This window comes from Paracoccus zhouxuedongae, from assembly GCF_041927815.1.
Lineage (GTDB): Bacteria > Pseudomonadota > Alphaproteobacteria > Rhodobacterales > Rhodobacteraceae > Paracoccus.
Genome location: NZ_JBHFHM010000015.1, coordinates 1 through 47156, shown reverse-complemented (window position 1 = coordinate 47156; position 47156 = coordinate 1). Strand labels below are relative to the sequence as shown.

The 47156-nt window shown below is 66.0% G+C and carries 45 protein-coding genes and 1 tRNA gene; 13 read left to right on the top strand and 33 right to left on the bottom strand.

The features are described from left to right. Nucleotides 1-108 precede the first annotated feature (108 nt). From ACEYYA_RS13990 to ACEYYA_RS13965, 6 genes are read left to right on the top strand one after another with little or no spacing between them, the layout of a single operon-like run. Nucleotides 109-2409, top strand: coding sequence for a glycosyltransferase family 2 protein (locus ACEYYA_RS13990; RefSeq protein WP_374801534.1), 2301 nt, complete (start codon nt 109-111; stop codon nt 2407-2409). Continuing rightward, nucleotides 2406-3836, top strand: coding sequence for a hypothetical protein (locus ACEYYA_RS13985; protein ID WP_374801533.1), 1431 nt, complete (start codon nt 2406-2408; stop codon nt 3834-3836). Before ACEYYA_RS13990 ends, ACEYYA_RS13985 begins: the two co-directional genes overlap by 4 nt. Further along, nucleotides 3833-4999, top strand: coding sequence for a nucleotide sugar dehydrogenase (locus ACEYYA_RS13980; protein WP_374801532.1), 1167 nt, complete (start codon nt 3833-3835; stop codon nt 4997-4999). The genes ACEYYA_RS13985 and ACEYYA_RS13980 overlap by 4 nt, the downstream gene beginning before the upstream one ends. 2 nt (nt 5000-5001) lie before the next feature. After that, nucleotides 5002-6411 (top strand): glycosyltransferase family 25 protein, encoded by a 1410-nt coding sequence (locus ACEYYA_RS13975; RefSeq protein WP_374801531.1) that lies wholly within the window; start codon nt 5002-5004, stop codon nt 6409-6411. A 22-nt stretch (nt 6412-6433) separates the two neighbouring features. Further along, nucleotides 6434-7441 carry an NAD-dependent epimerase/dehydratase family protein gene (locus tag ACEYYA_RS13970; RefSeq protein WP_374801530.1) on the top strand — a complete coding sequence of 336 codons (1008 nt, stop codon included), beginning with the start codon at nt 6434-6436 and terminating at the stop codon, nt 7439-7441. Then, nucleotides 7438-8481 carry a glycosyltransferase family 2 protein gene (locus ACEYYA_RS13965; RefSeq protein WP_374801529.1) on the top strand — a complete coding sequence of 348 codons (1044 nt, stop codon included), beginning with the start codon at nt 7438-7440 and terminating at the stop codon, nt 8479-8481. The genes ACEYYA_RS13970 and ACEYYA_RS13965 overlap by 4 nt, the downstream gene beginning before the upstream one ends. A gap of 4 nt (nt 8482-8485) precedes the next feature. Here the strand turns inward: ACEYYA_RS13965 and ACEYYA_RS13960 are convergent, their stop codons facing one another. Then, nucleotides 8486-9445, bottom strand: coding sequence for a magnesium transporter CorA family protein (locus ACEYYA_RS13960; RefSeq protein WP_374801528.1), 960 nt, complete (start codon nt 9443-9445; stop codon nt 8486-8488). A 152-nt stretch (nt 9446-9597) separates the two neighbouring features. Here ACEYYA_RS13960 and ACEYYA_RS13955 point away from each other — a divergent pair, with 152 nt between their 5' ends. After that, nucleotides 9598-9942 carry an ArsR/SmtB family transcription factor gene (locus ACEYYA_RS13955; protein WP_374801527.1) on the top strand — a complete coding sequence of 115 codons (345 nt, stop codon included), beginning with the start codon at nt 9598-9600 and terminating at the stop codon, nt 9940-9942. 36 nt (nt 9943-9978) lie between these two features. On the opposite strand, the gene ACEYYA_RS13950 is transcribed toward ACEYYA_RS13955, so the two are convergent. From ACEYYA_RS13950 to ACEYYA_RS13900, 11 genes are all read right to left on the bottom strand, one after another. Beyond that, on the bottom strand, nt 9979-10770 hold the full coding sequence (locus tag ACEYYA_RS13950; RefSeq protein ID WP_374801526.1) for an amino acid ABC transporter ATP-binding protein: 792 nt from the start codon (nt 10768-10770) through the stop codon (nt 9979-9981). Between the two features lie 10 nt (nt 10771-10780). Continuing rightward, nucleotides 10781-12235, bottom strand: a complete 1455-nt coding sequence (locus ACEYYA_RS13945) for an amino acid ABC transporter permease (RefSeq protein WP_374801525.1) — start codon at nt 12233-12235, stop codon at nt 10781-10783. A gap of 2 nt (nt 12236-12237) precedes the next feature. Continuing rightward, entirely contained in the window at nt 12238-13503 is a 1266-nt protein-coding gene (locus ACEYYA_RS13940; protein ID WP_374801524.1) for an amino acid ABC transporter permease, read from the bottom strand. Nucleotides 13504-13631: 128 nt separating this feature from the next. Continuing rightward, nucleotides 13632-14648 carry an amino acid ABC transporter substrate-binding protein gene (locus ACEYYA_RS13935; RefSeq protein WP_374801523.1) on the bottom strand — a complete coding sequence of 339 codons (1017 nt, stop codon included), beginning with the start codon at nt 14646-14648 and terminating at the stop codon, nt 13632-13634. A 120-nt stretch (nt 14649-14768) separates the two neighbouring features. Next, on the bottom strand, nt 14769-15497 hold the full coding sequence (locus tag ACEYYA_RS13930) for an ATP12 family chaperone protein (RefSeq protein ID WP_374801522.1): 729 nt from the start codon (nt 15495-15497) through the stop codon (nt 14769-14771). Beyond that, nucleotides 15494-16150 carry an HAD-IA family hydrolase gene (locus ACEYYA_RS13925; protein ID WP_374801521.1) on the bottom strand — a complete coding sequence of 219 codons (657 nt, stop codon included), beginning with the start codon at nt 16148-16150 and terminating at the stop codon, nt 15494-15496. Before ACEYYA_RS13925 ends, ACEYYA_RS13930 begins: the two co-directional genes overlap by 4 nt. Next, nucleotides 16150-17172, bottom strand: coding sequence for an RluA family pseudouridine synthase (locus ACEYYA_RS13920; protein ID WP_374801520.1), 1023 nt, complete (start codon nt 17170-17172; stop codon nt 16150-16152). The genes ACEYYA_RS13925 and ACEYYA_RS13920 overlap by 1 nt, the downstream gene beginning before the upstream one ends. Next, a complete protein-coding gene (gene crcB, locus ACEYYA_RS13915; protein WP_374801535.1) occupies nt 17169-17540 on the bottom strand; it encodes a fluoride efflux transporter CrcB in 372 nt (123 codons plus the stop codon). Before crcB ends, ACEYYA_RS13920 begins: the two co-directional genes overlap by 4 nt. Nucleotides 17541-17571: 31 nt before the next feature. After that, entirely contained in the window at nt 17572-18891 is a 1320-nt protein-coding gene (locus tag ACEYYA_RS13910; protein ID WP_374801519.1) for a replication-associated recombination protein A, read from the bottom strand. Nucleotides 18892-18980: 89 nt separating this feature from the next. Beyond that, a complete protein-coding gene (locus ACEYYA_RS13905) occupies nt 18981-19571 on the bottom strand; it encodes an acyl-homoserine-lactone synthase (protein ID WP_374801518.1) in 591 nt (196 codons plus the stop codon). 52 nt (nt 19572-19623) lie between these two features. Then, the gene (locus tag ACEYYA_RS13900) at nt 19624-20235 is read right to left on the bottom strand and encodes an autoinducer binding domain-containing protein (RefSeq protein WP_374801517.1); all 612 of its coding nucleotides are present in this window, start codon (nt 20233-20235) and stop codon (nt 19624-19626) included. Between the two features lie 129 nt (nt 20236-20364). Between ACEYYA_RS13900 and ACEYYA_RS13895 the strand changes: the two genes are divergently transcribed. Beyond that, nucleotides 20365-20568 (top strand): hypothetical protein, encoded by a 204-nt coding sequence (locus ACEYYA_RS13895; protein ID WP_374801516.1) that lies wholly within the window; start codon nt 20365-20367, stop codon nt 20566-20568. A gap of 505 nt (nt 20569-21073) precedes the next feature. On the opposite strand, the gene rplQ is transcribed toward ACEYYA_RS13895, so the two are convergent. The 8 genes from rplQ to ACEYYA_RS13855 all read right to left on the bottom strand — a co-directional run bounded on the left by rplQ (nt 21074) and on the right by ACEYYA_RS13855 (nt 26908). Then, nucleotides 21074-21502, bottom strand: coding sequence for a 50S ribosomal protein L17 (rplQ, locus tag ACEYYA_RS13890; RefSeq protein ID WP_374801515.1), 429 nt, complete (start codon nt 21500-21502; stop codon nt 21074-21076). A 155-nt stretch (nt 21503-21657) separates the two neighbouring features. Further along, a complete protein-coding gene (locus ACEYYA_RS13885) occupies nt 21658-22674 on the bottom strand; it encodes a DNA-directed RNA polymerase subunit alpha (protein WP_374801514.1) in 1017 nt (338 codons plus the stop codon). Between the two features lie 111 nt (nt 22675-22785). Next, nucleotides 22786-23175, bottom strand: a complete 390-nt coding sequence (rpsK, locus tag ACEYYA_RS13880; protein WP_374801513.1) for a 30S ribosomal protein S11 — start codon at nt 23173-23175, stop codon at nt 22786-22788. Nucleotides 23176-23187: 12 nt separating this feature from the next. Beyond that, a complete protein-coding gene (gene rpsM, locus ACEYYA_RS13875; RefSeq protein WP_374801512.1) occupies nt 23188-23556 on the bottom strand; it encodes a 30S ribosomal protein S13 in 369 nt (122 codons plus the stop codon). A gap of 212 nt (nt 23557-23768) precedes the next feature. After that, nucleotides 23769-24422 carry an adenylate kinase gene (locus ACEYYA_RS13870; protein WP_374801511.1) on the bottom strand — a complete coding sequence of 218 codons (654 nt, stop codon included), beginning with the start codon at nt 24420-24422 and terminating at the stop codon, nt 23769-23771. Between the two features lie 25 nt (nt 24423-24447). Next, a complete protein-coding gene (secY, locus tag ACEYYA_RS13865) occupies nt 24448-25818 on the bottom strand; it encodes a preprotein translocase subunit SecY (RefSeq protein WP_374801510.1) in 1371 nt (456 codons plus the stop codon). A 122-nt stretch (nt 25819-25940) separates the two neighbouring features. Further along, nucleotides 25941-26423: a 50S ribosomal protein L15 gene (rplO, locus tag ACEYYA_RS13860; RefSeq protein ID WP_374801509.1), complete on the bottom strand. Its 483-nt coding sequence runs from the start codon at nt 26421-26423 to the stop codon at nt 25941-25943. 128 nt (nt 26424-26551) lie between these two features. Further along, the gene (locus tag ACEYYA_RS13855; RefSeq protein ID WP_374801508.1) at nt 26552-26908 is read right to left on the bottom strand and encodes an MliC family protein; all 357 of its coding nucleotides are present in this window, start codon (nt 26906-26908) and stop codon (nt 26552-26554) included. 193 nt (nt 26909-27101) lie between these two features. On the opposite strand from ACEYYA_RS13855, the gene topA reads away from it, so the two are divergent. Next, nucleotides 27102-29714, top strand: a complete 2613-nt coding sequence (gene topA, locus ACEYYA_RS13850) for a type I DNA topoisomerase (protein ID WP_374801507.1) — start codon at nt 27102-27104, stop codon at nt 29712-29714. Here the strand turns inward: topA and ACEYYA_RS13845 are convergent. Then, nucleotides 29711-31030, bottom strand: a complete 1320-nt coding sequence (locus ACEYYA_RS13845; RefSeq protein ID WP_374801506.1) for an amidase — start codon at nt 31028-31030, stop codon at nt 29711-29713. The two genes, topA and ACEYYA_RS13845, sit on opposite strands and share 4 nt — an antisense overlap. Nucleotides 31031-31118: 88 nt before the next feature. Here ACEYYA_RS13845 and ACEYYA_RS13840 point away from each other — a divergent pair, with 88 nt between their 5' ends. Continuing rightward, nucleotides 31119-32363 (top strand): UbiH/UbiF/VisC/COQ6 family ubiquinone biosynthesis hydroxylase, encoded by a 1245-nt coding sequence (locus ACEYYA_RS13840; RefSeq protein ID WP_374801505.1) that lies wholly within the window; start codon nt 31119-31121, stop codon nt 32361-32363. Here ACEYYA_RS13840 and ACEYYA_RS13835 read toward each other — a convergent pair. From ACEYYA_RS13835 to lysM, 5 genes are all read right to left on the bottom strand, one after another. Beyond that, nucleotides 32360-32560 carry a YgaP family membrane protein gene (locus ACEYYA_RS13835; RefSeq protein ID WP_374801504.1) on the bottom strand — a complete coding sequence of 67 codons (201 nt, stop codon included), beginning with the start codon at nt 32558-32560 and terminating at the stop codon, nt 32360-32362. The genes ACEYYA_RS13840 and ACEYYA_RS13835 overlap by 4 nt on opposite strands. A 50-nt stretch (nt 32561-32610) precedes the next feature. Continuing rightward, entirely contained in the window at nt 32611-33378 is a 768-nt protein-coding gene (locus ACEYYA_RS13830; protein WP_374801503.1) for a bestrophin-like domain, read from the bottom strand. A 9-nt stretch (nt 33379-33387) separates the two neighbouring features. Then, nucleotides 33388-33888 carry an alkylphosphonate utilization protein gene (locus tag ACEYYA_RS13825; RefSeq protein WP_374801502.1) on the bottom strand — a complete coding sequence of 167 codons (501 nt, stop codon included), beginning with the start codon at nt 33886-33888 and terminating at the stop codon, nt 33388-33390. 51 nt (nt 33889-33939) lie between these two features. After that, complete coding sequence (locus tag ACEYYA_RS13820) at nt 33940-35826, bottom strand: acyl-CoA synthetase (RefSeq protein ID WP_374801501.1); 1887 nt, start codon at nt 35824-35826, stop codon at nt 33940-33942. Nucleotides 35827-35969: 143 nt separating this feature from the next. Next, nucleotides 35970-36518, bottom strand: coding sequence for a peptidoglycan-binding protein LysM (gene lysM, locus ACEYYA_RS13815; protein WP_374801500.1), 549 nt, complete (start codon nt 36516-36518; stop codon nt 35970-35972). Between the two features lie 192 nt (nt 36519-36710). On the opposite strand from lysM, the gene ACEYYA_RS13810 reads away from it, so the two are divergent. Next, on the top strand, nt 36711-37256 hold the full coding sequence (locus ACEYYA_RS13810; protein ID WP_374801499.1) for a CAP domain-containing protein: 546 nt from the start codon (nt 36711-36713) through the stop codon (nt 37254-37256). Between the two features lie 108 nt (nt 37257-37364). Here the strand turns inward: ACEYYA_RS13810 and ACEYYA_RS13805 are convergent, their stop codons facing one another. The 7 genes from ACEYYA_RS13805 to ACEYYA_RS13775 form a co-directional block, all read right to left on the bottom strand. Beyond that, the gene (locus ACEYYA_RS13805) at nt 37365-39164 is read right to left on the bottom strand and encodes an ABC transporter transmembrane domain-containing protein (protein WP_374801498.1); all 1800 of its coding nucleotides are present in this window, start codon (nt 39162-39164) and stop codon (nt 37365-37367) included. Nucleotides 39165-39218: 54 nt separating this feature from the next. Then, nucleotides 39219-39303, bottom strand: a tRNA-Leu gene (locus ACEYYA_RS13800). 150 nt (nt 39304-39453) lie between these two features. Beyond that, complete coding sequence (gene phnX / locus ACEYYA_RS13795; RefSeq protein ID WP_374801497.1) at nt 39454-40263, bottom strand: phosphonoacetaldehyde hydrolase; 810 nt, start codon at nt 40261-40263, stop codon at nt 39454-39456. Continuing rightward, the gene (locus ACEYYA_RS13790; RefSeq protein ID WP_374801496.1) at nt 40260-41402 is read right to left on the bottom strand and encodes a TIGR03364 family FAD-dependent oxidoreductase; all 1143 of its coding nucleotides are present in this window, start codon (nt 41400-41402) and stop codon (nt 40260-40262) included. The genes phnX and ACEYYA_RS13790 overlap by 4 nt, the downstream gene beginning before the upstream one ends. Next, entirely contained in the window at nt 41399-43420 is a 2022-nt protein-coding gene (locus tag ACEYYA_RS13785; protein ID WP_374801495.1) for a putative 2-aminoethylphosphonate ABC transporter permease subunit, read from the bottom strand. Before ACEYYA_RS13785 ends, ACEYYA_RS13790 begins: the two co-directional genes overlap by 4 nt. Next, nucleotides 43413-44588: a putative 2-aminoethylphosphonate ABC transporter ATP-binding protein gene (locus ACEYYA_RS13780; protein ID WP_374801494.1), complete on the bottom strand. Its 1176-nt coding sequence runs from the start codon at nt 44586-44588 to the stop codon at nt 43413-43415. Before ACEYYA_RS13780 ends, ACEYYA_RS13785 begins: the two co-directional genes overlap by 8 nt. Beyond that, nucleotides 44585-45604 carry a putative 2-aminoethylphosphonate ABC transporter substrate-binding protein gene (locus tag ACEYYA_RS13775; protein ID WP_374801493.1) on the bottom strand — a complete coding sequence of 340 codons (1020 nt, stop codon included), beginning with the start codon at nt 45602-45604 and terminating at the stop codon, nt 44585-44587. The genes ACEYYA_RS13780 and ACEYYA_RS13775 overlap by 4 nt, the downstream gene beginning before the upstream one ends. 347 nt (nt 45605-45951) lie before the next feature. Here ACEYYA_RS13775 and ACEYYA_RS13770 point away from each other — a divergent pair, with 347 nt between their 5' ends. Next, complete coding sequence (locus ACEYYA_RS13770) at nt 45952-46377, top strand: hypothetical protein (protein ID WP_374801492.1); 426 nt, start codon at nt 45952-45954, stop codon at nt 46375-46377. Nucleotides 46378-46401: 24 nt separating this feature from the next. After that, nucleotides 46402-46941: a hypothetical protein gene (locus ACEYYA_RS13765; protein ID WP_374801491.1), complete on the top strand. Its 540-nt coding sequence runs from the start codon at nt 46402-46404 to the stop codon at nt 46939-46941. Nucleotides 46942-47156 lie beyond the last annotated feature (215 nt).

Sequence of the window (47156 nt, the reverse complement as noted above, 5' to 3'; positions counted from 1 at the left end):
AGGTTGCTCATGATCCAGTCTCCTTGCGGAGCGTGAATCAGGCCGCATCCAAAAGATCAATGGGTCCTGACCCTAGGACCAAGGCGACAAGGCGAGGACAAGAAGCCCGTGACCGACCCCCTGCCCCTTTTGCGCCGGACTCTGCGCACCATTGACCTGGCCCGGCACTGCCCCGGCGCGGGGTTGGCGGGGCATGTGATGGATGTGCTGCCGATTGGCGCCGGGCTGGCGCGGATTTACCTGAACCCCGGCTTTGCGGCGGAGGCCATGCCCGCCGCCGGCGCCGGCGATGTGGTCGCCGCGCGCATGATTGCCGGATCGCCCGCCATCGACCTGCGCATCGCGCCGGGCGCGGATCACGTCACCCTGCCCGGCTGTGATGCGCCGCTGCCCATCACCGCGGGTGAAGGCGCGCTGTTTGCCGGGCGCAACGTGTTGATCGGGCATTGCAATGACGAACCGCCCGCTGTGATCCGCGATTGGCTGCTGTGGCACCGCGATCACCACCGGGCCGAGGGCGCGGTCATCATCGACCGCTCGCCCCCCGGTGGCACCGATGCCCTGACCGCGGCGCTTGCGCCCCTGTGGTCGCAGGCCATCGCAGATGATCCCTCGGTCGCCGATATGCGGGTGGTGCTGGTCGATTGCGACCTGCCCCTGGGCCTGCCCGGCCACGGACCCGAGGCGCATCCGATCTATGCCCCCGACGCGCCCGGCAAGGACCGCATGACTGCGCCCGACCCGCAGCCCTGGCGCGCGCGGCTGGCCTATCCCTTGCTGTTCGACCTGATCCGCCATCGCTGGCTGGCCCAGGCCCGCGCCGTCGCAAATCTGGAACTGTTCGACCTGATCCCCGAACCCGCCGACGGCTTTTCGATCTTCGACCGCGCGCATGAGGTGCCGGGCGGCGTCGTGCCCTTGCTGGGCGAACGCGCCTACCCTTGGGGCCTGCGCAAGGGCGCCGATGCCGGTTTCGGTGATCACATCTGCCACCGCTTTGACGGTCGCCCGCATGACTGGCGCTGGTGTGCCGCCCCCGACCGCCTGCCCGAGGGAACGTTCTGGGTGATGCAGCGCATCCTGGGCAGCCGCCCGGTGGTCGCGCCCGAACCGTTCTGGCGCTTCATGGCGATCCGGCATGGCGATGGCGGCAAGGTCAGCCAGATCGTGCCCAAGACCAGCCTGGTGGAATCCCCCGACCTGCTGGCCATCGCCGATGCCTTTGGCGCGCGCCCGCTGCGCCAGCCCGCAGGCGCGCAAGCCGCGCCTGCCCCCGCCCCCGCGCCGCGGGGCAATCGCGTCTGCATCGTCACCACGATGAAGAACGAAGGCCCCTTCATCCTGGAATGGATCGCCTATCACCGCGCCATCGGCGTGCAGGACTTCCTGATCTATACCAACGATTGCACGGACGGCACCGACAGCTTTCTGCAACTGCTGGCCGACAAGGGCATCTGCACCTGGCGCGACAATCCCTATCGTGACAGCGGCATGAAGCCCCAGCACGCCGCCCTGGACGCCGCCAATGACGAGGCCATCGTCAAGGCCGCCGACTGGCTGATCTGCATGGATGTCGATGAATATATCGCCATCCATACCGGCGACGGCACGCTGGCGGCGCTGTTTGATGCGGTGCCTGCGGCCAACATGATCTCGCTGACCTGGCGGCTGTTTGGCAACAACGACATCGACGCATTCACCGATGGTCTGATCACCCAGGACTTCACCCGCTGCGCGCGCGAGTTCGCCAACAAGCCGCATCAGGCCTGGGGCTTCAAGACGCTCTATCGCAACATCGGGCTGTTTCGGAAAATGGGGGTGCATCGGCCCAAGGGACTGCTGCCGTCCTCGGTCGGGCGGATCAACTGGGTCAACGGATCGGGCAAGGCGATGCCGGAAAAGGAATGGCGCACTGCCTGGCGGTCGCATTCGGGAACCTATGGTTATGATCTTGTCTCGCTGAACCATTATGCCGTGCGGTCGACGGAAAGTTTCCTGGTCAAGCGCGACCGGGGCCGGGTGAACCATGTCGAACGCGATCAGGGCATGGCCTATTGGTTCCGCATGAATCACAACGTGGTTCAGGATGCGCGCCTGCACCGGATGCGCCCCGCCATCGAGGCCGAGATGGCGCGGCTGATGGCCGATCCCGACATTGCCGCCGCCCATCACGGCTGCGTGGCCGCCCATGCCGCCAAGATCGCCGAGCTGAAGCAGCAGCCGAAATACGAAGAGTTCCATCAAGAGCTGAACAGCGACCGGATGCGCAAGCTGGCGCGACTGCACGGGCATTTCGGGTCGGGCGTCTATCTGGCCGGACCCGAGGTGATCCCCGATGAGGTGCTGGCCCATGACCCCGAGGACGAGTTCTTCTTTACCGTCGATCATGTCGGGGAGACGCAGCATTGACCGGCCCTGAACGCCCCGACGTCGCCCGCTGGCTGGATGCTGTGGCCGCCCCCGTGACCCGGCTGGGGCTGTGGGGAGCGGGCGATCTGGCCCGCGATCTGGCGCGGGCCGCGCATCGGCGCTGGGGCTGCCGCGTCGATCTGATCGCGCTTGGCCCGGATGCCGCGCCCAGCGATGCCGCCGCCCGCGCCGCCGCCGATGACCGCGCCGCGCTGATCGCCGCCGGCCTGAACGAAGACCAGATCCGCATCGCCCCGCGTCTGGTCGATCTGCGCCCGATGGAGGCCGTGCTGGCCCCCGATGCGGCGCGCGCGGGCGATCCGCGCGTGCTCTTGCGCGCCCTGATCCGGCGCGGGTTGACCGACCGGGGCATCGTGCTGGCCGATCTGCCGCGCGGCGGAGGGATGCTGCCCTGGCTGGCGCAGTTCGGGCAGGCGCGCGCCCATGACGTGCAGGACGGCCCCGGCGGAGCGCGGGTGCTGCTGCGCTTCAACCTGGTGCCGCAGACGCCGGTCGACCGGCTGCGCCAAAGCTGGCGGCAGGGCACCAACAGCCTGACCGGCCCCGACGGTTTCGTGACCGAGGGCGATTGCGGCCATGCCATGCTGCACCGCCCCGGCAACCGCGACACGCTGATCGTCAGCTTCGACAATCTGGATTTCGTGGCCCAGGATCATTCCGAGGCAAAGCCCTGGGGCTATGATTTCGTCACCCGCAACGGCTGGTCGCTGCTGGCCACGATGGCGCCGGGCTGGACGTGGTTCCGGTCGGATTTCGTCAGCCAGTCCTTTGACCGGCTGCGGGATGAGGGGTTCTTTCGGCAATTCGACCGCGTGGTGTTTTACGGCGTGTCGATGGGCGGCTATGGCGCGGCGGCGTTTTCGGCAGCCTGCCCCGGCGCGGATGTGGTGGTGATGAACCCCCAATCCACGCTGGACCGCCGCCTAGTGCCGTTTGAGCGTCGCTATCGCCGCGCCTGGCATCTGGATTTCAGCGGCCCCTATGGCGATGCCGCGCAAGCCAGTGCGACCGCGCGCCGCGTCACGCTGATCCACGACCCGCATGAGCCGCTGGACCGCGCCCATGCCGCCCGCTTCACCGCGCCGAATGTGCAGCATCTGCACGCGCCTTGGCTGGGGCATCGCATGGCCTCGGCAATGGCGGGGATGGGGGTTCTGTCGCAGGTGGTGCGCAGCGCCATTGCCGGGGATATGGATCAGCCGCAGCTCAGCCGGATCCTGCGCGCCCGCCACGCGCTGCCGCGCTTTCAACTTGAACTGATGGACAAGGCCGAGGCCCGCCACCGCCCCGACCTGGCCGCCCGCATCGCCCGCTACGCGCTTGCCCAGGGCGGCGGCGCGCCGTTCCGCAGCCGCCTGGCCCGGTTGGGCGCCCAACCGGCAGCCGAAAAGGACCAAAGCCAATGAAGATTGCCGTTGCCGGTCTGGGCTATGTCGGCCTGTCGAATGCCTGCCTTCTGGCGCAGAACCACAGCGTTGTCGCGCTGGACATCAGCGCCGACCGCGTGGCGATGATCGGGCGCCGCGAAAGCCCGATCGAGGATGCCGAGATCAACGAGTTTCTGGCCAATCGCGATCTGGACCTGCGCGCCACGCTGGACCCGGCCGATGCCTTTGTCGGTGCCGATCTGGTGATCGTGGCCACCCCCACAAATTACGACCCGCGCAGCAATCGGTTCGATACCTCCAGCGTCGAAACCGTGCTGGCGCAGGTGCGCGATCTGGCACCGGGCGCGCTCGCGGTCGTGAAATCCACCGTGCCGGTCGGCTTTGTCACCCGCATCCGTGCCGAACTGATGTGGGACAATGTGATCTTCAGCCCCGAGTTCCTGCGCGAAGGCCGCGCGCTGTGGGACAACCTGCACCCCTCGCGCATCGTGGTGGGGGAAAAGTCCGACCGGGCGCGGGCCTTTGCCGATCTGATGGTGGAAGGCGCCATCCGCAAGGACATGCCGGTTCTGTTCTGCGGCCCGGTCGAGGCCGAGGCGATCAAGCTGTTTTCCAACACCTATCTGGCGCTGCGCGTGGCCTATTTCAACGAGTTGGACAGCTATGCCATCGCCCACGGCCTGAACCCGCGCGAGATTGTCGATGGCGTCTGCCTGGACCCGCGCATCGGCGATCACTACAACAACCCCAGCTTTGGTTACGGCGGCTATTGCCTGCCCAAGGACACCAAGCAGTTGCTGGCCAATTACGATCAGGTGCCGCAGAACCTGATCTCGGCCATCGTGGAATCGAACCGCACCCGCAAGGATTTCCTCAGCGATCAGATCGTGGCCCGCAATCCGCGCGTGGTCGGCGTCTACCGGCTGGTGATGAAGGCCGGGTCCGACAATTTCCGCGACAGCTCGATCCAGGGGATCATGAAGCGGATCAAGGCCAAGGGGATCGAGGTGATCGTCTATGAACCGGTGCTGAAGGACGATCTGTTCTTCAACAGTCGCGTGATCCGCGATCTGGACGCCTTCAAGGCCGAGGCCGACCTGATCCTGGCCAACCGCCAGACCGCCGATCTGGCCGATGTCGCGGCCAAGGTTTACACACGTGATTTGTTTGGGGTGGATTGATGATGACAGGTGCCGCGCGCGATAACGACCAGCAGGCGGAGGACGGCTGCACCAATGACGAGGTCGAGGCCGAGGAGAGCGCAATCGTGCGCGGCCAGCGCATCATCCCGCTTCGGGCCTTGCAGCGCGCCATGCCCTATTCGCGCAACGCGCGGCGGCGCGGCAGCCAGTTGTTGCCTGTGCTGCGGCGGCAATTGCTGAAAGACCCCATCGACACGATCGACGAGGTCGAGTTTCGCGTGGCGCGCTGCATCGCCATTCAGGCCGGCACCACCGACGTGCCGCGCACGATGAAGGTGGCCAACGCCCTGTCGGCCCGGTTCGGAAAGGAGATGGTGCAGGGGCCGCTGGCGCAGGCTCTGGTCCATCTGCGCGATGTGGACAAGGCCCGGCAACTTGCGATCCGCAACGCCAGTGCAGACTCCGATTCAGTTGAAGGCGAAGAGCATCTGGCGCGGCTGGCGATGCTGGACGGCGACCCCGCCGCCGGACTGCTGGGCTATCGCCACACGCTTAAGGCCGCCTGCTCGGCGGGCGACACGCGGGTGGTGCGCCGCTGCATCGACATCTTGATCGAAGGGGGGGAGTTCGACTGGCTGCGCCAGCACGCCCCCGCCGATCTGCTGGCCCAATCGCGGCTGGCGCAGTCCGAGGCCCTGGCCGCGCCCGATGGCACACTACCGATCCTTTGCCTGAACCTTGACAAGGATGCCAACCGCTATGAAACGACCGCCGCCATGCTGGGCGGTGGCGGCACGCTGGATCGGGTGCCCGGCGTGCTCGGCTCGCTGCTGCCCGTCTCGCAGCGCCGCCGCCTGCTGGGCGATGCAGAGGTCGTCATGAGCGCGGCCGAGATCGGTTGCGCCCTGAGCCATGTTGCAGCCTGGGAACGGGTCGCCGCCCGCGCCGATGACGATTACGCCGTGGTGGTCGAGGATGACGCGCGCTTCATCTATGGTCCCGGTCGCGGCACGGTCGAACTGCTGGCGGCGGCCCGCGCCGCGCAGGCCGATCTGGTGTTCGTCAACTGGCGCGCCTGCCTGGCCGCGATCCGCCAGCAGCCGCTGGCCGCGGGCGCGCCGCCCGCGTTGTTCCCGGTCGACGGCGCCTTCGCCCCCGAGACCATGATGACCAACCCCGGCTGGGGTGGCGACGGCTATCTGATCAGCGGGCGCGGCGCGCGGGCCCTTGTCGAGGCCTGGCGTGAGACCGGCCTTCTGGGCGCCCTCGATTGGCAGATGTGCCTGATGTGTCTGGCCCGCCTGCCCGAGGCCATGCGCATCAGCCACACCGCCATGGTCTTCGACGCCCTGACCCGGCGCGGCACCTGGCCGGTCTTGCCGGGCTTCACCACCAATCTGCCGATCATCCACACCCGCGATTTCGGCTTCAGCGCGATCAACGCTGGCTGACCAAGGCACAAGGAAAGACGCCATGACCCGACCCATCCTTGTCACCGGAAGCGCCGGTTTCATCGGCTTTCACCTGTGCCGCCTGCTGCTGGCCCAAGGCCACCGCGTCATCGGCATCGACAGCCATAACGATTACTACGACCCCGCGCTGAAAGCCGCGCGTGAGGCGCTGTTGACGGCGGATGGCAACTTCACCGCGATCCATGGCCAGGTCGAGGAACCCGGCCTTTTGATGGATCTGTTTGCGCGCGAACGCCCGCGCGCCGTGGTGCATCTGGCCGCGCAGGCCGGGGTGCGCTATTCGATCGACAACCCACGCGCCTATGTGCAGGCCAACCTTCTGGGCACGTTCGAGCTGCTGGAGGCCGCGCGCGCCCATCAGCCGGACCACCTGCTGATCGCCTCGACCAGCTCGGTCTATGGTGCCAACACCGACATGCCCTATCGGGAGATCGACAAGGTCGACACGCAGATGTCGTTCTATGCCGCGACCAAGAAATCGAATGAGGCGATGGCGCATTCCTATGCGCATCTTTTCGGCATCCCCACCACCATGTTCCGGTTCTTCACCGTCTACGGCCCCTGGGGGCGGCCCGACATGGCGCCCTATCTGTTCACCAGCGCGATCTTTGAGGGGCGGCCGATCAAGGTCTTCAACCACGGCGACATGAAGCGCGACTTCACCTATGTCGAGGATCTGGTGCAGGGGATCGGGCTGCTGATCGGCGCGGTGCCGGTGGTGGGCCAGCCGGTCGCGGGCGACAGCCTGTCGCCGGTCGCGCCGTTCCGGGTGGTCAATATCGGCAACGGCCAGTCGGTGCAGTTGCTGGATTTCATCGCCGCGCTCGAGGCTGCGGCAGGCCGCCCGGCGATCCGCGAGATGCTGCCGATCCAGCCCGGCGACGTGCCGGCCACCTGGGCCGACAACAGCCTGCTGCGGGCGCTGACGGGATACCGGCCGCAGACCTCGGTCAGCGACGGCGCGCGGGCCTTTGTCGAATGGTATCGCAGCTATTACAACGTCGCATGACCCGCGTCCTGTCGATCACCTCGATCCGCAATGAAGGCCCGTTCCTGCTGGAATGGCTGGCCTGGATGCGGATGATCGGGGTGAGCGATTTCGCCATCGCCAGCAACGACTGCCAGGACGGCAGCGATGCGATGCTGGCGGCGCTGGACGCGGCGGGGGTGGTGCATCACCTGCCCCACGAACCCACGCCCGGCAAGTCGATCCAGTGGCAAGCGCTGCAACTGGGCTGGCGGCATCCGGCGCGAAAGGCGGCCGACTGGGTGATGATCTCGGATGTGGATGAGTTTCCGGTGATCCATGCCGGGGCGGGGCATCTGGCCGACCTGTTCGCCGCGATCCCCGACGGCACCGAAGCCGTCGCGATGCCGTGGCGGCTGTTTGGCCATGATGGCCGCCTGACCTTCGAGGACAGCCCCGTCACCGCGCAATTCCTGCGCTCGGCCCCGCCCGATGTGCAACATCCGATCGCCGCGACGTTTTTCAAATCGCTGTTCCGCCCCGCTGCGGTTGCGCGGTTTGGGGTGCATCGCCCGCGCCAGCATCCCGACCGTCCGGCCCCTCTGTGGGTCGATGGCAGCGGCCGGCCCCTGCCCCCGCATATCGCGGGCGACGGCGGGCGGATGTCGCTGCTGGGCACCGGCCCGGCGCGCGATCTGGTCGAGATGCACCATTATTCCACCCGCTCGGCCGAGGCGTTCCTGGTCAAGGCCGCGCGTGGCCTGCCCAATCGCCGCCACAAGGCGGTCGATCTGCACTATTGGATCGAACGCAATTTCAACAGTGTCGAGAACACCGCCGCCCTGCGCCATCAGGACACCCTGGCCCAGGGGATCGCCGCGCTGAAGGCGCTGCCGGGCGTGGCCGATCTGCACGACCGCGCCGTCGCCTGGCACCGCGACCAGATCGCGCAGGCGCTGCGCAGCCCTGACAGCTATCGGCTCTTTGGCGCTTTGTGCCACGCGGCGGGCTCTGCCGTGCTGCCGCCCGCGATGGAACGCCGGCTGCTGATCCTGTTCGGTCAGCTTGACCGCGACGAATGACCCGTCACAGCCACTTCTTCCACTTCAGGAACAGCCAGGTCAGCACCGCCGAAGCCAGCATCGCCCCCAGCGAGGCCGGATAGCCCCAGCTTTCGTGCAGTTCCGGCATGACATCAAAGTTCATCCCGTAGATCGAGGCGATCAGCGTCGGCGGCAGGAACAGCGCCGCGACCACCGACAGGATCCGCACCGTCGCGTTCTGGCGAAGGTTGATCATGCCCATCGTCGCATCGACGACAAGCCCGACACGGGCCGACAGGAAATCGGCGTGAACCTCAAGCGATTGCAGGTCGCGGCTGTGCATCTTGATGGCCTGACGCAGCACATCGGCCTCGGGGCGGTGATCGACATTGGCGCCATAGAACGACAGCGCGCGCGACAGCGACAGGATCGCCAGCCGCACGCGGCTGTTCAGTTCCGATTGCTGCCCGACCAGCCGCAACGCTTGTTGCAGGGTCTGGTCGTTTTCCTTGGAATCGTCGTCGAACACCCGCCGCGCGGTCTGGTCGATGACGCGGCCCGCCCCCTCCAGAAGATCGGCCAGACGCGAGATGATTTCCTCGATCAGGCCCAGAAACAGCCGGTCTCGACTGCCCGAACCGGTGGTCGAGCCTTCGCTGCGGTCGGGGAAGGTGTCGAAGGGGCGCGGCGCGTGGTGGCGCACGGTCACCAGCCGTCCAGGCGCAAGGATGAACGTCACCGGCCCCGAAACTGACACCCCGTCCGGCGTCTGCCCCGGCAGCACCACGGTCAGCACATCGCTGTCTTCCTCGTGGTAAAGCCGGTTGGAAATCTCGATTTCTTCCATGTCCTCAAGGCTGGGGACGTTCACGCCAAGCGCCGCCACCGCCGCGATCTGGACGGGCATCGGGCGGTAAAGGTCGATCCAGATTGCCTGCGACAGATCGGCATCGGGCGGGATCGGCATCAGGCCGCGGGGTGCGGGACGATAGGCGCGCAGCATGGGAAACCTTCGGCGGTGACGGCTTGCCGCAAGGAAGCCTGATCGGCGTGCAGGTGCAACCCCGTTCTGCGCCCCTGCACGCGCTTGATGCGCGGCGGGCCACATATTAGGTTCCAACGATATATCCGCCCGATCACCAAAAGGATCGCCCGATGTCCGCCCAGACCCTGCCGCCCACCCCGCATTGCGCCAGCATTCCCGCCGACGAGATGGTAGAGAACGCCCAGGAGGCCGCGCAATTCCTGAAGGCCTTGGCGCATGAAGGGCGGCTGATGATCCTGTGCCATCTGTCGTCAGGCGAAAAGTCGGTGACGGAACTGGAACATCTGCTGCAATCGCGCCAGGCCGCCGTCAGTCAGCAGCTTGCGCGGCTGCGCGCCGAAGGGCTGGTCGGCTGCCGCCGTGACGGCAAGGCGATCCATTATTCGCTGACCGACCCGCGCACCGCGCGGCTGATTGGCGTGGTCCATGACCTGTTCTGCGGCCCCAAGGGCTAGGCTGGGCCGGGCGGCACCACCCGGCCCGCGGCCCAATCAATGCCCCAGGATCTGCGACAGGAACAGCCGCGAGCGTTCAGACTGCGGGTTGTTGAAGAACTCTTTCGGGGTGTTCTGTTCGACGATCTGGCCCTGATCCATGAACACCACGCGGTTCGCGACCGCCTGGGCAAAGCCCATTTCATGCGTCACGCACAGCATGGTCATGCCTTCCTCGGCCAGGTTGATCATGGTGTCCAGCACCTCCTTGATCATCTCGGGGTCAAGGGCGCTGGTGGGTTCGTCGAACAGCATGATCCGCGGCTTCATGCACAACGCCCGGGCGATGGCCACGCGCTGCTGCTGGCCGCCCGACAACTGGCCGGGGTATTTGTGCGCCTGATCAGGGATCTTGACCTTTTCCAGATAGTGCATCGCGGTGTCGACCGCTTCCTTGCGCGGCACCTTGCGCACCCAGATCGGCGCCAGCGTGCAGTTTTCCAGAATGGTCAGATGCGGGAACAGGTTGAAATGCTGGAACACCATCCCGACTTCCGACCGCACCTTGTCGATATTCTTCAGGTCGCTGGTCAGCTCGATCCCGTCGACGATGATCTGGCCCGACTGGTGTTCCTCAAGCCGGTTGATGCAGCGGATCATCGTCGATTTCCCCGACCCCGAGGGGCCGCAGATGACGATGCGTTCGCCGCGATGCACGGTCATGTTGATGTCGCGCAGGACATGGAACTGACCATACCATTTGTTCATGTTGGTGATCTGGATGGCGACCTCGTCGCTGACGGCCATATGGCTGCGGTCGATCTTTCGGTCGAAATGCGGTTCGGACATGGCGGTTTCCTTAGCGATGGTCGCGCTTGAGCTGGCGTTCCAGATACATGGCGTAACGGGACATGCCAAAGCAGATGAGGAAGAAGATGGCGCCGACAAAGATGAACGGCTCCCAATAGATGCCTTTCCAGGCGAAATCGGCGCGCACGGTATCCGACATCGCCTTCAGCGGGTCGAACAGGCCGACAAAGACCACCAAAGTGGTGTCCTTGAACATGCCGATGAAGGTGCCGACGATGCCGGGGATAGAGATCTTCAGCGCCTGCGGCAGCACGATCAGCCGCTGCGCCTTCAGATAGTCCAGACCCAGGGCATCGGCGGCCTCATATTGGCCGCGCGGCAGGGCAGCCAGGCCGCCCCGGATCACCTCGGCGATATAGGCCGAGGCGAACAGCGTCACCAGGATCATCACCCGCAGGATGATGTCGAAGTTTGTGCCCGGCGGCAGGAAATAGTTCAGCAGCAGCGAGGCGACGAACAGCAGGGTGATCAGCGGCACGCCGCGGATGAACTCGATGAACATCACCGCCAGCGATTTCACCAGGAACATGTCTGACCTGCGAGCAAGCGCCAGGACGATGCCCAAAGGCAGGGACATGACGATGCCGCCGACGCCCAGGGTGATGGCGAGCAGAAAGCCCCCGAACTGGCGCGATTCGACATAGGTCAGATCCAGCGGCAGCGCGTTGCGCAGCGCGGCGGCAACCGGGCCTGCGGCATAGAACCACCAGATCAGCGTGGCCGCGATGCCGACGATGATCGCCAGAAGGCTGCCGGTGCCGACCACCAGCCGGAACGCCAGCCAGCCGACGACAAAGCCCGCCAGCACCGACAGCACCGTCCAGGCGCTGCCGCCCCATTGCAGCCAGATCGCCAGCGCCGGGAACAGAAGCGTAAAGACCAGCGCCCAGTCGGGCCGCAGCAGCGCCAGCAGGCCAAGCGCCGCCATTACCACCGCGCAGGCGATGACGATGGTCATCGGCGTGCCAAGTGCCGCCATCGCCGCCAGCGACATCAACGCGCCCGCGATCACGAGGCCCTGCCGCAGCCGGGCCTTGTCGTAGAACAGCACCGGGGCGATGGCGATGACCAGAAGCCCCCAGACCAGCAGCGGACGCCAGTAAAGCTCGGGCGGGTAAAAGCCGAAGGCGAACTGGTGCCAGCGGGCGCGGATCACCGCCCAACAGGCCCCGGTCGCGCCCTCGCCCCAGCGGTCGGTGATGATCTGGCGGCATTCGGCCAGCGATTCCGCGCGCCAGACGGAATGCGCGAACCAGGGATAGAAATGCGTGACCAGAAACCAGACGATCAGCAGGCCGATCAGCGTCAGCGCCACATTCAGCGGCGTGGCGAACAGGTTTTCACGCAGCCACCGCACCGCACCGCCTTGCCCTGCGGGCGCGGGTTGCTGGGGCATCATCGTGTCGCGGACATAGGCGACGGTATGGGCGTGGGTGTCGCTCATCCTTACCGCTCCTTCAGTTTGACGCGGTTGTTGTAGATGTTCATCACCGCCGAAATGGTCAGGCTGATCGCCAGATAGATCAGCATCATCAGCAGGATGGCCTCCATCTCGCGGCCGGTCTGGTTCAGGGTGATGCCGCCCAGCGTGCCGCGCAGGTCCATGTAACCCACGGCAATGGCCAGCGAACTGTTCTTGGTCAGGTTCAGATACTGGCTGATCAGAGGCGGAATGATGACGCGCAAGGCCTGCGGCAGGATCACCAGCGACATGGTGCGACCGGGGCGCAGGCCCAGGGCAAAGGCCGCCTCGGTCTGGCCGCGCGACACCGCCAGGATGCCGGCGCGCACGATTTCCGCGATGAAGGCGCCGGTATACAGCGACAGCGCCAGCCACAGCACGACAAAGGCGTTCGACACATTGGTGCCGCCGGTAAAGTTGAAGCCGCTGATCGCGGGGGCGTTCAGGTGAAAGCCAAGCGCCAGCAGCACCGCCGTCACCGGCCCAAGGATCGCCAGCGCCGAGGCCCACCAGGTCACCGGGCGGGTGCCGGTCGCGTTCTGGATGCGGGTGGCGCGGGCGCTGATCGCGCGGTGGATCATCCAGCCGCCGATCAGCGCGGCCAGTGCCGCCACCACCGACAGCGAGATCGGCATCAACGGCGTATCGATGGTGCCCAAGGGGCGGTCGAACGACACCGAGGGGATCGCGGTATAGCGGTTCGTCGGCGCGACATGGTCGAACAGGATCATCGAGGCCGCCGCCTCACCCGTCTGCGGGTTCGGGCGATAGGCGTTCGGCGCGGGCATGATGTCGGTAAAGATCGCCAGTGCGACCAGGATCCACAGCAGCAAGGGCACGTTGCGGAACACTTCGACATAGACCGTCATCAGCCGGGCGATCAGCCAGTTCCTCGACAGCCGCAGGACGCCCACCAGAATGCCGATGACCGTGGCCGCGATGCAGCCCAGGAACGAAATCCACAGCGTATTCAGCAGCCCGACCAGCAGCGCGCGGGCATGGGTGCTGTCGTTGGAATAGGGGATCAGCGTCTGGGCGATGTCATAGCCCGCCCGGTTGCCCAGGAAGGAAAAGTTGAAATCCTTGCCCAGCACCCGCAGGTTGGTGATGGTGTTGTCAACCAGCCAGACCAGCCCCATCATCGCCAGGATGAAGACCACGACTTGAATGGTCAGCGATCGGTAGCGGGTGTCATAGATCAGCTGGCTCAGCCGGAAGCCTTGCTCCGGTGCGCCGGTATGGCGTTGCATGGTGCATCCCCTGTCCCCCCAGCCGCGCGGCTTTTACCTTGTCGCGTCGGGCATGGCGCCCCGCCGGGGTTTGTCTGTCATCGTCATGAAAAAGGGGGCGCGGCGAACCGCACCCCCCAAAGCCATCCTTAGCGGAAGGGCATCGCATACATCAGGCCGCCCTGGGTCCATTGCGCGTTCAGGCCACGCGCCAGACCGATCGGGGTCTGTTCGCCGATGGTGGCGGCGAAGATCTCGCCATAGTTGCCGCCAGCGGCAATGGCGCGCTTGGCCCATTGCGCGTCCAGGCCGATCTTGCTGCCCAGATCGTCAGTGGTGCCCAGCAGGCGCTGAACCTCGGGGTTTTCCGAGGATTTCGACAGTTCTTCGATATTGGCCGAGGTCACGCCGTATTCTTCGGCGGCAACCAGCGCATACAGCGTCCAGCGGACGATATCGGCCCAGTTGCTGTCGCCATGGCGAACGGCCGGCCCCAGCGGCTCTTTCGAGATGATCTCGGGCAGGATGATGTGATTGGCCGGATCGGCAAAGGCCGCGCGCGTGGCCGCCAGGCCCGAAGCGTCGGTGGTATAGGCGTCGCAGGCGCCCGCCAGATACTGCTGTTCACCCTCGGCATTGGTGTCGATCGGCACCGGCTGATAGGTCATGTTGTTGGCCTTGAACCAGTCGGCCAGGTTCAGCTCGGTCGTGGTGCCGGTCTGGATGCAGACGGTGGCGCCGTTCAGTTCCTTGGCCGAGGAAATGCCCAGATCCTTGCGGACCATGAAACCTTGGCCGTCGTAATAGTTGACGCCGATGAAATCCAGTTTCAGGTCGGTGTCGCGCAGGAAGGTCCAGGTCGAGTTGCGGGCCAGCACGTCCACTTCGCCCGAGGCCAGCGCGGTAAAGCGGGTCTGGCCGGTGGTCGGGACGTATTTCACCTTGGCCGGGTCGCCCAGCACGGCGGCGGCGACGGCCTTGCAGATGGCGACGTCAAAGCCGGTCCAGTTGCCGTTCGCATCGGGCGCGGCAAAGCCGACCAGGCCGGTGTTCACGCCGCAGTTCAGCATGCCGCGGGCCTTGACGTCGGCCAGCGTATCCGCCGCGGCGGCACCGGCGAACAGACCGACAGCGGTCATGGCGCCGATGAAAATCGACTTGTTCATGTGTCTTCCTCTCCTGTTGCGGGCCTGTTTGGCCAGGCCACGATGTCGGCGCGGGGCCGGTTGTCAGCAGCGGCTGCGCACAGCCGATGACAGGCATGTGAACCCAAGCCCGCGCCAGCGTCAAGCCTTGGCAGGCGGATTGTCCCGTAACAATGCCAAAAGCCGGGCGGCGCGGGCATGGGCGGCGCGCTTGACCTCGGCGGCCTCAACGGCCTCGTCGTCGCGACCCCAGCGTTCGGCCTGCCAATCCTCGTCGATGCGCGACAGATGCCAGGCCTGATCGGCGCCAAGGCGGCCGTCGAACACCGCAAGGCCCAGCACCAGCGATCCGGTCAGCGCCACCAGATCATGCAGCGCCGTCAGATCCCAGGGCGACATGGCCGACAGCCGGGCGGCATAGCCCGCAAGGCTGGCTGGCGGCTGCGCGTGGGGCAGCACGCCCGGCCCCGCGACCAGCGGCAGGCCTTGCGCGGCACACCAGTCCAGCAGCGGGTTCCAGCCCTCATCCTGCCGCGCAATCAATTCCGGCTCGTCGCTGGCGCGGTGGCAGATCAGGTCGGTTTCGGCATAGGCGGCCAGCATCGCCGCGACCTCGGGCGCCTGGATGGTCACCTTGTCGATGGCGGCATTGGCCGCACGGGTCAGCGGCATCGATTCGGGGTCGATGACCTGTTCCTGCGCATCCCATTCGGCGGCGATGGCGGCGGCCAGCGCGCGCGTCGGCACCACCAGCGGGCGCTTGGCCGGGGTCTTGACGGGTCTGCCATCCAGCGCGACGCCAAAGCCCGTGTCCGCCGTGGTCACGCTTGCCTTGGTCCAGAACCGGCGGGCCTTCCATTCGCTGCTCATGCCGTCATCTCCTCGATCCGGGCGGTCAGGGCGGCGAAATCGGCGGCGACGGCCTCGGCCCCTGCCCCGGTCAGCGCGGCGGCATCGTGATAGCCCCAGGCCACGCCCAAGGCGCGCACCCCGGCGGCCCGTCCCATCGCCATGTCATAGCTGGTGTCGCCGATCATCGCCGTGCGCTCAGGCAGCGTGCCGGTTTCCGACAGCGCCGCCCGGATCATCCCCGGATCGGGCTTCGAGGGGTTGGTATCCGCGGTTTGCCGCGTCACGAACAGCCCCTGCCAGCCATGCGCCGCGATCAGGTGGTCCAGACCCCGGCGCGACTTGCCGGTCGCCACCCCAAGGATCACGTCGTCACGCGCCGCCAGCCGCGCCAGCCCTTCGGCCACGCCGGGATAAAGCGGTGCGGGCGCGCTGTCGCGTTCGATGCTGAAATGCGCCTTGTAGGCATCGACCAGCGCGGCCTGGGTGGCGGCATCCTGATCGGCGGCCAGCCGCGCCATCGCCTGCGGCAGCGACAGGCCGATGATCGACCGGGTGGCTGCGGCATCGGGCGGGGCCAGCCCGGCGCCCGCAAAGGCGCGGTTCATCGTGGCCACGATCAGATGCTGGCTGTCGACCAGCGTGCCGTCGACGTCAAACAGGATCAGGAACATCAATCATCCTCGAACGGGTCGATGGGGGCGTCGTTTTCATGCCAGCCCACGGTCTTCCAGGTGCGTGCCATGTGATCGGGCAAGGGCGCGGTGATGGTGATGCGGTCCTTGGTGATCGGGTGATCGAAACTGATCTGGCGGGCGTGCAGATGCAGCTTGCGGCTGATCTCGCCGCCCAGTTGCGCGCCCCAGCCATCGCCCATGTTCACCTGACCCGACCCCCCATATTTGCCGTCACCGACGATGGGATGGCCAAGCTCCGCCATATGGACCCGCAACTGATGGGTGCGCCCGGTGATCGGCACCAGACCGACCCAGGCCGCGCGGGTGCCAAGCGCGTCGATCACCGCGTAATCGGTTGTGGCGCGCTTGGCGTCGGGGTGCTGATCCATCTTGGCGGGGTGGATGGCGATCATCTTTTCGGCATCCCGCCCCGGTGCGCGCTGGATGCCCCAACGCAGCGTGCCCTTGCGCGGGCTGGGCAGGCCCGCGACGGCGGCCCAATAGATCTTGCGCGTGCTGCGTGACCGGAACGCCTCGGACAGCGCCCGCGCCACCCGGTCGGTGCGCGCCAGCAGCAGAACGCCCGATGTGTCCTTGTCCAGCCGATGCACCAGCTTGGGACGTTCCTTGTAGCCGAACATCAGCGCCCCGGTCAGGCCGTCGACATGGCGCAGCCCCTGGCCGCTGCCGCCCTGACTGGGCAGGCCCGCAGGCTTGTTCAGGGCGATGATGTGCTGGTCCTTCCACAGCACGGCGGCCTGGATCATCGCCTCGTCCGACCGGTCGATCCGCGGCTCGGCCTTTGGCGGCGGCGCGTCGGGAAGCGGGGGCACCCGCACTTCGGCCCCCGGCGCCACGCGGTCACTGGCCTTCACGCGGCCGCCATCCACACGCACCTGCCCGGTGCGGCACAGCTTTTCCACCGCGCCCTGCGTCAGTTGCGGAAACTTGCGCTTGAGCCAGCGATCAAGGCGCTGCTCGCCCTCATCCTCGGTCACGCGGATCATTTGCACGCTCATGCGTAATACCCCCGCGCCAGCCACAGGCCGGCGATCAAAGCCCCGATCGACAGGCCAAGACTGCCCGCCACATAAAGCGCCGCCAGCCCCGGCTGGCCGCGTTCCCACAATGCCACCGCATCCAGCGAAAAGGCGGAAAAGGTGGTGAAGCCGCCCAGCACACCGGTCATCAGCAACGGCGCATGGCGCATCGCGCCGCGTTCGGCCAGCACCACGACCAGCACCCCCATCAGCAGCGAGCCGATGACATTCACCGCCAGGGTCGAGGCCGGGAAGCCCGGCCAGCGTCGCCCCAACAGATTGACGCCATGGCGCGCCACCGCCCCCAAAGCGCCGCCAAGCGCCACCTGAACCACCGGATACATCATCGCGCCGTCATGGCCCCCCACGCCGCGCCCGTCAACCATCGCGCTGACGCTTGGCGCGCAGTCCCGCAAACCAGTCGACACGCTTTTTCAGCTCGCGTTCAAAGCCGCGATCGACGGGCAGGTAATAGACGGGGCGCTTCATGCCGTCGGGAAAATAGTGCTGGCCGCTGAAGGCATCCTCGGCGTCGTGATCATAGGCGTAACCCGCGCCATAGCCCTGTTCCTTCATCAGCGCGGTCGGCGCGTTCAGGATATGGGCCGGGGGCATCAGGCTGCCGGTCTTGCGCGCCTCGGCCCGCGCGGCCTTGTAGGCGGCATAGCCCGCGTTGGATTTGGGCGCGAGTGCCAGATAGATCACCGCCTGCGCCAAGGCGAGGTCGCCCTCGGGGCTGCCAAGGCGCTCGAACGTCTCCCAGGCTTGCAGGCAGACGGCCTGGGCCTGCGGATCGGCAAGGCCGATGTCCTCAACCGCCATGCGGGTGATGCGGCGCGCCAGATAGCGGGGGTCTTCGCCGCCCTCAAGCATCCGGCCAAGCCAATACAGCGCGGCATCCGGGTCGGACCCGCGCACCGATTTGTGCAGGGCGGAAATCAGGTTGTAATGTTCATCGCCGGATTTGTCATACTTCGCCGCCCGCCGCATCAGTCGTTTCGACAGCGCGTCCACGTCAAGGTTCTGCGACACCTTCCACGACAGCACCTGTTCGATCAGGTTCAGCGCCGCACGGCCATCGCCATCGGCCATCTCCAGCAGCGCATCGCGGGCCGCACCGGTCAGCGGCAGGGCGCGGCCGGTTTCCTGCTCGGCCCGCTGTGCCAGAAGCTCCATATCAGCCAGCGACAGCCGCGTCAGCACGATCACCTGCGCCCGGCTGAGAAGCGCGGCATTTAGTTCAAATGACGGGTTTTCGGTTGTGGCACCGACCAGCAGGATCGTGCCATCCTCCATATGCGGCAGAAAGGCATCCTGCTGGGCCTTGTTGAAGCGGTGGATTTCATCGACGAACAGCAGCGTCCCGCGCCCCTGGTCACGGCGCAGGCGCGCGGCGTCGAACACCTTGCGCAGCTCGGGCACGCCCGAGAAGATGGCGCTGATCTGGACAAAAGCCAGATCGGTATGGTCGGCCAGCAGGCGGGCAATGGTGGTCTTGCCCACCCCCGGCGGCCCCCACAGGATGATCGACCCCAGCGATCCGGCCGCCAGCATCGCCCCCAGCGGACCGTCATCGCCCAAGGCCTGCTGCTGGCCGATCACCTCGGACAGCGCACGCGGGCGGATGCGGTCGGCCAGGGGCCGATGGGCGGGCGCGGTGTCGCGCCGGGGTTCGGGTGTGTCGAACAGGTCGGCCATGATGGGCACAGCTTACCGCCCCGCGCGCCCTCCGGGAAGGGGCGCGGCAAGACCGCCGAACAGGCAGACCCTGCGGGGGCGGCGCGGCATCAGTGCATCTTGGCGGTCAGGTCGATCGAGACGCATTGATAATCGCCATCGTCGATGAACATCATCCGCCCGATCGCCTCGGCCTTCAGCCCGCAGCGGCCATACCAGCGCGGCCAGTTGCCCGCCGTCAGCGCGATCAGCCGGGTCGCGCCCAATTCGCGCGCCGCCCCGGTCATCGCCTCGACCATCTGGAAATGCACCTTGCGGCGATATTCCTGCGGGATGTCGTGGCTGACAAACACGCGCGAGCTTTCCCAGATATGGGCATCGACCGGCGCCTCGTCATACAGCAGATCCTGCGGGATCGACCCGCCCAGGATGCCCTTTTGCGCATCGCGGATCATGTAGCTATAGACGCCGCAGCGCGCCGTGGTCGGGGTCAGGCGGATGCCTGCCAGCACCCGGCCCAGGTCGTGAATGGCGATCCAGCGGCTTTGCGGGGTGTCATACTGGTCGAACTCCATGCCCATTTCCTCGGGCAGGTCCCAGTTTTTCTGGACGATGAAGCTTTGGCGTCTGGCGCGGAACAGATTGGCGAACAGTTCGCCGTGGTTGTGCAGGTTGGCAAAGGACAGCGTGGTGGTCTGCATGGTCGTTCTCCCGGTTCGCAGAGGCGCCCCCGGTTGCCATGCCTCGGACGACCTATAGCAACCGGTATTCCTTGGCCCGCTGAATGGCCTCGGCGGTGGTCCGGGCCATCAGCCGTTCCCGCGCCGACATCAGCCGGGCCTTGAACGCGCTTTCGGTAATGCCAAGCTTTGCGGCGGCCGCCGCATGCCGGTCGCCCGCGGCGATGCACCGCAGGGCTTCGATCTGAGCCTTGGTCAGGCTCTCCGGCGGCTGCGTCATGTCGTGCAGACGCCGAACCAGGGTCGAGATCTGGGTGATCTCGTCATCGTTGAACTCACGCGAGTCGCTGGCAAAGCTGGCGATGGTGCGAGAGGAAATGGGACCACAAGACACGGTCAGGCCGTATTTCAGACCGAAGGTGGCGGCTGCCCCCAGGATGTTGAACGGATCAGGCAGGGTGAAGTCCGACCAGCGGGTCGCGCCTTCGCTGCCAAAGCCCCAGGCAATCGTCGGGTCGCGCAGGGCATAGGCTTCGCGGGTGTAGTGGTCGCTCCAGGCTTGGGGGTAGGTCTGGAACTGCATCAGCGGCGCAGCGAAGCGGATGTGCAGGCCGATGAAATAGCCCGTCGGGGCCAGGCGGCCCAAGTGACGCAGTTCCTTGTTCAGTTCAGCGTGCACGAACATGACCTTTTAGACAAATTGCCTTAATCTGGAACAACCTTAAATTGAGCCGCAGCTAATGCGTCAAGGGGTGTTCCGCCCTTGACCCAAGGTAAAGCGAGGTGTGCGATGCGAGGAAAGCGGGGCGACGGCATGATGACCACGATGGATGCCGTTCTGTTGCGCCGGGATCTGGCGATGGCCGGTCCGAAGCTGGGACTGACGGGGGGCGATCTGGCCGAAATCGAATCGCGCCTGGCGCTGATCGGGGTGTTGTCCGGGGTCGGCGCTGACTGGGATCAGATGCCGCTGCCCGGCCAGGCACCGTCGCCGCGGGCCGACCAGCCGATGCTGTAAGACACAACCGAAAGCCCGCATCTACCCCCAGCCCCGGTCTCTTGGCCGGGGTTTCGTCTTGCCCGCAGACAGCCTGCGATGACCATGAAAGAGCCGCGGCCAAGATGGGGGTCGGGGCCGGCTGGGATCGGATCCCGCTGCCGGGTCAGCCGCCGTCGCTACGCGCCGATCAACCGATGCTGTAAGGCACGACCGAAAGCCCGCATCTACCCCGCAGCCCCGGTCCCTTGGCCGGGGTTTCGTCTTGCCCGCAGGCAGCCTGCGATGACCATGAAAGAACCGCGGCCAAGATGGGGGGCGGGGCCGGCTGGGATCACATCCCGCTGCCGGGTCAGGCGCCGTCGCTACGCGCCGATCAACCGGTGCTGTAAGGCATAGCTGACAAGCTGTACCTGCTTGCACCCCGGTCCCATGGCCGGGATTTCGTCTTGCCAGCAGGCGGCCTGCAACCGGCATGAAAAAACCCCGGCCAAGGCCGGGGTTCGATCATTCCGGGCGGGCCGGATTATTCTTCAGTCGCCTCGATGGACGATTCGGCCTCAAGACGCGCGCGATCGGCGGCACCTTTGGCGGACAGGTCACGGTCGACGAATTCGACGATCGCCATCGGGGCCATGTCGCCATAGCGGAAGCCGGCCTTCAGGATGCGGACGTAGCCGCCCTGACGGTCCTTGTAGCGCGGGCCAAGGATGTCGAACAGTTTCACAACGTCCTTGTCCTGCTTCAGCGCGGCGGCGGCCTGACGGCGGGCGTGCAGATCGCCGCGCTTGGCCAGGGTGATCAGCTTTTCGATGATCGGGCGCAGTTCCTTGGCTTTCGGCAGCGTGGTCTTGATCTGTTCATGTTCGATCAGCGACCCGCACATGTTCGAAAACAAGGCTTTGCGGTGTTCGTGGGTGCGGTTCAGACGGCGGTAGCCGCGGGCGTGACGCATGATGGTCTCCTATCGTGTTTTGCTTTGTCTGGCCCCCCATGCGTGCGGGGGACTCTCCTTGGGGCGGGATTGCCCGGTCGTTTTGGCGCATCACCACGGATGCACCGGATGTACACAGGCTGTACACAGCCTGTGCACCGATCGTTGACCAGCTCTTAGAACTGGTCCTCGAAACGCTTGGCCAGATCCTCGATGTTCTCCGGCGGCCAGTCCTCGACTTCCATGCCGAGGTGCAGGCCCATGCCGGACAGCACTTCCTTGATCTCGTTCAGCGACTTGCGGCCGAAGTTCGGGGTGCGCAGCATCTCGGCTTCGGTTTTCTGGATCAGGTCGCCGATATAGACGATGTTGTCGTTCTTCAGGCAGTTGGCCGAACGCACCGACAGTTCCAGTTCGTCGACCTTCTTCAGCAGCAGCGGGTTGAACTCCAACCCGTCTTCCGCATCCGACTTCGAGGCCGATTCCGGTTCCTCGAAATTGACGAAGATCGACAGCTGGTCCTGGATGATGCGCGCGGCAAAGGCCACGGCATCCTCAGGGCTGATCGAGCCGTCGGTTTCGACCTTCATCGTCAGCTTGTCGTAATCCAGCACCTGACCTTCGCGGGTCGGCTGGACCTCATAGCTGACGCGCTTGACCGGCGAATAGATCGCGTCGATCGGGATCAGACCGATGGGCGCGTCTTCCGGGCGGTTCTTGTCGGCGGCGACATAGCCCTTGCCGGTGTTGACGGTCAGTTCCATGTAAACCTCGGCGCCGTCATCCAGGTGGCAGATGACGTGATCGCGGTTCAGCACGGTGATGCCGTTGGTTTCCGAAATGTCACCGGCGGTGACGACGCCCGGCCCCTTGGCCGAGATCGACAGCCGCTTCGGACCTTCGACTTCCATCTTCAGGCGCACGCCCTTGAGGTTCAGCACGATGTCGGTGACATCCTCGCGCACCCCGGCGACGCTGGAAAACTCGTGCAGGACATTGTCGATCTGCACGCTGGTGATCGCCGCGCCTTGCAGCGACGACATCATCACGCGGCGCAGCGCGTTGCCCAGCGTCAGGCCGAAGCCCCGCTCCAGCGGTTCGGCGACGACGGTCGCCTGGCGGGCGGCATCGCCACCGGCCCGCACATCAAGCTGTTGCGGCTTGATCAGCTCGGCCCAATTCTTGTGGATCATGAGTTGGCCTCCATTCCAGTTCCCCGCTGATGTCCGCAGCCAAGGAACGCCCGAGGGTCATGCAAAAAGGCCGGGCCGCCCCGAAAGGCGCGGCCCGGTTCGTCTGGGAAATTACACCCGGCGGCGTTTGGGCGGGCGGCAACCGTTATGCGCGATCGGCGTCACGTCGCGGATCGAGGTAATGTTGAAACCCACGGCAGCCAGCGCGCGCAGGGCCGATTCACGACCCGAACCCGGGCCTTGAACTTCGACTTCCAGCGTCTTGACGCCATGTTCCTGGGCCTTGCGGCCAGCATCTTCCGCAGCCATCTGGGCGGCATAGGGGGTCGATTTCCGCGAACCCTTGAAGCCCATCGTGCCCGAGGACGACCAGGCAATCGCATTGCCCTGCACGTCCGAGATCAGGATCTTGGTATTGTTGAACGAGCTGTTCACATGGGCCACGCCCGAGGCGATATTCTTGCGCTCTTTGCGCTTCATGCGAGTTTTATCGCGTGCCATCTGTCCGCCTCCTTATTTCTTCTTGCCAGCGATGGGTTTCGCCGGGCCTTTGCGGGTGCGGGCGTTGGTATGGGTGCGCTGACCGCGCACCGGCAGACCGCGACGGTGACGCAGGCCACGATAGCAGCCCAGGTCCATCAGACGCTTGATGTTCATCTGCGTCTCGCGGCGCAGGTCGCCCTCGACGGTCAGGTTGGCGTCGATGAATTCGCGGATCGACAGCACTTCGGCGTCCGACAGATCATTGACGCGACGGGCGCGGTCGATGCCGACGGCCTCGCAGATCTGTTCGGCAAACAGCGGGCCGATCCCATGGATGTATTGAAGCGCGATCGGAACGCGCTTGGCAGTCGGAATGTTCACACCGGCGATACGAGCCACGTGTCTGTCCTTCTTTGTTGCGGTTCCGTAACCCCAGAACCTTTTTTCACAACGGAAAGCCCGAAAGCCGCACTTTCGGGCCGCATCATCGCGACGGATCATTGAATGGGCGGGAAAACCCTGACGCCGGCGATTCTCATCAAGAGCCGTGCCTTAGGCGGGAATCGGCGCGGGGTCAAGGGGGCGGCGGCGCAAAGCCGCCGATCCCGGCCCTATCCCCGGTCCAGCACCTTGCCGATCGCCGAGGCGACGGCATCCACATCGGCCAGGCCATCAACGCCGTGCAACTGACCCTTGGCATAGTAATAGCCGATCAGCGGCGACGTCTTCTTGTAATATTCCAGCAGCCGGGTTTTCAGGCTGTCCTCGTTGTCGTCGGCGCGGCGTTTCAGATTGGTCGAGCCGCAGGCATCGCAGACCCCCGGTTTGGCGGTCGGGTGGGTCACATCGTGATAGACCTCGCCGCAGTCGCCGCAGGTGTAACGCCCGGTGATGCGCGCGACCAGGGCCGCGTCATCCACCTGCATCTCGATCACCGCGCCCAGCGGCTGACCCTGCGCCGCCAGCAGATCCGCCAGCGCATCGGCCTGGGCCAGGGTGCGCGGGAAACCATCGAAGATGAAGCCGCCGGGGGCGTCCGTCCCCTCCAGCTTTTCGCGGATCAGGCCGATCACGATGTCGTCGCTGACCAGCCCGCCCTTGTCCATCACCTCGGCGGCTTTCAGCCCCATCGGGGTGCCGGCCGCCTTGGCCTCGCGCAGCATGTCGCCGGTCGACAGTTGCACCATCTGGCGTTCCTCGACCAGGCGGCGGGCCTGGGTGCCTTTGCCGGCGCCGGGCGGCCCCAGAAGGATGATATTGGTCATTCGGGGCCTCCGTTCGGTCGGTGGTTCAGCGGCGGGCCGGTGCCTTGGTCGGACGCTTTTCACCGGGCTTGCGCTTGCCGCGCAGCTGGCTGCGTTCGATCAGGCCTTCGTATTGATGGGCCAGCAGATGCGATTGCACCTGGTTGATCGTGTCCATCGTCACCGAGACCACGATCAGCACCGAGGTGCCGCCGAAATAGAACGGCACGGCAAAGGTGTCGCGCACGATTTCGGGCAGCAGACAGACCAGCGCCAGATAGGCCGAGCCGATCACCAGCACGCGGTTCACGACGTAATCCAGGTATTCCTGGGTGCGCTTGCCGGGCCGGATGCCGGGGATGAAGCCGCCCTGGTTCTTCAGGTTGTCGGCCACGTCATCGGATTTGAACGCCACGTTCTGCGTATAGAAATAGGCGAAAAACACGATCATGGCGACGTAGAACACCAGATACAGCGGCTGGCCGGGGCCGAAATAGGCCAGGATCGTCGACAGCACCGGTCCGGCATTGTTGCCCGAAAAGGTCGCCAGCGTGGTCGGCAGCAACAGCAGCGAGCTGGCGAAGATCGCCGGGATCACGCCCGCCGGGTTGACCTTGACCGGCAGATGCGAGGAGCCGCCGTCATAGACCTTCATCCCGACCTGACGGCGCGGATACTGGATGTGGATCTTGCGCAGCGCGCGTTCCATGAACACGACGAAGGCGATGACCACCACGACCATGATCATGATGCCCAGGATCACCGGGGTCGAGATCGCGCCCGCCCGGCCCTGGCTGAAGAATTGCGCCAGCGCCGCCGGGATTTCCGCCACGATGCCGACAAAGATGATCAGCGAAATGCCGTTGCCGATGCCGCGCGCGGTGATCTGCTCACCCAGCCACATCAGGAACATCGTGCCGCCGACCAGGGTGATGACCACCGCCAGCTTGAAATACAGGCCCGGCGTATGCGCCAGCCCCCCGGCCTCAAGGCTGACGGCCAGGCCCCAGGCCTGGAACAGCGCCAGCGCCACGGTGGCATAGCGGGTATATTGGTTGATCTTCTTGCGGCCCTGCTCGCCCTCTTTCTTCATCTGTTCCAGCGCGGGCACCATGCTGGCCAGCAACTGCACGATGATCGAGGCCGAGATATAGGGCATGATGCCCAGCGCGAAGATGCCCATGCGCCCCAGCGCGCCGCCGGTGAACATCGACAGCATCCCGCCGATCCCCGCCGCGGCATCGTCCATGAAGTTGCGCAGGGCGGCGCCGTCGATGCCCGGCACCGGCAGATAGGTACCCAGCCGGTAGACGATCAGCAGGCCGATCGTGAAAAAGATTCGCTGGCGCAGTTCGGTCGCCTTGCCCAGCGCCCCCCACGACAGGTTCGCGGCCATTTGTTCTGCTGCTGATGCCATTCGATGTCTCTTTCAGACGCTGTTCAGGAAAGCGCCGCCGAACCGTTTCCGGTCGGCGGCGCCTGGAAAACGACAGCGGTTATGTAAGCCGGGCTTGCGCGACCTACAACCGCGTTTTCGGCTTACGCGGCCGCTTCTTCCTTGACCGGGGCGGTCAGGGTCAGCTTGCCACCGGCCTTTTCGACGGCCTCAACCGCCGCTTTCGAGGCACCAGCCACGGTCAGGTTCAGCGCGGCCTTGATCTCGCCCTTGGCCAGCACGCGCACGCCATCCAGCTTGCGGCGCACCAGGCCCGAGGCCACCAGCGCGTCTTCATCCAGCGTCGCCTTGACGTCCAGCTTGCCCGCGTCGACGAAGGTCTGGATCTGACCCAGGTTGATGACGGCGAATTTCTTGGCGTTGGGCGCGGTAAAGCCGCGCTTGGGCAGGCGGCGATACAGCGGCATCTGGCCGCCTTCGTAACCGTTCAGCGCAACGCCCGAACGCGATTTCTGGCCCTTGATACCCCGACCGGCGGTCTTACCCTTGCCCGAGCCCGGGCCACGCGCCACACGCTTTTTCTTGCGGTTGGCGCCTTCGTTGTCGCGCAGTTCATGCAGTTTCATGTCGCTTCTCCTTGCCGGAAGCGCCCCGCGAAGCGAATGGGGCGGACACGGCTTTTCTTGGTTCTGTTGATGCGGCGCAAGGCCACCGGCGGTCCCTAGCCAAGTTCCCGCCGGCGGTCAAGCAATGCTTACACCTGCGGCGTCTGGCAATCGTCCAGCACCACCCGGTCGCCGCTTTCGTAAAGCGCCGCCCAGTTGCCCTTGGTGTCCAGCACATAGCTGTAATCGCTGTCCACCGCCTTGTAACGCGCACCCGAACCCGAGGGCACCTGCTGCATCAGGATGCGTTCGCCCATCTGGTCGATCGTCGCCTGGCTGCCATCGGGCGAAAACCGCACGTCCAGCCCCTGCCCGCCCTTGCAGTCATAGGGCGTCATCGGCCAGGCATCGGCGCGGGCCACATCGGCGCCTGCCGTCTGAAGATCGTCGGACATGCAGCCAGCCAGAGCGCCCGCCATGGCCAGCCCCGCAATCAATCGTGTCATTCGCATCGTGTTCCCCTTTGGATTGCTGGCCCGATGATACCACACTGCCCGCAGGTCACGCGCAGGAAAGATGCAGTTCCCGTCCAGACCCGCCACCCCGGCCCGCCACCCCCGATTGCGCAGCATTGTTGACAATCACCCGGTTGCCGCCCCATGTAACCCGGTCATTTTTCCCCTGAATCGGACTGTCCACATGGCCGTCGTCGTCGTCGAATCCCCTGCCAAGGCCAAGACCATCAACAAATATCTGGGCGACGACCATATCGTTCTGGCCTCTTACGGGCATGTCCGCGACCTGCCGCCCAAGGATGGTTCGGTCGATCCCGATGACGGTTTCGCGATGCAATGGGAAGTGGCGGCCGACAGCAAGAAACATGTCCGCGCCATTGCCGAGGCGCTGAAGACCGACGATCACCTGATTCTGGCCACCGACCCCGACCGTGAAGGCGAGGCGATTTCCTGGCACTTGCTTGAGGCGCTGCAAGGCAAGCTGAAAAAGGGTGCCAAGGTCGATCGCGTGACCTTCAACGCGATCACCAAATCCGCCGTGGGCGAGGCGATGAAGCATCCCCGCCAGATCGATCAGCAGATGGTCGATGCCTATCTGGCGCGCCGGGCGCTGGATTATCTGGTGGGCTTCAACCTGTCGCCGGTGCTGTGGCGCAAGCTGCCCGGCGCGAAATCGGCGGGCCGTGTGCAATCAGTCGCCCTGCGCCTGATCGTCGACCGCGAGATGGAGATCGAGGCCTTCCGCGCCCGCGAATACTGGAGCGTGACCGCCACCCTGGCCACGCCGGAGGGTGCCGAATATCAGGCCGCCCTGGTCAGCCTGGGCGGCAAGAAGCTGGACCGATTCGACATCGCCAGCCATGAGGCCGCCGAACTGGCCGTGCAGGCGATCAGCACCCGCGACCTGGCCGTCACCGAGGTCGAGACGAAGCCCGCGACGCGCAACCCCTGGCCGCCGTTCATGACCTCGACCCTGCAACAAGAGGCGTCGCGCAAGCTGGGCATGGGCGCCAAGGCCTGCATGTCGACCGCGCAGCGCCTGTATGAGGCCGGCCACATCACCTATATGCGGACCGATGGCATCGACATGGCCCCCGAGGCGGTGAATGCCGCCCGCGCCGAGATCGGCAAACGCTTTGGCGGGGATTACGTCCCCTCCAGCCCGCGGATCTACAAGAACAAGGCCAAGAACGCGCAAGAAGCGCATGAATGTATCCGCCCCACCGACATGTCGGCCAGCCCCGACAAGGCGGGAATTCACGATGCCGATCAGCGCCGTCTTTACACGCTGATCTGGCAGCGCACCCTGGCCAGTCAGATGGCATCGGCGCGGATGGAGCGCACGGCGGTCACCGTGCAATCGCCCGATCAGCAGGTCGGCCTGCGCGCCACCGGTCAGGTCGTGGTGTTCGATGGCTTCCTGAAAGTCTATGATCAGGGCCGCGACGATGAGGATGGCGAGGATGGCAACCGCCTGCCCCGCATCAGCCAGGGCGAACCCGCCGCCAAGCGCGACGTGGTGCCCGAACAGCATTTCACCCAGCCGCCGCCGCGCTATACCGAGGCGACGCTGGTCAAGCGCATGGAAGAACTGGGGATCGGTCGCCCCTCGACCTATGCCAGCATCGTCACCACGATTCAGGACCGCGATTATGTCCGCAAGGACAAGAACCGCCTGATCGCCGAGGACAAGGGCCGGTTGGTCACCGCCTTTCTGGCCAGCTATTTCCCGCGCTATGTCGAATATGATTTCACCGCCCAGCTTGAGGATTCGCTGGACGAAATCGTGTCCGGCCAGCGCGCCTATCTGGATGTTTTGGGCCGGTTCTGGAAGGATTTCTCGGCCGCGCTTGCGGGCACGTCGGACCTGCGCATCACCGAAGTGCTGACCCAGATCGACGACATTCTGGCGCCGCATCTGTATCCGCCGCGCGCCGACGGATCGGACCCCCGCATCTGCCCGACCTGCGGCATCGGGCGGCTGAACCTGAAAACCGCCCGCTCGGGCGGGGCCTTCATCGGCTGCGGCAATTATCCCGAATGCCGCTATACCCGCCCCCTGTCCGCCCCCGGCGAAGGCGAGGATCCGGGCGCGGCTGAACGGGTTCTGGGTCAGGACGCGGGCGACGACATTCACCTGAAGAACGGGCGCTTCGGCCCCTATGTCCAGCGCGGCGAGGCGACGGCGGAACAGCCGAAGCCGCCCCGAGCCAGCCTGCCAAAGGGTTGGGCGCCCGACAGCATCGACCTTGACCGCGCGCTTGCGCTGCTGTCGCTGCCGCGTCCGGTCGGCCCGCATCCCGAAGATGGCGTTCTGGTCGAGGCCGGGCTGGGCCGCTTTGGTCCTTACGTCAAGCATGGCTCGAAATACGCCAATCTGCCCGATGTCGATGAGGTGTTCACCATCGGCATGAACCGCGCGGTCGAGGTGCTGGCGGCCAAGCAGGTGCGCGGCCGCGCCGCCCCGGCCAAGGCGCTGCGCGAATTGGGCGATCACCCCGACGGCGGGGCGATTCAGGTGCTGGATGGCCGCTATGGTCCATATGTGAAATGGGCCAAGGTCAACGCCACCCTGCCCAAAGGCGTCACGCCCGAGACGGTGACCGTCGAACAGGCGCTGGAGCTGATCGCGGCCAAGGCATCCAAGGGCGGCAAGAAGGCCGCGCCGAAGAAGGCGGCAGCGAAGAAGCCCGCAGCCAAAAAGCCTGCTGCGAAAAAGCCTGCCGCGAAAAAGGCCACAGCCAAGAAGCCTGCCGCGAAAAAGGCCGCAAAGCCCGCCGACAGCGCCGAAGGCTAGGCCAGCAGCGCGGCCTCGGCGGCAGCGGCCAGACGCAGCAGGCGGGCCTCGTCCCCCGGCTGCGCGGCCAGCATGATGCCGGTCATCGGCACCCCCGTCGGCAGGGTGATCGCGGCCAGATCCAGCATATTGCCGATGCGGGTGTTGCGCAGCGCCAGCAGGTTCTCGGCAGCAAAGAAATCGGCATCGGCCAGCAGACGCGCGGCATCGGGCGGCAGGATCGGGCTGGTCGGCCAGATCACCGCGTCATAACCCGCCGTCGCCGCCGCGAAGGCTGTGCGCAGATCGTGCAACCGCATCCAGGCGGCGACATGATCGGCCGCCAGCACCCCGGCCCCGCCCCGGAACCGGTCACGGATGGGCGGCCAGATGCGATCCGGTGCGGCCTCGATCGTGGCGCCCCAGATGCCATAGGCCTCGGGCGCGAACAGCAGGGGCGACAGTTCCAGCGCCTCGGCCACCTGCGGCAAGGTAGCGCGACTGATCTGCGCACCGGCCCCGGCCAGCCGGTCGACCGCGCCCTCGAACCCCTGCTGCGGCAGGTCGCGGATCTGATCGAAGGCCGCGCCCTCGATCACCAGCAGGCGCGCGCCGGTCAGGCTGGAATCGCGCAGATCGGGGGCCGGGCGGGCGTCCAGAAGGCCAAAGACCAACGCGCAATCCTGCACGGTGCGGGCAATCGGTCCCACCACGTCAAAGCGCGGGCACAAAGGCACCACGCCCTGCATCGGCAGCCGACCATGCGCGGGCTTGAAGCCCACCAGATCGTTCCAGGCCGCGGGCAGCCGGATCGACCCGCCGGTGTCCGAGCCGACCGCCGCCGCCGCCAGCCCAAGCGCCACCGCGACGGCGGAACCCGACGACGACCCGCCCGGCGCGAGTTCGGCCACCACGCCGTTCGGCGGCGTCGCTGTCATCGGGTTCAGGCCCAGCCCGGAAAAAGCCAGTTCGGTCATGTGGGTCTTACCCAGACACACCGCCCCCTGCGCCGTCGCCCGCGCCAGAATCGGGGCGTCGGCACCGGGCAGGCAATGCGCCAGAAGCTGCGACCCGGCCTGACAGGGCATGTTGGCGGCGTCGATATTGTCCTTCCACGCCAGGGCAACCCCATCCAGCGGCCCGCGCCCCAGCCCGGCCTTGACCCGATCATGGGCGGCGATCGCCTCGGACCGGGCGCGTTCGGCGCAGACATGGGCGAAGATGCGATCCCCGGCGGGATGGCTGCGGATCAGCTCCAGCCGCTGTTCGGTGCGGGAAACGGGATCAAGGCGACCGGCGGCGATGGCGCGGCCTTCCTCGGCGGCGGATGGAAACATGATGCCTCGGCTGGCTGATGTGGCTGGCGCGCAGCCTAGCGACACGGCAGCGCATGGACAATCCTTGCGCGCGGGCTATCCTGCGCCGATGGAACAGATGGATCATGATGTGGTGATCGCGGGCGGCGGGCTGAACGGCCCGGCGCTGGCTTTGGCCTTGGCACAGGGCGGGTTGCGGGTCGCGGTGGTCGATGCCGAACCGGCGCGGGCGCGGGCGGATGTGGCCTTTGACGGGCGCGCCTATGCGCTTGCCCTGGCCTCGGTGCGGCTGCTGACGGCCATCGGCATCTGGCCGGGGCTGGCAGACAAGGCGCAGCCGATGACCGCCGTGCGCGCGGTCGGCGGGACGGCGGGCGAAGGCCCCCTGCCCTTTGGCCTGCATTTCGACAGCGCCGAGCTGGAGGAAGGCGCGGTCGGCCATATGCTTGAGGATCGGCATCTTTATGCGGCCTTTCTGGCGGCGATGCAGGCCGATGCGCGCATCACCCATATCCCGCAGACCCGGGTCACGGCGCAGGCGACCACGCCCGGCGGGGTGACCGTGGATCTGTCGGACGGCCGCCACCTGCGCGCCGCGCTGCTCGTCGGCGCGGATGGTCGCCGGTCGGGTGTTGCCGAACGCGCGGGCATCCGGCGCGAGGGCTGGGGCTATGGCCAGACCGCCCTTGTCTGCGCCATCGACCACGACCTGCCCCATGACGGCGTGGCCTGGCAGTTCTTCATGGAAAACGGCCCACTCGCGATCCTGCCCCTGCCCCCCGGCAACCGCAGTTCAATCGTCTGGAGCGAGACCGACACCAACGCCCGCGCCATCGCCAGCCTGGATGACGCAGCCTTTCTCGCGGTGCTGCGCCCGCGCTTTGGCGATTTCCTGGGGTCGATCCGGCTGGCCGGGCCGCGCTTTACCTATCCGCTGAACCTGACGCTGGCGCGCGATTACATCGGCCCGCGCATCGCGCTGATCGGCGATGCCGCGCATGGTGTGCATCCGATTGCCGGTCAGGGGCTGAACCTGGGCCTGCGCGATGTCGCCGCCCTGGCCGAGGTGCTGATCGAGGCCCGCCGCCGCGGCGAGGATATCGGCAGCCCTGTCACGCTGGATCGCTATCAATCCTGGCGGCGGTTTGATTCGACCACGCTGGCCCTGGGGATGGATGCGGTCAACCGGCTGTTTTCCAACGCCAATCCGGTGCTGAAACTGGGCCGCCATCTAGGCATGGGGCTGGTCAATGCCATCGGCCCGCTGCGGCGCGGCTTCATGCGCACTGCGGCCGGGCTGCGGCCACCGATGGGCGCGCCGCAGCCCAAGCTGTTGACCGGCCAGCGCCCCTAGAAGGCGGGGCCGGGGCGAAAGCCCAGCTTCGACAGGATCCTGACCGCCGGGCAAAAGCCGGTGAAGGCCGATTGCAGCAGGTTGGCGCCGACGAACACCGTCAGCCAGACGAAGTTGGGATGCACCCAATGGCTCAGCGCGACCGAAATCAGCACCATGATCCCGGCAAAGGCCAGCAAAGCGCGTCCAACAGTCATCATGCCCTCCGTGCGTTCGCTGTTCGCCAACATATGCACGATAGGGAATGTTACTGCAAGCCGCCAATCGCGGCGAGGATCGGATCGGGGCTGATGGCGGCGGGCTGCTGGAACGGGTTGCCCTGCACCAGCACGATGGCGGATGAGGGCGCGGCGGCCAAGGCGAACAGCCAGATCGCCGCCATCGCCGCGCGCGGCGCGCCGATATGGACGGCGGCGATGGACAGGATGGTGATCAGCCCCAGGAACGCCATGCCCAGCCATTTCAGCGGGTTCAGATGGGTGCGCGACAGGCTGACGCGCAGGTCGCGTTCGGACCGGATCTCGATGGTCTTGGCCAGCATCACCTGCTGGACATTCTCGCCCCCGGCCTGCGCGACGCCCGGCGCGGCGATGGCGGCCAACAGGCGGTCGGCGGCCTGCCCCGCCGCCGGATCGGCGCGGCGGTCGCGTAGGGCGGGCCATTCGGCGGCCAAAGCCTGCCCGTAACCGCGCACCTGCGCCGCCAAGGCTGGCCCCTGCGGCGCGGGCAAGGTGTCGGCCAGCACAAGCAGCGCGCGCAGCCCGTCGCCTTCGCGGAACACCGCATCCATGGCCCGGTCGCGCGACGACCAGGTGTCATTGCCGATAAAGGCCAGCGTCAGCCCGAACAGCACGCCGATGATGTTGATGAAGGGCGGCACCACGCCATGCCAAGGCGCCAGCAGCGTCTGGCCGCGCGCGCTGTGCAGCACCTGCCCGACCAGCCAGACCGCCGCCAGCGTGCCGATGACCGCCACCCCCGCATAGGCGTAATGTTCATAGGCCAGCCAGTTCATCGCGCGCCCCTATTTCTGCTTCTTGACGAACTCCGTCAGGATGACGATGCGCTGCCCCTCGACCCGGCCCTCGATCTGGGCGGCATTGTCGGGGACCAGGCTGATGCCGCGCACGGCGGTTCCGCGCTTGGCGGTGAAGCCCGCGCCCTTGACCGGCAGATCCTTGATCAGGGTCACGGTGTCGCCCTGTTCAAGAACCGCGCCGTTGCTGTCGCGGTGGATCACCGCCGCTTCGTCGCTGGGTAGCCCATCAGGGCGGGTCATGCCCGACAGCACATCGCGCGCCCAATCGGCGTCGATGACCGACAGCTTCAGCCAGACGGCGCGCTGCACATCGGGTTCCACCGACCACGCCGCGCCCTCAAGGCAGCGCCAATGGGCCGAAGCGGCATCCTCGGTTCGGCAGGTCGCGCATTGGGCGATGCCATCCGCCTCGGCCAGATCGGCATCGCTGCCGCAAAACTCGCAGTAACCGCCCGAGCGGGCAGACAGTTCGGAAGAAAGCGTCATCAGGGGGCCTTTCACATGCTGCCCCCTGATAGACCCGCGTGGGTCAGCGGCTCAAGCCCATTCCCACGGAACGGTGAACTCACCCAGTTTCTGACGCAGGGCGGCCTCGTCGCAATCGCCGCTGCGTTCCAGATAGGCGACCAGACCGCGCTTTTTATCCTCGGTCACGCGCACCACCTGGGCGGGCAGACCGGCGGTGGTCAAAGCCTCATTCAGGACGCGGGCGATGGCCAGCTTGCGAAGGTCGGGCTTGAAGATCTTGCCGACCGCCGTTTTCGGCAGTTCCGGCAGGATTTCCATATGCTTGGGGATCGCGGCGCGTTCATGCACATGGCTACGGGCATGTTCGGCCAGTTCCTCGACCGTGGCGGTGGCGCCTGCCACCAGTTCGACATAGCAGCAGGGCAATTCGCCCGCGAAACTGTCGGGCTGACCGATGGCCCCGGCAAAGGCGACGGCAGGGTGCGACAGCATCGCTTCTTCGATCTCGGCGGGGTCGATATTGTGGCCGCCGCGGATGATCAGATCCTTGGCCCGCCCGGTAATCCACAGATAGCCGTCGGCATCCAGCCGCCCCAGATCGCCGGTGCGCAGGAACACGCCTTCCGCGAACAGGTCATGGTTCTTGTCGGCCTCGGTATAGGTCGAACCCGAGAACACGCCGGGGTTGGCCACGCAGATTTCACCGATCTCGTCGATGCCGCATTCCTCATGCCCCTGGGCGGTGTGGCGCAGGATGCGGACATGGGTATAGGGCAGCGGCACGCCGACCGAGCCGACCTTTTTCAGCCCATCGACCGGGTTGCAGGACACCAGACAAGTCGCCTCGGTCAGGCCGTAGCCTTCGGCGATCTCGACGCCGGTGGCGGCCTTGAAGCGGTTGTAAAGTTCGATCGGCAGCGCGGCCGAGCCCGAAATCGCGGTTTTCAGGGTCGAGACATCGGCATTCACCGGGCGCTGCATCAGCGCCGAAATCGCCGTCGGCACGGTGATCAGGAAGGTCACCTTCCAGCGTTCGATCAGCTTCCAGAAGTTGTCGAACACGCCGTCACCGCGATAGCCAGCCGGGGTGGGCAGCACGACATGCGCCCCCGCCGCGATCACCGACATCAGCACGGGATAGGCCGCGAAAACGTGAAACAGCGGCAAGGGGCAGATCAGCACATCGGTTTCATCAAACAGCAGGTTGGCACCCAGCCAGCCGTTGTAGATCATCCCCGAATACTTGTGCTGTGCGACCTTGGGCATCCCGGTGGTTCCGCCGGTGTGGAAATAGGCCGCCACGCGGTCGCCCTTGGCATCGGCAAAGGTCAGCCGGTCTGCGGGGTGGCGGGCCAGTTCGGCGCCATAGTTCAGCACGTCGGCCTTGTGCGCCACCGCGACCTTGGGGCGGATCATCGGCACGATGGCGCGCTTCAGCCCCGACAGATAGGGGACCAGATCGACCTCGAGCACGGTTTTCACATTGGGCGCGTGCTTGACGGCCTCGGCGGCCTTCTGGGCGATATCGGTCTTGGGAAAGGCGCGCAGCGTGACCAGCACCTTGGCGCGGGTCTCGCGCAGGATGGCGCCGATCTGCTCGGGTTCCAGCAAAGGGTTGATCGGATTGACGATCCCGGCAATCGAGCCGCCCAGCAGCACCTGCGCGGTGTCCAGCGAGTTGGGCAGGAGATAGGCGACCGTATCGCTTTCGCCCACGCCCAGGCTGCGCAGCAGGTTTGCGGTCTGCGTCACGCGGCCATGGAACTGCCGCCAGGTCAAAGTGACGGCCTTGTCCTTTTCGCCGGAAAAGATCTGGAAACTGATCGCCGGGCGGTCGCCGTGGCGGTTCATCGTCTCGGTGATGAACTGATACATCGTTTGCGGGCGCGCGCGATCGGCCCAGGGCATTTCCTGTTCGATCGTGTCGCGATCCTGCACCGAGGCAAATGTCGGCATGGCGTCCCCCCTTCGTTCGTCCCCATCCCGCGGCGATCCCGCGCGGGTATCGCAACAGCATGAAAAGAAAGGCGCCGCAGGGCAAGTCAAAGCGGCGGTGGCAACGTCACGTCACCACCGCCTTGATGTCGATCTGGTGCGGATCAGGCCTGCGGAATGCGCAGCACCTGGCCCGGATAGATTTTGTCGGGATGGCTCAGCATCGGCTTGTTCGCCTCGAAAATATCGTTGTAGCGATTGGCCTTGCCCAGGGTTTTCTGCGCGATTTCCGACAGCGTGTCGCCCTTTTTCACGGTATAGAACACCGCGCCGTCAGCGGCCTGGGTCTGGGCCTTGGCCGCATCAGCCTTGGGCGCGTCAGCGTCGGCGGCCTTGGCGGCGGGGCGCGGGTAATCCAGCTCATCCGCGTTGACGCGGGCGATGCCTTTGACATTGCCGACCGCCAGGATCAGCTTTTCGGCGGTGGCCGCATCCTTGACCTTGCCGATGATCGACACGGTGTCACCCGACAGGCGCAGGCGAATGTCGTCGCCGCTGATCCCCAGATCCGCGACCTCTTTTTGCAGCGCGGCGACCTGGGCCTGAACCGGATCGACATCCGCCGTCTGTGCGGCAGCCTTTGGTTCGGCAGCTTCGGCAGCACCCCCGAACAGCGACTTGCCCGCGTCTTTCACGAAATCCCAGATTGCCATCGGTCGTCCTTTCCTGAACAGCTTTGCCCGCCAGAGGGCGGTGGTCTAGCACCGCAACGCAGGCCGGGGGCGCGGGTTCCCGATGACGCGAATGACCCAACGTCATGTCAACCGATGGGAACCCTTTCTTCAACTTTGGGCCGTATGCCGCCATGTAACCCGCCCATGTCACGCAATGATGAAGGACCGCCCATGAGAACGACCACCCTGTTGGCCCTGCCCCTGATCGCCGCCCTGGCGGCCTGCACGACCACCCGCACGGTGCAGCCCGCCACCAGCCATGGCAGCAGCGACTATCCCGATGTTCAGGCCAGTGCGCCGGGCAAGGCCACCTGCGTCGCCACCACGGCAGCAGACAATGCTGCGGCGGCGGCGGCGACCAATGCCGCCCGCGCGCGGTCGGGTCTGGCGCCGGTCAAGGCCAATGATCGGCTGGCAAAAGCGGCAGCGGCCCATGCCTGCGACATGGCGCAGCGCGGGCTGATGGCGCATCAGGGATCGACCACAACCGGCCCGTCGCAGCGCGTCAAGGCGCAGGGCTATCGCCCCGCGCTGACCGCGGAAAACATCGCCGCCGGGCCGTTTGACCGCGCGCGGGTGCTGGCCGAATGGAACGGCTCGCAAGGGCATCTGTCGAACATCATGATCCCCTCCCTGCGTGAGGTCGGGATCGGCCGCGCCATCGGATCCGACGGACGCACGGTGTTCTGGGCGGCGGTTTACGCGCAGCCGCGATAGGTTGCCGGCCGCCTGTGGCACGGGCAGGATTTGCGTATTTGTGACAAGAAAGAAGGGAAAGGCCGGGCTCTTCGGCCCCCCATTTGACAAATACGGATATTTCGCCGCCTACAGGTCCGCCGCGCCATCGGTGAATTGCAGCCGGGCCAAGCGGGCGTAAAGCCCGCCCTCGGCCACAAGCTGATCATGGCTGCCCTGGGCAACGATGCGGCCATCCTGAAAGACGACGATGCGGTCGGCCTTTTTCACCGTGGCCAGCCGGTGCGCGACGATCAGCGTCGTGCGATCCTGCGACAGACGGTCGACGGCGGCCTGAACCGCGCGTTCGCTTTCGCTGTCCAGCGCGCTTGTCGCCTCATCCAGCAGCAAGATCGGGGCGTCGCGCAGGATGGCGCGGGCAATGGCGATACGCTGTTTCTGGCCGCCCGACAGCATGACCCCGCGTTCGCCCACGAAGGTCTCATACCCCTGCGGCAGCGCAGTCAGGAAGTCATGCGCATGGGCGGCGCGGGCGGCGTCCTCGACCTCGGCATCGGTGGCGCCGGGGCGACCGAAGCGGATGTTGTCGCGTGCCGAGGCGGCGAAGATCACCGGATCCTGCGGCACAAGCGCGATCGCCTGGCGGAAATCGGCGCGCGCCATGGTGCGCAGGTCGATGCCGTCGATGGTGACGCGGCCATGGTCGGGATCCCAGAACCGCTGGATCATCTGGATAACTGTTGTCTTGCCCGCGCCCGAGGGGCCGACCAGTGCCACGGTCTCGCCCGGGCGGACGTCCAGTGTGACATCCTTCAGCGCCGAGACATCGGGGCGCGACGGATAGTGGAAGCTGACATCCTGAAAGCCGATGGCGCCGCGCACCGGGCGCGGCAGCGGCACCGGTTGCGCCGGATCAGCCACGCTGTCCTCGGCCCCCAGCAGTTCGACCAGCCGTTCGGTGGCGCCCGCGGCGCGCTGCAACTCACCCCAGATTTCCGACAAGGCGCCGACCGAACCGGCCACCATGATCGCGTAGATGACGAATTGCACCAATTCGCCGACGCTCATCAGCCCGGTTTCGACATCGCGCGCGCCGACCCACAGCACGCCGATCACCCCGGCGAAAACCAGGAAGATGACGATCACCGTCAGTTGCGCGCGGGTCCGGATGCGTTCGCGCGCGCTGTCATAGGCGCGTTCGGTCACATGGGCGAAATCGGCGCGGGTGATGGTTTCGTGGGTGAAGGCCTGCACCGTCTGCGCCGCCAGCAGCGATTCCGAGGCCGAACCGGCCGATGAGGCGATCCAGTCCTGGTTGTCGCGGCTTTGCTGGCGCAGCTTGCGGCCCAGCAGGATGATCGGCACCACCACCACCGGCACGATCAGCAGCACCAGCCCCGTCAGCTTGGCCGAGGTGAACAGCAGCATGGTCAGCCCGCCCACGAACACCAGCATGTTGCGCAGTGCGACCGAGACGGATGAGCCGATCACCGACAGGATCAGCGTGGTGTCGGTGGTGATGCGGCTGATGATCTCTCCGGTCAGGATGCGTTCAAAAAACGCGGGCGACATGCCCATGACGCGGGAAAAGACGGCGGTGCGGATATCGGCGACGACGCGTTCGCCCAGCCGCGTGACCAGCGCGTAACGCAGGCCGGTGCCCAGCGCCAGCAGCGCCACGATGACCAGCGCGGCGATGAAATATTCATCCAGCAGCAGCGAGCCTTCGTTGAAGCCGTCAACCACGCGACGCACCGCCAAGGGCAGCACCAGGTTGATCCCGGCGGTCAGCACCAGCGCGGCCAGCGCCGCCAGCATCAGCAGCCGATAGGGCGCCACAAAGGGCCACAGCCCCCGCAGCGCGCCCACCTTTCGCGTCACCGGGCGATCCTGCCCTGCCGCCTCTGCCGCCGCTGTCCGTCGTGCCATGCTGCCCCCCTTGGTCGCGGGGCGCATTTAGGCACCGCTGCGGCGAAAGTCCATTGGTGCGGGCGGCGGGACTTGAACCCGCACGGCCTGCGGCCCAGGGAGTTTAAGTCCCATGCGTCTACCATTCCGCCACGCCCGCCAGCGACCGCGCGGCTGGATCGGGGGCGGCGCGTGCGCCACCTGCCCGATCAAGGCAGCGCCCGGATCGCGCGCCCGTGGTAGCCGCTGGCCCCGGCATTTCCAAGCCCCGATCGCGCCGCAGGCAGGCGTCGCAGGCGCGTGTCGCAGGTCAGGGCCTTTCGCCGCGTGCCAAGGCGCCGTCGATCACATCCAGCACCCCATCCAGATCGGCCACGGAATCGATGGTGAAATGCGCCCCCGCGCGGGTCAGCCGGGCATGGGCCTGTGTCCGCAGCCGTTCACGCTCGGCCTCATCCAAAGCGGCGGTTTCCTGGGCATTCAGGCCAAAGACGTTGCCGGTCATTGCCACGCCCACCGTCCAGCAACCGGCGTTCAACCCTTCGGCGATCCCGACCTCGGTGTCGTCGACCTTGACCACCGCTGCGGCGGGCCAGACGTCCAGATCCTGAAAGCAGCGATACATCATCAGCGGCGTGGGGCGGCCCTGCGACAGATCGCCCGCGCAGACCAGATTGTCGGGCGCATAGCCCTGATCGGCGGCCAGCGGCAGCAGCGGGGCCATGATCTCGCGCGTGTAGCCGGTGGTCGATCCGATCTTCAGCCCGCGGGCACGGGCGCGGGCCACGGTCTCGGCGGCGCCGTCGATCAGCGTGGCATAGTCGGTGACGACAGCGACGTTCATCGGCACGAACACGTCATAGACGGCATCGATATCGGCTTCGGTCGGGGGCGCGCCATGGGCCGTTTCCCAGGCCTTCGCAATGCGCGGCAGGGCCATCAGCGCGCGAATATGGTCGCGCTTGGCCATGCCCATCGGGCCGCGCGCCTCATCCACGGTCAGCGTGACGCCGAAGCGGGCGAAGGCCTGAACGAACACCCCCATCGGCGCCTGCGAGCCATGGTCGATGATCGTTCCGGCCCAGTCAAAGACAACGGCGGCCAGTTTCAGCGTGCTCATGCGGTATCCCCCAGCAAGTCGGCGATGGTTTCCTCGGCAATGGCAAAGGCGGTGCTGGCCCCGGTCCCCGAGGTCACGATCACCAGCCGCACCCCGTCGGCGGGCGCGTCGCGCACCATCAGCCGGTCGGGAAGGCTGGCATAGGTGCCCATCCAGCGTTCGGTCACGCGCGCGCCGGGCAGCCGCAGCACCGCGTGCAGTTCGTCCAGCATCAGCCGGTCCACATCCTCGCGCGCAAAGGGCGAGGGGCTGGTTTCGTAATGGTGGCTGTCACCGACGATCAGCCCGCCATCAGCCCCCTGCACCGCGATCAGGTGGATGCCGTGATCCAGATGCGCGGGCTGTTCGGCGCGCAGCCGGGCGTGCAGCGCCGCCGCCTGCGGCAATTCTGCATAGCCCAGATAGCGCACCAGCGACAGGTCCGACATCACCGATCCTGGCAGGCGAAAGCCCGGATCTTCGGGCATCACCTTCATCATCTGCAAGCGGCAGCGGGTGATGCCCAGGGCGGCGATCCGGTCGGGGAACAGGCCCAGCAGATCATCGCCGGGGCAGACCACGACGTGATCGGCGCGCAGCACCCCCGCCGTGGTGACGACCCGGCCCGGCGCCACATCGGTAACCAGCGTACGGCGCAGAAAGCGCACACCCATGGCGGCCTCAAGCCAGCCGGCCAGGCGCGGGATCGCATCCCGGCTTTCCACGCGGCGTTCATGCGGGCTGCAAAGCGCGCCGGCAAAGTCGCCATCGGCCAGCACGGCGCCCTGTTCGCGGCGCAGGTCCGCGCCGCCCAGCAGCCGGCAATCGCGGCCCATCTCGGTGGCCTGAAACGCCTCGAGCACGGCCATCGCCTCGGGTCGGCGGGCCACGACCCACAGGCCCTGATGTTCGATGCGGATCCCGGCCTGGGGCGCGACCTCCGCCCAGACATCGCGTGAGCGCATGGCGCGGTGCCAGCATTCACCCGCCTGCTGGCCGGTGACGGTCACAAAGCCGAAGTTGCGCACCGATGCGCCGATGGCCTCGACCTCACGGTCGATCACCGCCACGGACAGGCCGCGCCTGCGCGCCGCCAACGCATGTGCCAGCCCGACGATCCCCGCCCCAACGACGATCAGATCATAGCCATCCTGGGTCATCGTGCCCTCCAGTCCTGGCTGCGGGCCAGCATCCGGGTCAGTCCGGCATGGATCAGCCGCGCGACCAGATTGGTGTAAAGAATCAGCAGCGACATGGCGGCGGCGGCCTGGATCTGGCCTGCGTCATCCATGTTCAACGCCGCGACCGCCGCCAGCGTCGTGCCGGCCGCATAAAGGAACACAACCGCCGAGACGGTCGTCATCGCATTGACGAACAGATAAAAGCCCACGTCGATCATGCTGGGCAGGCAGATCGGCATCGACACGCGGGTGAACATCCGCGTCACCGGCTGTTTCAGCGAGGCGGCGACGGCCTCGAACTCGCGGTCCATCGCTTTCAGCGCGGTCAGCGCAGTCAGGTGCGACACGGTGTAGAAATGCGTGATCGTGGACAGCACCAGAATGGCCATGGTGCCGTAAATCGCATTCAGCGGATTGGCGGCGTTGTTGAAGAAAAAGATGTAGGACAGCCCCAGCACCATGCCCGGCACCGCCATCGGCAGCATCGCCAGGAACTGCACAACCGCGCGCGGCCAGGCAAAGCCGCGTCCCTTTTCCACCGCATAGGCGCCGACAAACACCACCAGCGTGCCGATCACCGCCGTCAGCCCCGCCAGCCAAAGCGAGTTACCATAGCTTGCCCAGCCCCCGCCATCGACGCCCTGAAAGCTGTAGTGGCGAAGCGTCAACTGGGTGTTGTAGGGCCAGAACCGGATCAGCGCCGCATATTGCGCGACCAGAAGGATCACCAGCAGATAGCCCGCGACCAGCGCGCAGAACACCAGCGCCGCGCGGTCGACCAGCCGGTTCGGCCTCGGCGCATAGGGCACCGCCCGGGCCGAAAGCAGCGCCACCTGCCGCGCTGTCACCCAGCGATCGACGCCAAAGGCCACCACGGCAGGGATCATCAGCACCACCGACACCACCGCGCCCATGGCAAAGTTCTGCTGCCCGACGACCTGCTTGTAGATGTCGACCGCCAGCACGCTGACGTCGCCGCCCACCACCTTGGGCACGCCGAACTCGGTGATCGTCAGGGTAAAGACGACAAAGGCCGCCGAGATCAGCCCATAACGCGCGCCCGGCAGCGTCACCGTCAGGAAGGTCCGCCAGCCCGAGGCACGCAGCACCCGCGCCGCCTCGTAAAGCCGCGCGTCCGATATCCGCAGCGCGGTCGAGATGATCAGCAGCGCATGGGGAAAGGTGAAGAACACGCAGCCCAGCACGATGCCCGGCACGCCATAGATACTGCCGCCGAACAGCAGCCCCCGCGCCAGCCCCTGATTGCCGAACAGATAAACCAGCGACAGCCCCGCCAGCAGCGACGGCACCAGGATCGGCACCGTCGCCAGTGTCTGCAACAGCGCCTTCCCCGGCATGCAGGTGCGATGCAGCGCATAGGCAAACCCAAAGGCCAGCGTCACGGTGATGATCGTGGTCAACAGCGCGATCCCAAGACTGTTGCCGATCGAGGACGACAGTGCGGGATCACCGAAATAGGTGCGGAAGTTGTCGAACGAGGTGACGGATCCGGCGCGCAGCACAAGGCTTCGCAAGCCGCGCGCGTCAGTCTCGGCCCAGTCGCCGATGGCGAGGCGGGTGCCGCGCATCTCAAGCGCGCCGCCGTTTGCCTGGTCGATCTGCCGGATTCGGGCGGCGACGACAGGCTGGCCCTGAAACTGGCCACGCGCAAACAATGTCGCCGCGCTTATCGACGCGCCGCGCCGCCCCTGGGCGATACCATCGGGCAGGCCCAGCCCGTCGGCGGCATCGGCAAGGCTGCCCAGATCGACAAAGCCCGTGCCGGTGTTCACCTGCACCTGATAGGCGTCATAATCGAAGCTGCGCACCTGCGTCGATTTCCACAGCATGACGCCCAGCGGCAGCGCAAGGGCCACGATCAGGTAGATCCCGACCATGGCGACAAAGGCCAGCATCATGCGGTCATCGCGCCCCGAGCGGGGCCGGATGGCAGGCGGCGCAGCCAGACCGCCCACGCCCGAACTGACCTCAGCCATGCGCCGCGCCCCCGGCAAAGACGCGGATGCGGTCCTGCGGCAGGCAGACCGGCAGGCTCTGGCCAACCGACAGGCCACGGCGGCGCACAAGCGCCTGTGGAAACTGCGCCAGCAACGCCGCGTCGCCCAATGCGTCGTGGCACAGCCGAATCCGGGCAAAGGCCCCCTGATACTCGATCGCGGCGATTCGGGTGTCGAGCCGGTTGATGGCCGGTGCCGCCTCGGCGTGGTCATCCAGCGGCACCACATCCTCGGGGCGGATCGCCACGGTGACGGGCTGCCCGGCCAGATCGGGGTGGTCGCCGGTGCGCAGTTCATGCGCGGCATCGCCCGCCCCGCCAAGCCGAACCCGGTTGCCGCGCATCATCGCCCCCGGCAGAAAGGTCATCGCGCCGACGAAATCCGCGACAAAGCGGGTGGCGGGGTGGTCATAGATCTCGGCCGGGGTGCCAACCTGTTCAACAACGCCCATGTTCATGACCACGATCCGGTCGGCCAGCGAAAGCGCCTCATCCTGATCGTGGGTGACCATGATCGTGGTGACGCCCAGCCGCGCCTGAAGCTGCTTCAGCTCATGTCGCAGGTGGATGCGGACCTTGGCGTCCAGCGCGCTGAGCGGCTCGTCCAAGAGGATCAGTCCGGGACGGGGCGCAAGCGCGCGCGCCAGCGCCACCCGCTGTTGCTGGCCGCCCGACAATTGGGCGGGATAGCGGTCGGCCTTGTCGGCAAGCCCGATCAGGCCCAGCAACTCGGCCACGCGGCGGTCGATCTCGGCCCGTGGCAGGCCGCGGTTTTGCAGCCCGAAGGCGATATTGCGCCGCACCGTCAGGTTCGGGAACAGCGCATAGGACTGAAACACGATGCCGAAATCACGATCTTCGGGCGGCAGGGCGGAAATGTCGCGCCCTGCCTGATGGATCGTGCCGAGCGTCTGGATGTCCAGCCCGGCGATGGCGCGCAGCAAGGTGGTCTTGCCGCAGCCCGACGGCCCCAGGAAACAGACGAACTCGCCCTCGCGGATGTCCAGCGACACATCGCGCAAGGCGGTGAAGCTGTCGAACCGCTTGGTCACCCGCCGGATGCGCAGATAGGCGTCATCCGACAGCGCCGCACTGGCCAGCGAAGCCGTCGCCCGCGACAGGGTGGCGACGCCGCCCTGCGGGATCATGTCTTGGGCTCGGACTTGGAATTGTAGCGTTTCTGCCATTCCTCCAGGATGGCGGCGCGATGTGCGGCGGCCCATTCAAAGTCGTTTTCGATCAGCTTGCCGCGCAGGTCGGCAGGCAGGTTCGGCACCGGCTTTTCCAGCGCCGCATTCGCCAGGATCGCATAGTTCTGCGCATAGATCGCCATCGCCTCATCCGACACGGCCCAGTTCATCAGCGCGGTGGCCGCGTCATGATTGGGCGTGCCCGCGATGATCGCCGATGCCTCCATGTCCCAGCCGATGCCCTCGGACGGGATGACCACGGCCAGCGGCGCGCCTTCGTTCAACAGGCGCAGGGCACGGAACTCGAACGAAATGCCGATCGGATGTTCACCGGCGGCCGCCATGGTGCAGGGCTTGGACCCCGAATGGGTATAGGCGGCGATGTTCTGGTGCAGCGCGTCCATGAACGCCCAGCCCTTGTCATCGCCCATCATCTGCAACCAGGACGAGACATCCAGAAAGCCCGTCCCGGACGAGGCCGGGTTGGGCATCACGATCATGCCCTTGTAGTCGGGCTTGGTCAGGTCCGCCCATGAGGTCGGCACCGCCACCCCGGCCTTTTCCATCTCGACGGTGTTGACGCACAGCGCCGCCGCCCAGGCGTTCGTGCCAACCCAGGCGGGCGGCGTGTCCTGATCGACAAAACGCGGGTCCAGCTTGTCGATGCCTTGAGGTGCATAGCCCTCAAGCATCCCTTCGGCCTTGAGCAACAAAAGCGAGGTCGCAGCCGTGCCCAACACCACATCGGCGCGGGGATTATCCTTTTCGGCCAGCAACTTGGCGGTGATCACGCCAGTCGAGTCGCGCAGCCAGTCGATCGTGATACCCGGATTGGCCGCCTCGAAACCGGCCTTGTAAACGGGCAGCAAATCCGCCTCGAGCGCGGTATAGACGGTCAATTGCTGCGCCGCCGCGCCGCTAGCCTGCATCAACGCGGCCACAGCCGCCGTCGCGATAACATGCGTGATCTTCATCGGGCGTCTCCCTGAACCTGACATTCGTCAGGCACTAGACGCCAAATGCGACACCCCCGTGACCTGAATGTGTCGGTTTCATGGCAAGGCACAACGGTGGCAGATACCGCCACCGGTCGGGGGTTGGGACTGACGGATGCCAGGTGCCAGGGCGGGAAGCGTGATGGAGAAAGTGGCGGGCGGGAGACGAAGAAACCGAGAACTACACCTACGCTATAGCCCTCCAAAATGACACCTGAAAGCCGCCGATGGTCGACAGACGGGGCACGGGTTGGCATTATGTTGCCCGTGCCCAACCGCAGGAGCGACGCAACGGCAATCCGCGCAGACCGTGAAGGAGCAGAACCATGGTAGCCGTGGTGTTGATGAGCGTGGCGCTAGTCGCCGTCCTTTGCGTCATGGCCTACAAGCTCGCAGTCTATGCTCTGCCCTTCATGCTTGGATTGACCGCTGCGCAATTCGCCTATCAGACCGGCTCCGGCGTGGTAGGTGCCGGACTGGTCGGCCTCGTTTCCGCTGGCGTGGCGTTTGGCATCCTCGCCCTGCTGTTCGAGACGTTGCGCACTCCCATCCTTCGCTTGATCGTGGCGTTGATCTTTGCCGCACCCGCCGCAGTCGCGGGTTATGCGCTGGTCTATGGCGTCACCAAAGAGGCGGTGCCCTCTGAAATCTGGCGGCAAATCTTCTGTCTGGTCGGCGGTGGCTTCGTTGGAGTGTCGGCTTTGATGCGACTGGCCGCACCGTTGCCCTCCAGTCCCGCGCCTGCTCGCTGAGGTTGGCAGAAGCAGCGAGGGGCCGTGACCGAGCAATTTAGCGATACCGATCATTGGAAGCTGCTCGCAACGGCCAAGCGATTCTTGACCGCAGCAGACGTGCTCCGGCGGTCGGAGGAATACCAGTCATCCAGAGTGCTATTTACTCCGGTCCTCCATCTCACAGCCCAAGGAATTGAGGTGCTGCTAAAAGCAAATCTGCTTGGGGCGGGCCTCACGCTTGACGATGTGAAAAAGAAATATGGGCACAGCATCGCGGCGCTTTGGGCGGATGATCTAAACCAACTTCTGCGAGATGAGGCTGCATCGGAAGCTCGGAAGGTTTGGCAGAACGCCCAAGCCGATGGGAAATGGCCGGATCATTTTGATGATGATCCCGTGGCCCTTCTGGAAGAATACCTCGCTGCCATTAATGGGCTGCACACGGCGGCGTCCGAATACGCCTTGAGATATGTCGCTGCATCCGAAATGACCGCGCCAAGGCCGCACCTTCTCATAGAGACGTTCTTGCCGGTTTCCGATCTTTGCGTTCGGCAACCACGAGCGCTTGTGCCTTCAAGCTGATATGCGGACCCGGCGCTAATGCGCCGGGACATTGTTACTGGCGGCCCTCCGGCTCTCTACAGCGCAATGTGGAAGCGCGTTCGCCTCCGGGCCGGCGCGGCTGCCGCCGCGTTTCATCTGATCGTTACGAAGAACATTGCTAGGGTCAGGACCCATTGATCTTTTGGATGCGGCCTGATTCACGCTCCGCAAGGAGACTGGATCATGAGCAACCT

Bases quoted from the DNA above. Each gene is read 5' to 3' on its own strand.
- ACEYYA_RS13980 (WP_374801532.1), top strand. From the start codon at position 3,833: ATGAAGATTGCCGTTGCCGGTCTGGGCTATGTCGGCCTGTCGAATGCC.
- ACEYYA_RS13975 (WP_374801531.1), top strand. From the start codon at position 5,002: ATGACAGGTGCCGCGCGCGATAACGACCAGCAGGCGGAGGACGGCTGC.
- ACEYYA_RS13970 (WP_374801530.1), top strand. From the start codon at position 6,434: ATGACCCGACCCATCCTTGTCACCGGAAGCGCCGGTTTCATCGGCTTT.
- ACEYYA_RS13965 (WP_374801529.1), top strand. From the start codon at position 7,438: ATGACCCGCGTCCTGTCGATCACCTCGATCCGCAATGAAGGCCCGTTC.
- ACEYYA_RS13960 (WP_374801528.1), bottom strand. From the start codon at position 9,445: ATGCTGCGCGCCTATCGTCCCGCACCCCGCGGCCTGATGCCGATCCCG.
- ACEYYA_RS13955 (WP_374801527.1), top strand. From the start codon at position 9,598: ATGTCCGCCCAGACCCTGCCGCCCACCCCGCATTGCGCCAGCATTCCC.
- ACEYYA_RS13950 (WP_374801526.1), bottom strand. From the start codon at position 10,770: ATGTCCGAACCGCATTTCGACCGAAAGATCGACCGCAGCCATATGGCC.
- ACEYYA_RS13945 (WP_374801525.1), bottom strand. From the start codon at position 12,235: ATGAGCGACACCCACGCCCATACCGTCGCCTATGTCCGCGACACGATG.
- ACEYYA_RS13940 (WP_374801524.1), bottom strand. From the start codon at position 13,503: ATGCAACGCCATACCGGCGCACCGGAGCAAGGCTTCCGGCTGAGCCAG.
- ACEYYA_RS13935 (WP_374801523.1), bottom strand. From the start codon at position 14,648: ATGAACAAGTCGATTTTCATCGGCGCCATGACCGCTGTCGGTCTGTTC.
- ACEYYA_RS13930 (WP_374801522.1), bottom strand. From the start codon at position 15,497: ATGAGCAGCGAATGGAAGGCCCGCCGGTTCTGGACCAAGGCAAGCGTG.
- ACEYYA_RS13925 (WP_374801521.1), bottom strand. From the start codon at position 16,150: ATGTTCCTGATCCTGTTTGACGTCGACGGCACGCTGGTCGACAGCCAG.
- ACEYYA_RS13920 (WP_374801520.1), bottom strand. From the start codon at position 17,172: ATGAGCGTGCAAATGATCCGCGTGACCGAGGATGAGGGCGAGCAGCGC.
- crcB (WP_374801535.1), bottom strand. From the start codon at position 17,540: ATGATGTATCCGGTGGTTCAGGTGGCGCTTGGCGGCGCTTTGGGGGCG.
- ACEYYA_RS13910 (WP_374801519.1), bottom strand. From the start codon at position 18,891: ATGGCCGACCTGTTCGACACACCCGAACCCCGGCGCGACACCGCGCCC.
- ACEYYA_RS13905 (WP_374801518.1), bottom strand. From the start codon at position 19,571: ATGCAGACCACCACGCTGTCCTTTGCCAACCTGCACAACCACGGCGAA.
- ACEYYA_RS13900 (WP_374801517.1), bottom strand. From the start codon at position 20,235: ATGTTCGTGCACGCTGAACTGAACAAGGAACTGCGTCACTTGGGCCGC.
- ACEYYA_RS13895 (WP_374801516.1), top strand. From the start codon at position 20,365: ATGATGACCACGATGGATGCCGTTCTGTTGCGCCGGGATCTGGCGATG.
- rplQ (WP_374801515.1), bottom strand. From the start codon at position 21,502: ATGCGTCACGCCCGCGGCTACCGCCGTCTGAACCGCACCCACGAACAC.
- ACEYYA_RS13885 (WP_374801514.1), bottom strand. From the start codon at position 22,674: ATGATCCACAAGAATTGGGCCGAGCTGATCAAGCCGCAACAGCTTGAT.
- rpsK (WP_374801513.1), bottom strand. From the start codon at position 23,175: ATGGCACGCGATAAAACTCGCATGAAGCGCAAAGAGCGCAAGAATATC.
- ACEYYA_RS13870 (WP_374801511.1), bottom strand. From the start codon at position 24,422: ATGACCAATATCATCCTTCTGGGGCCGCCCGGCGCCGGCAAAGGCACC.
- secY (WP_374801510.1), bottom strand. From the start codon at position 25,818: ATGGCATCAGCAGCAGAACAAATGGCCGCGAACCTGTCGTGGGGGGCG.
- rplO (WP_374801509.1), bottom strand. From the start codon at position 26,423: ATGAAACTGCATGAACTGCGCGACAACGAAGGCGCCAACCGCAAGAAA.
- ACEYYA_RS13855 (WP_374801508.1), bottom strand. From the start codon at position 26,908: ATGACACGATTGATTGCGGGGCTGGCCATGGCGGGCGCTCTGGCTGGC.
- topA (WP_374801507.1), top strand. From the start codon at position 27,102: ATGGCCGTCGTCGTCGTCGAATCCCCTGCCAAGGCCAAGACCATCAAC.
- ACEYYA_RS13845 (WP_374801506.1), bottom strand. From the start codon at position 31,030: ATGTTTCCATCCGCCGCCGAGGAAGGCCGCGCCATCGCCGCCGGTCGC.
- ACEYYA_RS13840 (WP_374801505.1), top strand. From the start codon at position 31,119: ATGGAACAGATGGATCATGATGTGGTGATCGCGGGCGGCGGGCTGAAC.
- ACEYYA_RS13835 (WP_374801504.1), bottom strand. From the start codon at position 32,560: ATGACTGTTGGACGCGCTTTGCTGGCCTTTGCCGGGATCATGGTGCTG.
- ACEYYA_RS13830 (WP_374801503.1), bottom strand. From the start codon at position 33,378: ATGAACTGGCTGGCCTATGAACATTACGCCTATGCGGGGGTGGCGGTC.
- ACEYYA_RS13825 (WP_374801502.1), bottom strand. From the start codon at position 33,888: ATGACGCTTTCTTCCGAACTGTCTGCCCGCTCGGGCGGTTACTGCGAG.
- ACEYYA_RS13820 (WP_374801501.1), bottom strand. From the start codon at position 35,826: ATGCCGACATTTGCCTCGGTGCAGGATCGCGACACGATCGAACAGGAA.
- lysM (WP_374801500.1), bottom strand. From the start codon at position 36,518: ATGGCAATCTGGGATTTCGTGAAAGACGCGGGCAAGTCGCTGTTCGGG.
- ACEYYA_RS13810 (WP_374801499.1), top strand. From the start codon at position 36,711: ATGAGAACGACCACCCTGTTGGCCCTGCCCCTGATCGCCGCCCTGGCG.
- ACEYYA_RS13805 (WP_374801498.1), bottom strand. From the start codon at position 39,164: ATGGCACGACGGACAGCGGCGGCAGAGGCGGCAGGGCAGGATCGCCCG.
- phnX (WP_374801497.1), bottom strand. From the start codon at position 40,263: ATGAGCACGCTGAAACTGGCCGCCGTTGTCTTTGACTGGGCCGGAACG.
- ACEYYA_RS13790 (WP_374801496.1), bottom strand. From the start codon at position 41,402: ATGACCCAGGATGGCTATGATCTGATCGTCGTTGGGGCGGGGATCGTC.
- ACEYYA_RS13785 (WP_374801495.1), bottom strand. From the start codon at position 43,420: ATGGCTGAGGTCAGTTCGGGCGTGGGCGGTCTGGCTGCGCCGCCTGCC.
- ACEYYA_RS13780 (WP_374801494.1), bottom strand. From the start codon at position 44,588: ATGATCCCGCAGGGCGGCGTCGCCACCCTGTCGCGGGCGACGGCTTCG.
- ACEYYA_RS13775 (WP_374801493.1), bottom strand. From the start codon at position 45,604: ATGAAGATCACGCATGTTATCGCGACGGCGGCTGTGGCCGCGTTGATG.
- ACEYYA_RS13770 (WP_374801492.1), top strand. From the start codon at position 45,952: ATGGTAGCCGTGGTGTTGATGAGCGTGGCGCTAGTCGCCGTCCTTTGC.